The organism is Kocuria sediminis (assembly GCF_009735315.1).
Taxonomy (GTDB): Bacteria; Actinomycetota; Actinomycetes; order Actinomycetales; family Micrococcaceae; genus Kocuria; species Kocuria turfanensis.
Map to the genome: position 1 here is coordinate 55759 of NZ_WOGU01000002.1, position 57671 is coordinate 113429.

Here is a 57671-nt window from a genome sequence, read left to right on the forward strand (position 1 = left end):
ACCGACGCCGGGCGCACCGGCACCGTGGACGGCGGGCGCGTGCTCGAGTGGATCGACAAGGCCGCGTACGCGTGCGCCGTCGGCTGGTCGCGGGCCTACTGCGTCACCGCCTACGTGGGCAACATCCACTTCGACCGTCCGGTCAGCGTGGGGGACATGGTCGAGGTCGCCGCGAAGATCGTGCACACCGGCCGCTCCTCGATGCACATCCGGGTCGAGGTGGCCTCCGCGGACCCGCGCGAGCAGAGGGTCACCCTGCGGGACACCTGCCTGATCATCATGGTGGCCGTCGACGGGGACGGCCGCCCCACCCCGGTCCCGCAGTGGACGCCCGAGACCGAGCACGAGCGCCGGCAGCAGGCGGTGACGAAGCGGCGGATCGAGCTGCGCAACAGCATCGAGGCGCTGATGGCGGAGCAGAAGTACACCGACGAGGGCACGGCCGAGGAGACGGTGCTGCGCTTCCTCGCCGCGCCCACGGACATCAACTGGGGCGGGAAGGTGCACGGCGGCACGGCCATGCGCTGGATCGACGAGGCCGCGTTCGTGTGCGGGTCCCGGTGGGCCGGGCGCCCGGTCATCGCCGTGTACGCGGGCGGGGTCCGCTTCTACCGGCCCATGCACATTGGCCACCTCGTGGAGGTCCGGGCGCGTCTGATCCACACCGCGGCGCGGGGCCTGCACATCTCCGTGAACTGCTGGTCCGGGGATCCCGCCACCGGCGAGCTCCAGCTGACGACCAACTGCCTCATGGTCATGGTCGCCCTCGACGACGCCGGGCACGCCCTGCCCGCCCGGCAGTGGCACCCCGTGAGCCAGGAGGACCGGGACCTGGACGCCTTCGCCCGCGAGCTGGTCCGGCTGCGCGCCGACTTCCCGGACTCCTTCCAGCGGGTCGACCCCTCGGTCTCCCTGCTGCCGGGGGACTGAGGGCGTCCGCCTCCGCCGTCGGCGAATCCCGGCGCCTGCTCAGTGGGCTGTGCATATAGTGGGCCGCAGACCACCGCCCCGGCATTCCACGAGGAGAGCACCCCCATGGACCTGAACCCCCTGAGCTCGGCCTTCGACGAGCACGGCAAGCCCAAGCCGGCCATGAACAAGTTCCTGGACACCGTCCTGCGCGCTCAGCGCCCGGTCGTGCTCGCGTTCGTGAAGAAGGTGCGCGCCAAGTACCCGGACGAGTCGCCCGAGCAGCTGGCCCGGCGCCTGGAGAAGATCTACGTCCGCTCCGTCACCGTCGAGGGCGGTGCGGTCGGCGCCACCGCGGTGGTCCCCGGCGTCGGCACCGTCGCCTCCCTGGGGCTGTCCTCCTTCGCGGTGGTCGGCTACCTCGAGGCCACCGCCCTCTACGCCCAGGCGATCGCCGAGCTGCACGGGGTGCACACCGAGGACCCCGAGAAGACCCGCACCATGGTCATGGCCCTCATGCTCGGCGAGGACGGCCGGCAGGTCATGAACCAGATCCTGGCCAGCGGCACCAAGGGCAAGGGCATGGTGTCGTCCTGGGGCCTGATGATGGGCAAGGACGACTCGAAGACCTTCGACGTCAGCCGGATCATCCGCAACATGTTCGTCAAGCGCTTCCTGCTCCGCCAGACCGGAGCCGTGTTCGGCCGCGCCCTGCCGTTCGGCGTGGGCGCGATCGTCGGCGGGGGCGCGAACCTGGCCATGTCCAAGCAGGTCATCACCGCGACCCACGAGGCGTTCGGGCCGCTGCCCGCCACCTTCCCCGCCGAGCTCGCCCTCTCCGATCGGGCCCCCCGGTTCGGCAGCGGGGACGGCACCCCGGACACGCCCGCCCACGGCGAGATCTCCGGCGGGAAGTAGCCGCCGCCCGGCCCCCGCTCCGACGACGCCCCGCCCACCGGCGGGGCGTCGTCGCAGTTCACGACACATCCGCCCGGACGTGGTGACACGTTCACCGCGCCTCCCTACTCTGGCGCCGAGAGCGGGGCCGCCGCCCCGCCAGGAGCCGAGGGAGCGCCGTGCGACCGATCGTCTACGCCCACCGGGGATCCAGCGCCGCCTACCCCGAGCACACCCGGGCCGCCTACGTCCAGGCGCTGCTGGACGGGGCGGACGGGGTGGAGTGCGACGTGCACCTGACCCGGGACCGCCACCTCGTCCTCCACCACGACGCCCAGCTGGGGCGCACGAGCGACGGGCGCGGGCCGGTCTCGGCGCGCACGCTCGCCGAGCTGCGCCGCCTCGACTGGGTCTCCTGGAAGGGCGTGCCGATCCCGCCCGGCCACGGGTCCCGCGACCGCCAGCTGCTGACGCTGCCCGAGCTCCTGGACCTGCTGCGCGGGGCCGGCCGGCCCGTGGGCCTGGCCGTGGAGACCAAGCACCCGAGCCCGTACGGCCACCAGCTCGAGGAGGAGGTCCTGAACGTGCTGATGCGGGAGGGGTGGGACCCCGAGACCGGCCGGCTGGGCCCGGTCACGATCTCACTGATGAGCTTCCACCCCGACGCCGTCCGCCACCTCCTCGAGACCGTGCCCGCCCGGCACGTGTGCCAGCTGGTGGAGACCACCACCCGCCGCACGGTCCGGGAGAGCCTGCGCGTGAACCGCACGGCCGCCGCCGTGCTGCACGCCGGAATGCGGCTCGTGGTGCCGCCGGCGCTGCCCGTGATCGCGGCCGGGCTCGTGGACATCGTGGGCCCCGGCATCGACCTCGTCCGCGCCCGGCCCGACCTGGTGCGCCGGTGGGCCGCCGACGGGCGCGTGCTGCGCGCCTGGACGATCGACACGGCGCGGGACGTGGACCTGTGCCGCGCCCTGGGCGTCCAGCAGCTGACCTCCAACCGCCCGGCGGACGTGCTGCGCTGGACCGCCGCGGCCGGCGCGCGCGACGGGGCGGGGATCCCCGGCGGGATCCCCGCCGGTGTGCCGATGCCTGCGGTCGGACCCGGGCGGACCCGGTCCGCCGCGATGACGGTCAGGTAACGAGCGGTCACGTCACCGTCGGGCGGGCCCCTGTCGCGCGTAAGCTCGGCACCACCTGCCCGTTGTCCAGCAGGGCCTTCCGCGTCCTCCGGCACGCGCCGACACGAGACCGCCAGGAGACGGCCATGTCCACCCCCACCCCGCCCGGGGCGCCGAGTCCGGACGCCGTCCGCGCCCCCGCCCCGGACCTCCAGGAGGAGGCCCGCCGGCTGGCCGAGCGCGTCCACCGCGAGGTCTCGGCGGCCGCGGCGCCCGAGCGCATCGACTCGGAACTGTCCCTGCTGAACCGGTTCGCCGAGCACGAGGACGTCGACGTGGTCGTCGGTCCCGTGCTCGCGCAGCTCCTCGCCGCCGCGCTGCAGACCACCCGCCTCACCAGCGGACTGGTCGACCCCACCACCGGCGACGCCGCCTGGCGTGCCCAGGACGGACTGCCGGCCCGCCCGGCCCCGGGGATCGCCCACCTGGACCTCGACCTGCCCGCCCGCCGCCTGCGGATGCGGCGGGGCACCGTGCTGGACCTCGCCGGGGTCGCCGACGCCTGGGCCGCGGACCGCACGGCCCGGCTCTTCGCCGAGGGCTTCCCCGGCCACGGGCTCGTCGCCCGCATCGGCGGGGTGCTGGCCGTGGCCGGCCCTCCCGCCCAGGTCGCCGCGCTGGCCGCGGCCCCGGGCCCCGGACCGAGCCCCGCCCTGGACCCGGGCCTGGACGCCGCCGCCTGGACCGTTCTCCTGGCGGCGGGCCACCGCGGTCTCGCCGTGCTTCCCCGGCCGGGGAGCGCCCTGGTCAACCCGGTCACCGGTGCCGCCGCGGAGAGCCCGTGGGACCGTGTCGTGGTGGCCGCGCGGAACGCGGTGGAGGCCCAGGCCTACGCCCGCGCCGCCCACGTGCTCGGCGGGGACGCCCCCGGCTGGATCGCGGCGTGCGGCGCGGAGGGCGAGTTCACCGGCGCACGGCCCGGCAGCACGCTCCGGCGCCGGCTCAGGACACCTGGCTGGCCCGGGCGGCCGGGCCGCGCGGCCGCCTGACCGACGTCGGCAGCGGGGGCACCCGACGGCCCTCGTCGAGGGAGGCGTCGCCGACGCGATCGCGGCGGCCGACCTCGCCGAACTCCGGCCGGTCTGCTCTCCGCTGCCCGGCCGGCTGAGCACGGCCCGGAGCACGGCCGACCGCACCGCTCCGGCACGGGGGCAGGGCCCGGACGGGTCCCGTTCCGGGCCGGACTCCGCGTGCCCGCACGACCGCCCGAGCGTTCACGAAAAGTAACACGGTGGGGCTTCCTCTCCCCCCGGGGGCCGCGCCCGCCGGAGAGGCCCGAGGACGCCCGCGCCGTGCCCGGCCCGCGCCGCGACGTGCTCCCCTGGACAGTCGCCGGCCCGGGAACCGCGCGATTGCAGTCGAAAACGAACCGGCCGACAGGGCTCCGACCTGTGATCTCACCCACATCCGGCCGCCGCTGCGGCCCGGCGCGCCCCGGCGGCGCCCGGGACCGATCCGGCGATGACGCATCGATAACGCCGCGGTGACGGCGGCGTGAGGGGCGCATAACAGTCCCCTGCGTAGAACGGACCTGCCGGTAACACCGGCGTTCGCGCGTCGAGAGGAGTCGGACATGACCTCAGCACCACAACGCTCACACCGCCACGACGGGGGGTCGTCGGCAGAGCGAGTGCTGTGGGGCGAGGCTGCGGTGACGGTGGGCGCCGCCGGCGGACGGTCGAGGCCGGAGTCCTCGGCGCAGGAGGCCCGGGGCGCCGGGGCCAGGCCGAGCCGGCTCCACCACTTCTTCGAGCGCAGCTGCGACCGCACGCCCCACGCCCAGGCCCTGCACGCCGACGGCCAGGCCTACACGTACGCGGAGCTGGACGAGCTGGCCAACCGCATGGCCCACCTGATCGGGAGCTACGGCCTCGCCGCCGGGGACCGCGTGGGCATCCTCCTCCAGCGCTCCACGATGCTGTACGCGTCGCTGCTGGCCGTCCTCAAGTCGGGCGCCACGTTCGTCCCGATCGACCCGAACCTGCCCGCCGACCGCGTGCAGTTCATCGCCGAGGACTCCGACCTGGCCCTGCTGCTCACCTCGGAGGAGCTGGTGCCCCTCGTCGAGGACGCCGCCGCCGACGTCGTGGACGTCGGACGGATCGCGGGGCAGCTCGACGCGGCGCCCGCCCACCGGCCGGAGGTCCGCCACGAGGGCGACCCCACCTGCTACATCATCTACACCTCGGGCTCGACCGGCCGCCCCAAGGGCGTGGAGGTCGCGCACTCGAGCATCTGCAACTTCATCGAGATCGTGCCCGACGTCTACGACGTCCGTCCCGAGGACCGGGTCTACCAGGGCATGACCATCGCCTTCGACTTCTCCATCGAGGAGATCTGGCCCACCTGGGCCGTCGGCGCCGCCCTCGTGGCCGGCCCCACGGACGAGTCCCGCCTGGGCCGGGGCCTGGTCGAGTTCCTGCAGCGCATGGAGATCTCCGTGCTGTACTGCGTGCCGACCGTCCTGGCGACCCTCGAGCACGACCTGCCCGGCATCCGCAGCATCCTCGTGGGCGGAGAGGCCTGCCCGGCCGACCTCGTGGAGCGGTGGTCCACGCCCGAGCGCCGGATGCTCAACACCTACGGGCCCACCGAGGGCACCGTGACCGCCACGTGGGGCGAGCTGACCCCCGGGCGGCCCGTGACCATCGGCAAGCCCCTGCCCACCTACGAGGTGCGCATCCTCGACGAGTCGATGAACGAGGTGCCCGAGGGGGAGCCCGGGGAGATCTGCATCGCCGGCCCGGGCGTGGCCCGCGGCTACGTGAACCTCCCGCACGTCACCGAGGAGCGCTTCCGGCCGCACCCGGACGGGCCCCGGGCCGGGCGGATCTACCGCACCGGCGACCTGGGCCGGATCCTGCCCGACGGCGAGATCGAGTACCTCGGCCGCGCCGACAGCGAGGTGAAGATCCGCGGCCACCGCGCCGACCTGCAGGAGATCGAGAACGTGCTCCGGCGCGACGACGCGGTGGCGGACGCCGCCGTGAAGCTCGTCTCCGGGGGCGACGACGTGGCGGCGTTCCTCACGCTGCGCGGGGAGGTCCGCGACGAGCGCGCCCTGTTCGAGCTGCTCCACGACTCCGTGACCGCGGCCCTGCCGCCGTACATGGTGCCGTCCTTCTACGAGATCCTGCCCGCCATGCCGATGATGGTCAGCGGCAAGGTGGACCGGAAGAACCTCCCCGAGCCCAGCTCGCCCCGCTTCGTGACGACGGTGGGCCTGGTCCCGCCGCGGACCGAGTCGGAGTGGCAGCTCACGGAGGTCTGGTCCCGGGTCTTCCGGATCCCCGTCGACCAGCTCTCCGCGGAGGCGGACTTCTTCCTGGAGCTCGGCGGGCACTCGCTGCTCGCCGCGACCGCCACCTCCGAGCTGCGCCGGGAGCTCCCCGACCAGGACATCTCCATCGCGGACATCTACACCTACCCGACCGTCCGGGACCTGGCGCGCCACCTCGACGCCGCCCCGGCGGCCGTCCCGGCGGTGGCCGACCCGGACGACCGGCCCACGGCCCTGCACCACACGAGCGGGCGGGTGGCCCTCTGCGGGGCGGCCCAGGTGACGACCATGGTGCTGGCGGCCATGGTCGTGGGCTCCCCGCTCGCCGCGGTCCTGTACTCCTACGGCGGGCAGTTCAGCTACCCGCTCATGTGGGACCTGCTGCTCGTGGGCGTGCTGGTCTCGGTGCTCGCCCGCTTCCTCCTGCCGTTCCTGGGCTCGCGGGTGCTGGGCCGGTTCGTCCGGCCGGGGCACCACCCGCTCTGGGGGAGGCAGTACTTCCTGCTGTGGTGCATCGACGGCCTGACCCGGCTCTCGCCGCTCAGCCTCCTGACCGGCACGCCGATGGCCGCCGGCTACCTGCGCCTGCTGGGCGCCGAGGTCGGCGCCAACGCCCACGTGGGCACCGCGGCCGTGGGCCTGCCCTCGCTGGTGAGCATCGGCTCCGGCGCCAGCATCGGCTACGGCTCCTCCGTGCAGACCGCGCAGGTCGAGGAGGGCTGGGTGACCATCGCCCCGGTGCGGGTCGGCGACGACGCGTTCGTGGGCGCCAACGCCCTGCTGCAGCCCGGGTCCCGGGTCGAGGACGGCGCCCGACTGGCGGAGCAGTCCCTGGCCGCGCGCAACCAGGTGATCCCCGCCGGGGAGCACTGGCTGGGCTCGCCCTCCCGGCCCGCCGACGGCGACGACGAGCTGCTCGAGCGGATGGAGCGCCGTCCCCTGCCGGGCGGCCGCTGGCCGGCGCCGCTCGTGGCCGCCCTGCTGCTGGGCTGGGCCGCCCTCGAGGTGCTGCCCTTCGTCCTGGTGCTCCCGTCCTTCCTGATGATCTGGATCGCGGCCATCGAGTTCGGTCTGCCGGTGGGCCTGGCGCTCACCCCGGCCGTCGGCGTGGTCTACGTCCTCACGGTGTGCGCCGTGGTGGCCGTGGGGCGGGCGATCGTCCTGCGCCGGACCCCCACGGGCATCCACCCGGTCCGCAGCGGACTCGGCGTGCGCAAGTGGATGGCCGACCAGCTGCTGAGCACCAGCCTGGAGAGCACCAACGCCCTGTACGCGACGCTGTACACCGTGCCCTGGCTGCGCGTCCTCGGCGCCGAGGTCGGTCCCCGCTCCGAGGTGTCCACGGTGGGCCACATCGACCCGGACCTCCTCACCCTCGGGGAGGGCAGCTTCGTCGCGGACATGGCCAGCGTGGGCAGCGCCGTGTACCACCACGGGCACCTGCACATGGAGCGCACCGTCGTCGGCGACCGCTCCTTCGTGGGCAACGCCGCGTTCGTCCCGTCCGGCACCCGGATGGGCGACGGCTCCCTCGTGGGCGTCGCCTCGGTGCCCCCGGCCGACGTGCCGGAGGGCACCTCGTGGCTGGGGTCGCCGGCCATGTTCCTGCCCCGCCGGCAGGACAGCGGCAACTACGACGAGAGCCTCACCTTCCGGCCGTCCCGCGGCAAGGTGGCCGCCCGCCTGATCATCGAGGCGCTGCGCATCACCGTGCCCCCGGCCCTGATCGGCCTGATCGGCTACCTCGGCCTGCTGGCCTCGGTGAGCCTCGTGCCGCGGCTGAGCCTGCTCGGCTTCGTCGCGGTGCTGCCGCTCATCGCGCTCGCCACCGGGTTCACCGTGGTGCTCGCCGTCGTCGTCCTCAAGTGGGCGATCGTGGGCCGGTACCGGCAGCGGATCGAGCCCCTGTGGGACAACTTCGTGCGGCGCAGCGAGTTCGTCACCGGCGTCTACGAGTCCGCCGCGGTCCCCGCGCTCGTCGGCGGTCTGGTGGGCACCCCGCTGATCGGTCCGGTGCTCCGCCTGTTCGGCGCGCAGATCGGCCGGCGGACCTACATCGGCACGACCTACCTGACGGAGTTCGACCTCGTGCACATCGGCGACGACGCCGCCGTCTCGACGGACGTGTCCCTGCAGACGCACCTGTTCGAGGACCGGGTCATGAAGATGTCCTACGTCGAGATCCGCGAGGGCGCCAGCGTCGGGGCGCGCTCCATCGTGCTCTACGACACGACGGTCGGCGCCGGCGCCTCGGTCGACGGGCTGTCGCTGGTGATGAAGGGCGAGCAGCTGCTGCCCCGCACGAACTGGCGCGGCATCCCGGTGCGGTCCGCCTCGGCGGCGCTCACCGCGGGCCGCTGAGCCGGCCATGGACGGCACACGGGTGTCCCCGCGACCCTGGTCGCGGGGACACCGTGCCCACCCGGGCGAGGAGGTCTCAGGCGCTGCGCATGTAGCCCATCAGCTGGGTGATCTGCGGGGAGGGCGGGGCGCCGAGCTCGTCGGCCATCGTGCTGCAGAAGCTGCGGAAGGTCTGCAGGGCCGGGGCGTTGTTGCCGAGGCCGAGATCCGCCTCGATCAGGACGCGGACCGCGCTCTCCCGCAGGGGGTCCAGGGCCCGGACGTTGGCGGCCAGCAGGTGCGCCCGGTAGAAGTCCCCGTGCTCGAGGGACAGCCGCGCCAGGTGCTCCACGGCGTTGACGTAGAGCGCCCGGAGCCGGTCCTGCTCGGCCATCACCCAGCCGTCGTACCAGCCGGGCAGCAGCTGCGCGCCGGCCGGGTCGAGGAACCACGGGTCCTCCGTGGGGGGCGCGGTCGCGGCGGCCGCATCGTGCAGCGACGCGCGCAGCTCGTGCAGGTCCACCACGACCGGGTCCGCCAGGGCGATGGTGCTGCCGCGGGTGCCCACGGCTCCGGGGACCTGGCGGGAGAGGTTGAAGACGGTGGTGCGCAGGCTGCCCATGGCGCGCTCGGCCGTGCGGTCCGGCCACAGCAGCTCGCCGAGGAAGCGGCGCGGCTTGGGGCCGAGGACGGCCAGGGCCGCCAGCAGCCGCTGCTGGCGCTGGCCGAGGGCCAGCACCGAGCCGTCGAGTTCGACCTCCACGTTGCCCAGCAGCCGCAGCGCGATCGAGTGTTCCCCATCCATTGCCATGATCCCCCACTGTCATGAGCCGAGTGCCCCGATGCGCCCTGCCGGTCTTCCCCCGAAGACCGTGGGCGGGACGCCCTCCCTCCGGTCCCGCGGCGCCGGATCCGGTGCGGCGGGAGAGGAGGGGTCAGCACCGATGATCCCGGCAGACGCGCCGTGAGTCAAAAGCGAACGGTCGGATGCCGTCGAAAGCAAACGATCGACCCGGATTCACGTGCGCGAACCGGACCGAGGCTTGTGCCGCACCCCGGACAGTGTTACAAGGCCGATCCCCGGGCCGGCGCCGCCGGTCCGGGCACGTACCCAGGAGTTCATCCCATGACCGACCATCGACCCGTCACCGGGGTCCGCACGGACCCCCTCGGCAACATCGTCGCCCTGTGCAATCCCGCGGAGGGGTGGTCGCCCCGCTCCACGACCCGGGTCATCCGGGACATCGAGCACGGCGTGCACGACTACTACGTTCCCGGCAGCGCCGGCCGGCTCAGCGTCCGCGTGGTGTCGGCGGGGTGCGAGAAGCGCCTGTGGGCCGCCCCGGAGGACACCGTCTGCAACAACCTGCACGACCTGCCCTCCGTCTGAGTCCCTGCGCCCCGACCCCCGTCCGCGGGGGAGGGCGCCCGCGGCGGGCCGCCCGGGTCCTCCGCCCGGGCGGCCCGCCGCCGGCCGGGGGTCAGAGGTAGCGCACGAGCTCGGTGGCGATGCCCGTGTAGGTGGCCGGGGTCAGCGCGGAGAGCCGCTGGGCGGCCTGCGGGGAGAGGCCCAGCCCCGCCACGAACTCCTGGAGCCGCTCCGCGTCCACCCGCCGCCCGCGCGTCAGCTCCTTGAGCCGCTCGTAGGGGTTGTCCATGCCCTCGACCCCGGCGATCGCCTCGGCGCGCATGACCATCTGGACGGCCTCCGCGAGGACCTCCCAGTTCTGGTCGAGGTCGGCGGCCAGCACGTCCTCCGCGACGTCCAGGCGCGCCAGGCCCTTGCGCACGTTGGAGACCGCGAGGAGGGAGTGGCCGAAGGCCACGCCGATGTTGCGCTGGGACGAGGAGTCCGTGAGGTCGCGCTGCCACCGCGACGTCACCAGGGTGGCGCCCAGGACGTCGAGCAGGGCGTTGGAGAGCTCCAGGTTCGCCTCGGCGTTCTCGAACCGGATGGGGTTGACCTTGTGCGGCATGGTCGAGGAGCCGGTGGCCCCCTCCACCGGGATCTGCTGGAAGTAGCCGATCGAGATGTAGGACCACACGTCCGTGCAGAAGTTGTGCAGGACCCGGTTGAACCGGGCGACGTCGGCGTAGAGCTCCGCCTGCCAGTCGTGCGACTCGATCTGGGTGGTCAGCGGGTTCCAGGTCAGGCCCAGGGCCTCCACGAAACCGCGGGAGACCGCGGTCCAGTCCGCGTCCGGGACGGAGGCGTAGTGCGCCGCGTAGGTGCCCGTGGCGCCGTTGATCTTGCCGAGGTACTCCGTGCGCTCGATCCGGGAGAGCTGGCGGCCCAGGCGGTGGGCGACCACCGCCATCTCCTTGCCCAGCGTGGTGGGCGTGGCCGGCTGGCCGTGCGTGCGGGAGAGCATCGGCGTGCCCGCGGCGGACTCGGCGAGGCCCGCGACGTCGGCCACGAGCGCCCGGGCGGCCGGCAGCCACACGTCGGTCGTGGCGTCCTTGACGCCCAGGGCCCAGGCGAGGTTGTTGATGTCCTCGGAGGTGCAGCCGAAGTGCACGAGCGGCACCAGGTGCCCCAGGCCCAGGGCGGGCAGGCGGCGGCCGATGTAGTACTCCACGGCCTTGACGTCGTGCACCGTCACGGCCTCGATCTCCGCCAGCTCCGCCACCGCGTCGGTGTCGAAGTCCGTGACGATCCGGCGCAGCCCGGCCTTCTGCTCGTCGCCGAGGGGCGCCAGGCCCGGCAGCACCGCGTGCTCGGCCAGGTGGATGAACCACTCGACCTCCACGTGCACGCGGTTGCGGTTGAGGGCGGCCTCGGAGAGGTGGTCGACGAGCGGCGCCACGGCCGGCTGGTACCGGCCGTCGAGCGGGCCCAGCGCGACGGGCGGAACGGCGGCGGCGAGCGAGGCGCGCCCGGAGGACAGGATGCGATCGGTGTGGGGCATGGGCCCATTCTCCCACGGCGTCCGGGCCGGTCCGGGCGGACGAATTGTCGTCCGCCACCAACTTTCGCGGGACCCGGTTGTAGCTTTCGCGCCGAAAAATACCGGGTCGTCCGGAGGGGCGTCATCCACCCGGGAACCCCGGGGGAGCGGGGATAGCATGGCCCCCATGAGTACCAGCGACGCTACCCGCACCCTGGCCGGGGACGCCCCGGCCCAGGACGCGGCCCCCGCCACCACCCCGGCGGTCCGGCCGCGCCCGGCTCTGTCCCGGCTTCCCCGCTACGTGGCCGGCAAACCGCCGCTCGTGGTGGAGGGGCTGCCCTCCTACAAGCTGTCCTCCAACGAGAACCCGTTCGGGCCCGTCCCGGCCGTCCGCGAGGTCCTCGCCGGCTGGGACGCCGTGCACCGCTACCCCGAGACCACCTCCGCGGAGCTGCGGGAGGTCCTGGGGGAGTTCCTCGGCGTGCCCGCCGAGGACGTCGTCACCGGCGCCGGCAGCCTCGGCGCCCTCAACCAGCTGCTGGGCGCCTTCGTGGGCACCGGAGCGGACGGCGCCCCGGACGAGGTGGTCCACGCGTGGCGCTCCTTCGAGGCCTATCCCATCAGCATCGGGCTCTCGGGCGGGCTGAGCGTCCCGGTGCCCAACCGCCGCGACGGGTCGCACGACCTCGAGGCCATGGCCGCCGCCGTCACCGACCGCACCCGCGTCGTGCTGCTGTGCACGCCCAACAACCCGACGGGCCCCAGCCTCACCACCGCCCAGGTCGAGGAGTTCCTCGCCGCGGTGCCCCGCGACGTCCTCGTGGTCATCGACGAGGCCTACCAGGAGTTCCAGCGCCGCGACGACCTCGTCGACGGCATCGACGTGTACCGCCGGCACCCCAACGTCGTCGTGCTGCGGACGTTCTCCAAGGCCCACGGGCTCGCCGGACTGCGGATCGGCTACTCCGTGGCGGGCCAGGGCATCACCCCGTACCTGCGCCAGAGCGCCCCGGCGTTCTCCGTGACCGACCTCGCCCAGCGTGCGGCCATCGCCTCCGTGCGCCACTACGACCAGGTCGCCGAGCGCGTCCAGCGGGTCGTCGACGAGCGGGAGCGGGTGCTGGCCGGGCTCGACGCGCTGGGCTGGCCGTACCCGGAGACGCAGGCCAACTTCGTGTGGCTGAACCTCGGCGAGCACAGCGGGCGCTTCGCCGAGCTGTGCGACGCCCACGCCCTGGCCGTGCGCCGCTTCGGCGACGAGGGCGTCCGCGTCACCGTCGGGGAGCCGGAGGCCAACACCCGGTTCCTCGAGCTCTGCGCGCAGTTCCCGCACGCACCCGTGCTCTGAACCCCGGGCACGAGCGCTCCGCTCCCACCCGAGCACACCGAAAGGACGTCCTGACCATGGATGCCGCCCCGTTCTCCCCGGCCGCCCACGCGCCGGACCGCCACGCGCCGACGCCGGAGCCACGCACCCGGCTGGTGCGGCTCCTCGACCGGGACGGCGTCCTGTCCGAGGATCCGGTCTTCTCGCCGTACGTCGCCGACGTCGGCGCCGAGCAGCTGCGGGACCTCTACCGGTCGATGGCGCTCGCGCGCCGGTTCGACGAGGAGGCCACCAACCTGCAGCGGCAGGGCCAGCTGGTGCTGTGGGCGCCGATGCGCGGACAGGAGGCCGCTCAGGTGGGCTCCGCCCGCGCCCTGCGCCCGGCCGACCACATCTTCCCGACCTACCGCGAGCACGCGGTGGCGATCGAGCGGGGGGTGGACCCCGCGGAGCTGCTCATGGTCTTCCGGGGGCACGCCGCCGGGGGCTGGAAGCCCTCGGAGCACGGCATGAACGTCTACTCGATCGTGCTCGGCTCCCAGGTGCCGCACGCCGTGGGCTACGCCATGGGCATGAACCTGGACCGCCGCGCGGCCGAGGAGGAGGGGCGCGAGGTCGAGCCCGCCGCCACCATCGCGTACTTCGGGGACGGCACCTCGACCCAGGGCGAGGTGCACGAGGGCATGGTCTTCGCCGCCTCCTTCGACGCCCCGGTGGTCTTCTTCGTGCAGAACAACCAGTGGGCCATCTCGGTGCCGTTCTCCACCCAGTCCCGTCTGCCGCTGGCCGAGCGGGCCGCCGGCTACGGGTTCGAGGGGGTCCGGGTGGACGGCAACGACGTCCTGGGCGTCCTGGCCGTCTCCCGGTACGCCATGGAGCAGGCCCGTGCCGGGCGCGGCCCGGTGCTCGTGGAGGCCGAGACCTACCGGCTGGGCGCCCACACCACCGCCGACGACCCGACGAAGTACCGCCGCCGGGAGGACGAGCGCCGCTGGGCCGAGCTCGACCCGCTGCTGCGCCTCGAGACGCACCTGCGCCGGCACCACGGCACGGACGACGCCTTCTTTGACGAGGTCGCCGCGGCCGCGCAGGAGTTCGCCGACCAGACCCGCGCCCACGTCCTGTCCATGGCCCCGCCCTCCTTCGAGGAGTTCTTCGACAAGCCCTACGCCGAGCACCACCCCCTGATCGAGGAGGAGCGCGCCTGGTACGCGGCCTACCAGGCCGGATTCGACGACGACGGGCCCGACGGCCACCCCGGCGGCGACGGCACCGCCGGGCCCGATCTCGGCACGCAGGCCTCGGGCCTGACCGTCGCCGCCGATCCCGTCACCGGGGCCCCCGACGAGCGCTCCGCCGGCACCGAGGAGGACCTCGCATGAACGCCGCTCCCGACCTGACGATCGCCAAGGCCGTCAACGCCGGCCTCCGCCGGGCCATGGAGGAGAACCCGCGGGTGCTGCTCATGGGCGAGGACATCGGCTCCCTGGGGGGCGTCTACCGCGTCACCGAGGGGCTCAAGAAAGACTTCGGCGGGCACCGCGTGATGGACACCCCGCTGGGGGAGGCCGGGATCGTGGGCACCGCCGTGGGGCTCGCCCTGCGCGGGTACCGGCCCGTGTGCGAGATCCAGTTCGACGGGTTCTCCTTCCCGGCCTTCAACCAGATCACCACGCAGCTCGCGAAGATGCGCAACCGCACGAACGGGGACGTCACGGTCCCCGTCACCATCCGGATCCCCTACGGCGGGGTCATCGGCTCGGTGGAGCACCACTCGGAGTCCCCGGAGGCGCTCTTCGCCCACACCGCGGGGCTGCGCATCATCACGCCGTCCAACGCCCAGGACGCCTACTGGATGACCCAGCAGGCGATCACCTGCGAGGACCCGGTGATCATCTTCGAGCCCAAGCGCCGGTACTGGCTCAAGGGCGCGGTCGACACGCAGCGCCCCGCCGCCGACCCGTTCACCGCCCAGGTGGTCCGGCCCGGGGAGGACGCCACGGTGGTGGCCTACGGCCCGCTCGTGCCGGTCGCCCTCGCCGCGGCGCGGGCCGCCGAGGAGGACGGCCGCAGCGTGGAGGTCATCGACCTGCGGTCCCTGTCGCCGATCGACTTCGACACCGTGGAGGACTCCGTGCGCCGGACCGGTCGCCTGGTCGTCGCCCACGAGGCCCCGACCTTCGGCGGCCTCGGCGGGGAGATCGCCGCCCGCATCACCGAACGGGCCTTCTACTCCCTCGAGGCGCCCGTGCTGCGCGTGGGCGCCTTCCACCTGCCGTACCCCGTGGCGGCCGTCGAGGACCAGTACGTGCCGGACCTCGACCGGATCCTCGAGGCGCTGGACCGGTCCTTCGCCTACTGACCCCGCCGACCCCGGCCGCCGGCCCCTCCGGGCCGGCGGCGCCGTCGCCGACCCGGAGGGGCCGCGCGAGAGAGGAAGTACTGACATGCCGCAGATCTTCAACCTGCCCGACGTCGGCGAAGGCCTGACCGAGGCGGAGATCCTCGCGTGGCGAGTGGTGCCGGGGGAGACCGTCACGGTCAACCAGGTGCTCGTCGAGATCGAGACCGCCAAGTCCGTGGTGGAGCTGCCGTCCCCGTACGCGGGCACCGTGCTCGACCTGCTGGTGCCCGAGGGCCGCACCGTGGAGGTCGGCACCCCGATCATCGCCGTGGGCTCCCCCGAGGAGGCCTCCGGCGCGGGACCCGCCCCGGAGGGGGCGCCGGGGATCCTCGGGGAGACCCGGGTGCCTCCTGCGGCGCCCGACGCCGACGGCGACCGCCCCCTCGTGGGCTCCGGGCCCAAGGCCGACCCCGTGCGCCGGCGCCGCCGGACCGCCCCGGGGCCGACTCCGCGGACCGCCGAGCCGGCCCCCGGGCCGGCCCGCCCCGCGGGGTGGGCGGAGAAGCTCGGCCGCGGCCCGCTGGGGACCGGGCTCGGCAGCGGGATCGGGGGGATCGGCACGGCCGCCCAGGGCATCGCCGATCGCGCCGCCCGGCTCGCCGAGGACAGCGGCGTCTGGCGCCGGCCCGGCCGCCCCGACGGCGCGGGCGCAGCAGGCACTGCCCCGGCCGGTGCGGGCACACCGGGCACGGCCTCGACCGGCGCGGCCCGGGCCGGCGCGGTTCCGACGGGCGCCGTCTCGGTCGGCGCGGTTCCGGCCGCCGTGCCGCGCCGTCCCGCGCTGGCGAAGCCGCCCGTCCGCAAGGCCGCCCGTGACCTGGGCGTCGACCTCGCCGAGGTCCCCGCGACCGGGGCCGCCGGGCAGATCACCAAGCAGGACCTCCTGGCCCACGTCGCCCGGCTCGGCGAGGCCGGGACCCGGCGCCGTCCGCCCGTCGCCGAGGAGCGGATCGAGCGGATCCCCGTCAAGGGCGTGCGCAAGGCCACCGCGCAGAACATGGTGCGCAGCGCGTTCAGCGCCCCGCACGCCTCGGTGTTCGTGGAGCTCGACGCCACGCGCACCATGGAGTTCGTCCAGCGGCTCAAGACCGCCCCGGACTACGAGGGGGTCAAGGTCACGCCCCTCCTGGTGCTGGCCAAGGCCGTGATCTGGGCCGTGGCCCGCAACCCGCAGGTCAACGCCACGTGGACGGACGAGGAGATCCTCGTCAAGCACTTCGTGAACCTGGGCATCGCCGCCGCGACGCCGCGCGGGCTCATGGTCCCGAACATCAAGGACGCCCAGGACCTGACCCTGCGCGAACTGGCCGTGGCGCTCGACGAGCTCTCCCGCACCGCCCGGGCCGGGCGCACCCAGCCGGCGGACATGCAGAACGGAACCCTGACCATCACCAACATCGGGGCCCTCGGCCTGGACACCGGCACGCCGATCATCAACCCGGGAGAGGTCGCGATCGTCGCCTTCGGCAGCATCAAGCAGAAGCCCTGGGTGGTGGACGGCGCCGTGGTGCCCCGCTGGGTCACCACGCTGGGCGGCTCCTTCGACCACCGGGTGGTCGACGGCGACCTCGCCGCCCGCTTCACCGCGGACGTCGCCCGGATCCTCGAGGAGCCCGCGCTGCTGCTGGACTGAGTCCCGGGCCGCCGGAGCCCCGGACCGGCCGGCACGGCAACGGCCCCGCACCGATCGGTGCGGGGCCGTGTGCTGCGTCGTCGACGAGCGCGCCTCCACGACTGCGGCTCTCCCCGCCGGGCGGGTGCCCGGCGTCACGCGGACGCGGAACGGGGTGGTCGCCGCCGACCGCGCGGCGCCGCAACGCTCGTGGACCCGTGATTGAAATCCCCCCAGACACAATCACACATCTCATTCACGACGGATCACTCGTGCGACGCCGGCCGCGGTGACGACCTGCCCGATCGGTCCCCGGTGCTGCCACCGGCAACCTGGTCCGCGTCCCCGGCGGACCGCCTCAGCGCGGTCTCCCGGGGTCCGGGACTGCGTCCATTATGGCCACCGGCCTGGACGAAAGTCTGTCCCCCGATGTGCACCCGGCCCGGCCGCCGGCGGCTGCCCGGACGGACGCCCCTCCTCCCACGGGCGCCCGGATCCGGGGTCGCCGGCGAGGCTCTCCCGGTCCGCTCGCCGGCCGCGGCCGTAGGCTGGGCCCATGCTGCCGCACCCGCCGCCCCGTCCGTCCGCACGCTCCGCCGTCCCGCCGTTCCGGGTGATGGAGATCCTCGCCGATGTCGAACGGATGCGCTCCGCCGGCCGGGACGTCGTCTCGCTCTGCGCCGGTGAACCCTCCGGCGGCGCCCCGGAGGCCGTGGCCCGTGCGGCCGCCCACGTGCACGCCCGCAACGAGGGACTCGGCTACACCCCGGCCCTCGGGATCGAGCCGCTGCGCCGCGCCGTGGCCGGGCACTACGCCCGGTGGTACGGCCTGGACGTCGCGCCGGAGCAGGTCGCCGTCACCACGGGCGCCTCCGGTGCCCTGGTCCTGACCTTCCTGGCGGCCTTCGACGTGGGGGACCGGGTCGCCGTCTGCCGCCCGGGCTACCCGGCCTACCGCAACACCCTGGCCGCGCTGGGCGCGGAGGTCGTCGAGCTCGACTGCGGTGCGGCGACACGCTTCCAGCCGACGCCGGCGATGCTCGACGCCGCGGTCGCCGCGCACGGCCCGCTGCACGGCCTGGTCGTGGCGGGTCCGGCGAACCCGACCGGCACCGTGCTCGAGCCCGCCGAACTGGCGGGGCTGGTGCGCTGGTGCGCCGAGCACGGGACACGGCTCATCAGCGACGAGATCTACCACGGCATCGTGCACGCCGCCCCCACGGGAAGCGGCCCGCGGAACGGGACGCCGTACCGCGGCACCAGCGCGTGGGAGCACGACCCCGACGCCGTGGTCATCTCCTCCTTCTCCAAGTACTGGGGGATGACGGGGTGGCGGCTGGGCTGGGCCCTGCTGCCCCGGGACCTCGTGGCCCCGGTCGACGCGCTCGCCGGCAACCTCAGCCTCTGCCCGCCGGCCGCCGCCCAGTACGCCGCCGTGGAGGCGTTCTCGGAGGAGGCCTACGCCGAGGCCGACCGGGCGGTGGAGCAGTTCGCGCGCTCCCGGCACCTGCTCCTGGACGCCCTGCCCGCTCTCGGCTGGGGCGAGAGCGCGCCGGCGGACGGGGCGTTCTACCTCTACGCGGACCTCGGCGAGCAGCTCGAGCGCCACGGCAGCTCCCTGGAGTGGTGCCGCCGCCTGCTCGAGGCGGAGGCCGTGGCGGTCGTGCCGGGACTGGACTTCGACGCCGCGCGCGGTCACCGCACCGTCCGGCTGTCCTTCGCCGCGGGACCCGCCCAGGTCGAGGAGGCCGTCACCCGGATCCTGCGGTTCCAGGCCCGGTCCTGAAGCACTGCTCCAGGTGACCGGGGAGCACCCCGGTGCGCAGCAGGAACCCGTGGGCGGTCGTGCGGCCCACGAAGACCAGGCCGAGCTCCTTGAGCCGGGCGGCGAGCCGGTCCGCCTCCGGGGACCGGCGGGTCAGCTCCAGCACGGTCCGGGGCGGCTGCGCGCCCTCCGGCCGGTCGCCGGCCAGGTCCGCCCAGTCTGCAGGAGCGAGCCCCGCGCACACCCGGGCGTTGTGCACCACGGCCTCGATCTTGACGCGGTTGCGGATGACCGCCGGGTCGAGCAGGAGCTCGTCGACGGCGTCCTCCGTCAGCTCCGCCACGTCCTCGGCCACGAAGCCGCGGAACGCCCGTCGCAGCCCGTCCCGGCGCTGGGCGATGCTCCACCGGGCCAGGCCCGCCTGGAAGATCTCGAGGCTGAGCGCCTCGAACCAGCCGGGGGAGTCCACGGGAGGAGCTCCCCAGCGGTGGTCGTGCTCCTCGAGGGCGGCCGGTCCCGTGGGCGCCCAGGGGCAGCGGTGCAGGCCGTCCCCGCAGAGCACGGCGCGGAAGGCGTCGTCGGGGTGAGAGCCGGCGCCGTGGGGGACATCCGCGGTGCGCGCAGGGGAGGGGGTGTCGTGGGAGCCGGTGGTGCGGGGCAGGTCGGCGGTGCTCGCACGGCCGTCGGGGGCGGGGGGATCAGGGCTGCGGTCGGGGCCGTGCCCGGCGGAAACGGTGTCCATGCGCCCACCGTAGGAGCGGCCGCGCCGGACCCGCCCGCCGGGCGCCCGGCTGTGGACGGTCCGCGCCGGTCCGCCCGAGCCGGCGGGCCGGTGCAGTGGAACCGGCACGGCGCCCGCGGCGGGCCGGTCAGAAGCGGGAGACCTCCCCGGTGACGTCGGCGATCTCGATGGCCACGGGCTCCTCGTCCCCCGCGTTGCCGTCGTGGACGATGAACACGGCGGTGGGGTCCCCCTCGGGGAAGGCCCGGATCGTCACCGACCCGGACGTCGCGGCGTTGAGCACCTCCATGGACTGGCGGGTGGCGGACCGCAGCACGGCGGTGGGCAGAGGTTTGCCCCGCTCGTCCAGGATGTCCACCTGCACGCCGCGCGCCCGCGCCGCCCGGGTGACCTCGAGCAGGTAGGGAGTCGCCACGGAGCGGCCCCGGATGGAGTCCCGCAGCTGCGCCTCCGTGAGCCGGAACTGCTCGATCTCGTAGTCGGAGACCGGGGAGGCGTCGTGCGCGATGCGCTCGAGCAGTCCTCCCGCCAGCCGGCGCACCTCGTGCACCCGCTGGACGGAGGCGTTGACGGTGTCCTTCTCGGCCTCGTCGTGGGAGCGGGCGGAGATCACCATGTCCCGGGCCTCCGCGAAGGCGACGGAGGCCCGGTCGTATTCCCGGGCGATGAGCTGGCTGGCGAGCAGCAGCGCCGCGCTCGCCGCGTTGCTCAGCGCGGCGTCCCACAGCCCGATCGCGGAGCGGGCGCCCCACGTCATGGAGATGGCCACGGCGATGCCCAGCGTGGCCCACCCCCAGCCGCCGCGGCGGCGGATGCCCAGGACCACCACGAAGCCGTCGAAGCCCAGGGTGAACCACTGCCCGCCGAACAGCTCGGCCCGCGGGTCCAGGGCGTCGTAGGAGCGCTGGATCGAGACCAGCATGAGCAGCACGGCCAGCGCGGTGGGCAGGTCCGGCAGCCGCCGCCGACCGTACGGGCAGACGACCAGGGCCACGGCGATCACGTAGGTCACGAGCGCGGCCTGCATCAGCTCCGGCTTGTCCATGCTCTGGGTCTGCAGGATGCCGAGCACCACGGGGATCAGGAAGAAGACCGCGGCGGCCACGAGGGTCAGCGGGTGGAAGAGCGCGCGGGAGATCACGGGCGGGCGTCCCGCGGCCAGAGGATCGTCACACTGGTGCCCCGGCCGGGTGCGGAGTCGACCTCGACGTCGCCGCCCACCTGCCGCACGCTGCCCAGGATGGACACGCGGACCCCGAGCCGCCGGGAGTCGATGCTGCGCGGCTGGAAGCCCCGGCCCCGGTCGACCACCTGGAAGCGCAGGTAGAAGCCCTCGGGGTTGATCGCGGTGGGCGGGCACGCACCGCCGTCCATGGTCACGAACGTGACCTCCGTGCCCGAGTGCCGGGCGCTGTTGGAGACCGCCTCGGTGATGGCCTGGACCAGCGCCTGCGCCGTCTCCACGGGGATGAGGGGCCGCGGCTCGCCGGGCGGGCGGATGTAGGGCGTGATGCTGTTGAAGCGCACCCGGTTGCGCCACGGGGACAGGGACTCCAGCAGGTCGTCCAGCAGCGTGTGCACCATCGTGGTGTCCTTGCCCTGGGCGCGGCGCTCCTCGAAGACGAGGACGTCGAGGGCGCGCTGGGCCAGCTCCCGGGTGCGGCGCTGGACCGGGCCCGGGGCGCGGCCGGCATCGAGCAGGGCCGCCATGACGTTGTCGTGGATCAGGCGGTCCAGCCGCTCCTGCTCCTCGGCCTGGGAGCGGGAGCGGGTGAGCTGCAGCTCCTGGGCGATCGCGTCCGCGTAGACCTGGTCCGCGTTCTTCCCCCCTCGGAGGACGAAGCTGATCAGCACCACGAGCACCACGCCGAACGCGATCCGGCTCGTGGCGTCGAAGAGCACGTCCATGATGTCGGGCACGGCCGCGGTGCGCACCATGACGAGGACGTAGAGGACCGTCACGGACGTCAGGTAGGCCACGGCCAGCTCGAGGCTCCACACGACCACGGTGGCGCACGCCGCGAGCAGGATGAACGGCTCCACCCACGGGTCCTGCGGCGGCGCCTCGCCCGTCCAGGCCAGCGGCAGCGTGACGACGGCGAGCGCCACCAGCACCGGCGCCACGAGGACCGGCCACGTGCGGACCCGGTGCCTGACCGACTGCAGGAGCAGCACGCACGCGTTGAGCAGCAGGGCGACCAGGAAGACCAGGTGCCACCGCTCGAAGGAGCGCAGCTGGTCCTCGAGGATGGTGAGGGACTCCAGGAACAGCGCGACGGCCACGAGGCCGTGGCAGATGTTGGCGAGCAGGAGGATCCGGTAGGAGTTCATCCCCAGCTCGTGCGGCGAGGCCGGCACCAGCAGGCTGGTGCGGCGCCGCCGGGCGGGGACCTTCCGGTAGGCGAGCGGGGACCGGGGTGCGACGTGGCTCACGGAGCGGCGGTCCTCAGCGGAGCCGGGAGCGGCTCACAGGCGCTTCTCCGCCGTGGTGATGTCCGCGGTCGGCTCCACGAGACCGTCCTCGATCGCCCGGATGCGCAGGTCGATCTTGGTGGGGGCCGGGCGGCCGACGCGCGCGTACTTCTCGCGGATCCGGTCGATGTTGGTCTTCACGGCGCTCTGCTTGATCCCCATCCGGCGGGCCACCTGGACCTGGGCGAAGCCGGAGGCGTAGAGCCGCAGGGTCTCCTGCTCACGCGGGGAGAGGCTGGCCCGGGAGAACTCGACGTCGCCGTCGATCGCGGCGGCCAGCTCCTTGGTGATCACCGGCTTGCCCTCGGCGATGTTGCGGGCCTCCTCGATGGCGTGCTCGAGCGGGTCCGACTTGCGCACGAGTCCCAGCGCGCCCGCCCGCAGCGCCTCGCGGATCAGGGCGGCGTTCTCGCCGATGCTGAAGATGAGCACCTTCATGCCCGCGGCCCGGAGCAGCTCCACGTTGGCGGCGGGGCGCGACATGTCGTTCAGGGACAGGTCCAGGAGCACGACCTCGCACTCGATCCGCTTCGCGCCCTGCGCGGTCAGGGCCGGGTTCTCGGGGTCCCGGCCCAGCTGGTCGAGCAGGTCCGGCACGCTGGAGGCGGATCCGACGAGCTTCACGTCCGCCTGGGAGGTCATGGAGACGAGGCGGACGCCCTCCCGGACGACCTCGTGGTCATCGACGACGGCGACAAGGGTGGACGGCATGGGTGGTTCCTCCGGGTGCTGCTCGGTGGGCCGGTCCGCAGATTTCTGCGTGGGGGTGACGGATCTCACCGAGGTGCTCCGATTGTCCACCTTCGCCCCGGGGGAAGCGAACCCGACACGGTTCCGGGTGCGAACGTTACCTTCCCGTGTCCCCCCAGCGGTCGACCCGGCGGTGGTAGCGGATGCCCCACATCCCGCCGAGCACCGCCCCGAGCAGATCGACGAGCAGGACGGCGGCCACGGCGAGCAGGCCCGGGACGAGCAGGTCACCGATGAGCGCCTGGGCCGAGACGCCGACCGGGGCCAGGCCCACGGTGTCCGCCCACAGCAGCCCGGCCACGGTGGCCACGGACCGGCCGAACAGGGACCACAACCACACGGACACGCCCTGCCGGGCGCCCGAGAAGCGGGCCATCCGGCCGGCGGCGTACCCGCCGGCGAGGAAGGCCAGGAACTCGACGACGCCGAGCACCGCCGCCCCGGTCCAGGCCGCCGCGGAGCCGGTGGCCAGGTCGTCGACGACCCCGCCCATGCCGCTGTCGATCCGGAAGCCCAGGGCGGCCGCGGCCAGCCCCGCCGGCGCCAGCAGCAGCCAGGTGACGGCCAGGGCACTGAGCCAGCCGAAGAAGCCGGGGACCAGCTGCAGGCCGCCGAACTCCTCCCGCTGCCGGGCGTAGCGGGTCGCGGGGTCGGCCGGCACCGGGCCCGCACCGGGGGGCGGGTAGCCGGCGGCCGGGTACCCGGAGGACGGGTGACCGGAGGGCGGGTACTCCGCGGTGGGACCGCCGGGGAACGGGTGCGCGGCCCCGCCGGTGCCCACCGTGGGCGTCGGATCGGTGCGGGGACCGAGCTCGGGGGCCCGCGGCGGGTCCTCCGGCACCGGGCGCTGGGCGCTCACCGCCGGCAGCGGCCGGGTGTGCTGGGTGTCGTCGTCGTCGTACCACGCCCAGTCCTCGTCCTCGCTCCCGGAGCCGGAGCCGGGGCCTGGGCCCGGCGCCCGGTCCTGCGGGGCGGCGCCGTGGCCGGAGGAGCCCGTGGGGAACCGGCTGACCGGGGGCAGCGGGCGCGTGGCGTCGTCGTCGGCGTCGTGCGGGCCGGTGTCCGACCAGGGCATCGGGTCGTCGGCGGAGGGCGAGCCGGGTGTCGAGGAGGGAGTCATGTCATCGAAGTCTACGGGCGGGCGCCCCGCCGGGACTGGGAGTCCGCGCCGACCGCCGAGTAGGGTACGGGCCATGCCTGCCGAATCCGCCCGCGACTTCCTGCGCGCCCGCCCTTGGACCGCCAGCTACGACCCCGGGGTCCCCGCGGACCTGAACCTGCCGGAGACCTCGCTCGCGCACATGCTCGAGCGGTCGGTGGCCCGGCACGGCCGGAAGACCGCGCTCGAGTTCTTCGGGGCCCGGACCAGCTACGCCGACCTCGGGCGGCAGGTCGAGCGGGCGGCCGAGGGTCTGCGCCGGCTCGGCGTGCGGCGCGGGGACCGGGTGGCGATCGTGCTCCCCAACTGCCCGCAGCACATCGTGGCGTTCTACGCCGTGCTGCGCCTGGGAGCCGTCGTCGTGGAGCACAACCCGCTCTACACCGAGCAGGAGCTGCGCCACCAGTTCGAGGACCACGGCGCGCGCGTGGCGATCGTGTGGGACCGTGCGGCCGAGCGCGTCCGGTCCCTCGGCGCCGACCTGCCGGTGGACACGGTCGTTGCCGTGGACATCACCGCCGCCATGCCCCGGGTGCAGCGGATGGCCCTGCGCCTCCCGCTGCCCGCGGCCCGGGCCTCCCGCGCCCAGCTCACCGGGCCGGCCCCGGGCACGATCCCGTGGCGGGAGCTGGTGGCCGCGCAGCCGATCGCCGTCGACCACCCGCGGCCCACCGCCCACGACCTCGCCCTGCTGCAGTACACCTCCGGCACCACCGGGCTGCCCAAGGGCGCGATGCTCACCCACCGCAACCTCGAGTCCAACGCCCTCATGGGCCGGCACTGGCTCGACTCCACCGAGGACGAGGTGGTGCACGGCGTGCTGCCCCTCTTCCACGCCTTCGGCCTGACCCTGGGGGTGACCTTCGCGATGTCCCTGGGGGCGAAGCTCGTGCTGTTCCCGACCGTCCGGACCGACCTCGTCCTCGGGGCGATGAAGCGCTCGCGGCCCACCGTGCTGCCCGCCGTGCCGCCGGTCTACGAGAAGCTGCTCGACGCCGCGCAGGAGCAGCGCACCGACCTGCAGGGCATCTCGGTGGCCGTCTCCGGGGCCATGAGCCTGCCCGTCCCGCTCGTGGAGCGGTGGGAGCAGGCCACGGGCGGCATCCTGATCGAGGGCTACGGGCTCACCGAGTGCTCCCCGCTCGTGGCGTGCAACCCGCTCAACGACTCCCGCCGCGCCGGGTCCATCGGCGTCCCCTTCCCCTCCACCGAGATCCGGCTCGTCGACCCGGAGACCCTCGAGGACGTCCCCCGCGGCCACGAGGGCGAGCTGTGGGTCCGGGGACCGCAGGTCTTCCAGGGGTACTGGAAGCGTCCCGACGAGACGGCCCGGACGCTCAGCGCGGACGGCTGGCTGCGCACCGGGGACATCGTCACGGTCGACGACGCCGGCTTCCTGCGGGTGGTCGACCGGCTCAAGGAGGTCGTCATCACCGGCGGGTTCAACGTGGCCCCCACCGAGGTGGAGAACGCGCTGCGCCGGCACGAGGACATCGAGGACGCCGCCGTGGTGGGGCTCACCGACCCGCGCGGCACCGAGGTCGTCGTCGCGGCCGTGGTCCTGGCGCCGGGCCGCGAGCTCGACGAGGACGCCCTGCGCCGGCACTGCTACGCCGAGGTCACCCGCTACAAGGTGCCCCGGCGGATCGTGGCCGTCGACGAGCTCCCGCGCACGATGCTCGGCAAGGTCCAGCGCCGGGAGGTCCGCCGGCAGCTGGAGCGCACGGGCGTGCGGCTCTGAGGCCGGGCGCTCAGGGCAGGTCCGCCTCCGGGGCGGCCTCCCGGTAGGGCACGCGCCGGACGGAGCGGATCCGGCCGAGCTCTCCCCACTCGTCGCGCCCGAGCCGGGCGATCGGCTGCAGGGCCTGGGCGAGCGGGCCCCGCCCGTCCACGGCCGCCTCGTCCACGGCCACGTGCGTGACCGCTCCGAAGACCAGGAAGCAGTCGCCGATCGGCATCGGCTCCGCGTGCAGCCGGCACTCGATGGCCGCGGGGGACTCCGCGACCCGGGGCACGCCCACGGTCAGCGACGGCTCGCGGGTGAGACCCACGGCGTCGAACTCGCTGACGTCCGGGGGGTAGTCGGTGCCCGTGGCGTTGATCTGCTCGAACAGCCCCGCGGACGCGAAGTTCACCACGAACTCCCCGGTCTGCCGGATGTTGCGCAGGCTGTCCTTCTCCCCGACCGAGACGAACTGCACGATCGTGGGCGTGCTGGAGGCGACCGTGAAGAACAAGTGCGGGGCGAGGTTGTCCACGCCCGCCGAGGACCGCGAGCTGATCCACGCGATGGGGCGGGGGACGACCAGGGACTTGACCGCCCGGGCGAAGGAGCCGTTCCGGTCGGCGGGGATGTCGGTGCGCATGTGCCCATTCCACCACCCCGGCCCGTCCCGGTCACGGGCACGGCCGGGCCGGGGCCGGCGGACCGGGCGTGGCGCACGGTGCTGTCACCGTGGCGTCCTCCCCGGGTAGTCTGCGGAGGAACGGGAGCCCCGGGGTCGACGACGATCCCGCGGAACGAGCGGAAGGACGGCCGTCCACGATGGAGCTCCGGCAGCTCAACTACTTCATCGCCGTGGCCGAGGAGCGGCACTTCGGCCGCGCCGCCAAGCGCCTGCACATGGCCCAGCCGCCCCTGTCCCAGCAGATCCGCCAGCTCGAGGAGCAGCTCGGGGTGCGCCTCCTGGACCGCACCACCCGCCGGGTGGACCTCACCGCCGCCGGCCAGGTGCTGCTCGACCGGGGTCGCCGGATCGTCGGGGAGATCGAGGCCCTCGAGGCGGACGTCCACCAGGTGGGCCAGGGCACCACGGGGGTGCTGCGGGTCGGCTTCTGCGGCTCCGCCACCTACGGGACGATGCCCGGCCTGGTCCGGCGGGCCGCGGGGGTGCTGCCGGGGCTGTCCCTGGCGCTGCAGGGGGAGATGCTCGGCCCCGCCATGGAGGAGGGGCTGCGCGGGCACACGCTGGACGCCGCGCTGCTGCGCCCCCCGGTGGCCTCCCCGGACCTCGAGCACCGGGTCGTCGCCCGCGAGCCGCTCGTGGTCGCGGTGCCCTCCGGCGGCGCGCTGGACGCGGACGGCCCCGTGGCCGCGCACGAGCTGCAGTACCAGGACTTCGTCGCCTGCCCGCCGGACTCGGTGCTCTACCGGGCCGGCACGGACCTCTGCCGCCGCGCCGGGTTCCAGCCCCGGATCGCCCGCGTGGCGGGCGGGACGTCCGCGCTGCTGTCCTTCGTGGCCGCCGGCGGCGGCGTGGCCGTGGTGCCCGCCGGCCTGCGTGCCGTGCAGCTGGCGGGTGTCGTGTACCGCGAGCTCGAGCACGCCCCGGAGCTCGAGCTGGCCGTCGCGTGGCGGCGCGAGGACCGGTCCGCGCTGCTGCACCGCTTCCTCGACCTCGTCGCCGATCTCCGGTCCGGGTCCGCCGCGGCCCCGTAGTCCGCGCCAACGCGGCCGTGCTGCCCCGGCCGTGCCGGGAGTCGTGGTGCCCCGGCCGTGCCGGGAATCCGGGCGCAACGGTGCCCGGGAGAGCGCCCCGCGGCGACCTGTGCGTTTTCCGGATGCACACTGCGAAGGCGGCTTGCCCATGCAGATCACTGGGTCTAAAGTGAATCCGTCATCGGCGATGGCCCGGGCGCGATCCCCCCATCGGCGCCCGGATGGTTCCTGCCGATGACCGGCGTCCCATTCCCCCCGATCGGGATGCCCGACAGGCCCTGCCGATCCCCCCATGCGGCAGGGCCTGTCCCTTGCCCGCGCCGCGCTGCGGCCGGGCGCCCGGGCTGGAGCCGGTCCGCCCGGGCGGCACCCCGTGGGTCAGGCGGCCGGCGTCAGCACAGCCCCAGCTCCTCGAGCCGGGGGACGACCTTGCCGGAGACGCGGCGCAGGGTGTCCAGCTCCTCCTGCGTCAGGTGGTCGACGAACGCCGCGCGCACCATCTCGAGGTGGCCGGGGGCCGCGGCCTCGATGGCCCGGCGGCCCTCCGGGGTGATCCGCACGTCGAGGCCCCGGGCGTCGCTGTCGCACGGCAGGCGCTCGAGCAGGCCGCGGCGGGCCATCCGCGAGAGCAGGTGGGACAGCCGGCTGCGCTCCCAGCCGAGCGCGTGCATGAGGTCGCGGGACCGGATCACCCCGGTGCTGCTCTCGGAGAGAGGGACGAGGACCTCGTACTCCGAGCCGGACAGCGCGCTGTCCCGGGACAGCTGGCGGTCGATCGCGGTCTGCATGCCGCGGCTCAGCACCAGGAAGCTCCGCCAGGCGCTCTGTTCCTCGTCGGTCAGCCAGTTGACCTCGGCGGGCTCCGGGGTGTTCATGCGGGGATCCTCTCGTGCGGGGCAGGACCTCCCAGATTATATTGACGTGTCAACTAAAGTCAAGCGCGCGGCGGTCCTCCGGGCGAGGGGTCGCCGTCGGGACCGTACCGGGGTCCCCGGCCGCGCCGGATCCAGTCCGAGTCGTAGTGCTCCCGGGGGTCGGTCCGCCGCAGGCGTTCGGCGTAGCCGGTGGGTCGCAGCGGGGAGTCGTCGTCGTCGGGAGGGGTGAACGTCGCCATGGCGACCAGTCCGAAGCCCAGACCCGCCGAGACCACCAGGGTCATGCCGGCGACGACCAGCACGCTGACGTACTCGTCGACCAGATCGGCGCGCGCGGTGCCCTGGAGGACGGGCTCCACCGCGAACGCCCCGGCGAGGGGCAGCAGGCCGAGCAGCAGCAGGGCCGCGGGAACCAGCCACCACCTCGAGCGGCTCCGCAGCGAGGGTGCCGCGGGGTCCCGCAGGGCGGGGTGCAGCTGGGCCTGGACGGCGACGAAGCCGGCGGCCCCGGGCGCGGCCAGCAGTGCGCCGACGGCCCAACCCCAGGCCACGTCCTGCGCGGCGAGCCCGGCGCCCAGCAGGACGCCCAGCATGACCAGCGTGAAGGAGAGGCCGCGGGCCATCCGGCGGGTCGCTCGCGGTGAGGCCGGGGACGCCCGGGGTGCCGGGGCGGGCGCCGGGAGGTCCCGGCGGGGAATGCGCTGCCCGTACTCGGGCTCGTGGCCGTGGCTGCTCATGGGCGGGGTCCCGTGGTGGAGGAGTGCTGGACGGCTCTACTGTAGACCTCACCCCCGACGGAACCCGGCCTGGTGTCCGATCAGTCATTGACATATCATCAAATGTGGGAGCGACCCCGTGGCCGCTCCGCCACCGGCCGGCCGGCGACCCGCCGTCCGGCAGCGCAGCCCCGAGGAGCCAGCATGTCCCCACGCAGCACCCAGCAGTCCGAGCACAGCACCGCCGGCGCCTACGTGCACCCGGGGGAGGAGTTCACCCGGGACACCACCTACATCGAGGACCGGATCGTCCGCGACCCCGAGCACGCCCGGGTGGGCGAGGGGGCCGAGGCCTGGCCGGTGGAGGCCGGCCGCTACCGGCTCGTCGCCGCCCGGGCCTGTCCCTGGGCCAACCGCACCCTGATCGTGCGCCGTCTGCTGGGGCTGGAGGACGCCCTCTCGGTGGGTCTGCCCGGCCCGGTGCACGACGCCCGGTCCTGGACCTTCGACCTCGATCCGGACGGCCGGGACCCCGTCCTGGGCATCGAGCGGCTCCAGGAGGCGTACTTCGCCCGCTACCCCGACTACCCGCGGGGCATCACCGTGCCCGCCGTGGTGGAGATCGCGAGCGGGAAGGTGGTGACCAACGACTTCGCCCAGCTCACCGAGGACCTCGCCAAGGAGTGGACCGCCTTCCACCGGGAGGGCGCCCCGGACCTCTGGCCGGCCGGGCTCGAGGACGAGATGCGGCAGGTCATGCGGCGCGTCTACACCGAGGTCAACAACGGCGTCTACCGGTGCGGCTTCGCGGGCTCCCAGCAGGCCTACGAGAAGGCCTACGAGCGGCTGTGGGCGGCGCTGGACTGGCTCGAGGAGCGCCTCGCCACCCGCCGCTACCTCATGGGCGAGCACATCACCGAGGCCGACGTGCGGCTGTTCACGACCCTCGTGCGCTTCGACCCGGTCTACCACGCCCACTTCAAGTGCTCGCGGAACAAGCTCACCGAGATGCCGCACCTGTGGGGCTACGCCCGGGACCTCTTCCAGACCCCCGGCTTCGGGGATACCGTGGACTTCCAGCAGGTCAAGGAGCACTACTACATCGTCCACGAGGACATCAACCCGTCCCAGATCGTGCCGGTGGGGCCCGACCTGCGGAACTGGGTCTCCGCGCACGGCCGGGAAGCCCTCGGCGGCTCGCCCTTCGGCGCGGGGACGGCGCCGGGCCCCGTCCGCCCCGGGGAACGGGTTGACCGACGTCACACTCCCCTGGCCGTCTGAGCGGCGTCCCGCCGCGGCGCGCCGCCTAGACTGGTCAGCTGGTGCGGTCCGGGTCCGCGCACCAGGAGGCGGACCGCCGGGCCCTCCGTCCTCCGCCCCTCGTCCCGGAAAGGACCTCCCGTGGCCCCCTACCGCAACCAGCGCGCCGCCGCGCTGCCGGCCCGCCTGTCCCGCTCGTGGCTGCTCACCTCCGCCGCCGACCCGTCCGCCTTCCCGGCGGCGCTCGCGTCCGAGGCCGACTCGGTCGTCTTCGACATCGAGGACGCGATCCCGGCCGACGGCAAGGACCAGGCCCGGCGCAACGTCGTGGAGGCCCTGGAGGCCGGTGCGAGCGCCTGGGTGCGGATCAACGACATCACCACGCCGTACTGGGAGCAGGACCTGGCCGCGCTGAGCCGGGTGGGCCACCTGCGCGGGATCATGCTCGCCAAGACCGAGCACCCCGACCACATCACGAAGACCGCCATGATGGCGCCCGCCGGCACGCCGGTGGTGGCGCTGATCGAGTCCGCCGTGGGCATCATGAACGCCAACGACATCGCGCGGGCGCCGGGCGTGTTCCGGCTCGCCTTCGGGGTCGGCGACTTCCGCCGGGACACCGGCGTCAGCGCGGACCCGATGGCCCTGGCCTTCGCGCGCTCGAGCCTCGTGGTCGCCTCCCGCGTGGGCGAGCTGCCCGGCCCCATCGACGGGCCGACCCTGGGCGCCTCCGGGGAGGAGCTCGCGCAGGCGTGCGCCGTGACCCAGTCGATGGGCATGACGGGCAAGCTGTGCCTCGACCCGGGGCAGACGGACGGGATCAACCGCAACCTCGCCCCGAGCGAGCAGGAGATCACCTGGGCGCGCGAGCTCATCACGCAGCACGACTCCGGGCACGTCGTGGGCGACGGCAGCTACCTGCCCCGCCTGGCCCGGGCCCGCAAGGTCTCCGAGCTGGCCCAGACCTACGGGATCTGGAACCGCTGAGCCGACCGGGCGGGGCGCCGCGCCGGCGTCCCGCTCAGCCCAGCCAGCGGGCCACGAGAGCCCGGAACGCGGGGTCCGTCAGCGACGCCACCCGGTGGTGGGCGGGCACGGGATCCCCGTCCGGGACCGAGGGGACCGCCACGACCACCAGCCCCGCCGCCACGGCCGAGGACGCGCCCACCGCGGAGTCCTCCACGGCCAGCGCCTCGGCCGGGGCGAAGCCCAGCCGCCGCACGGCCTCGGCGTAGATGTCCGGGGCGGGCTTGCCGCGCACCACGTCCTCCGAGGAGACCCACGTGCTGAGGTGCGGGGCGAAGCCCGCCTGCTCCAGCTTGAGCCCGAGGATCGTGCGCGTGGAGTTGCTCGCCACGGCCACCGGCAGCCGCTGCGCGAACTCCCGCACGGTCTCCAGCGCCCCCGGCAGGGGGACGATCTGCCCGGTCAGGGTCTCCTCCTCGGTGCGCAGCACGTCGGCGTGGACCATGGCGCGGTCGGCGCCGGCGGCGTCCGCGATCGCCGTGGCCACGTCCGCGGCGGACCAGCCCATCATGGCGCGCTCCATCGCGTCGGTGTACGCCAGGCCGTGGCGCTGCGCCACGGCGCGCTGGACGCGGGCCCAGTTGGCCTCCGTGTCCATCAGGATCCCGTCGCAGTCGAAGACCACGCACGCCGGCGACCAGTCCGCGGCGGGCGCGGACAGCTCGGGCTGGGCCGGGGACGGGGAGGTGGTCCGGGGCGGGAGAGTCGTCATGGTCCCATCGTGCCTCACCCGGGCCGGGCCGTCGCGGGGATGTGAGGAGGGCAACGGCCCGGAATAACCGCCCCGACCCGGGGTGTTGCCGCCACCGGACCCCCTTCGTGCCAATCCCCGACGGAAGAAGCCGCCCTTGCCCAGCACGCCCCGCATCCCGCTGTCCGCCCTCGACCTCGTGCCCCTGTCCGAGGGGCGCACCACCGCGGACGCCCTCCGGGAGGCCGTGGACCTCGCCCGCCGGCTCGACGCGTCCGGCTACCGGCGCCTGTGGTACGCCGAGCACCACAACACGGAGGCGTTCGCCTCCTCCGCCACGGCGGTGCTGATCGGCCAGGCGCTGGCGGCCACCGAGCGCATCCGGGTGGGCTCCGGCGGGATCATGCTCCCCAACCACGTCCCGCTGACCGTGGCCGAGGCCTTCGGCACGCTCGCCAACCTCTACCCCGGCCGGGTGGAGCTGGGCCTGGGCCGGGCGCCGGGCACCGACATGCGCACCGCGCTCGAGCTGCGGCGCGGGCACGCCGGCCACGACACCTTCGAGGCCGACGTCCGCCGGCTGGTGCGGCTGTTCGGCGGCCAGGAGCAGGAGGTCGTGCGGGCGCCCGTGGCCCGGGGCACGGACGTGCCCCTGTGGATCCTCGGCTCCTCCACGGGCGGCGCCGAGGTCGCCGCCCGGCTCGGCCTGCCCTACGCGTTCGCCTCGCACTTCGCCCCCGCCATGATCATGGACGCGATCGCCCTCTACCGGCAGCGCTTCGACGCGGACGCCCCGACCGCCACGGTGGGGCGCCCGTACGTGGTGGTCGCGGCGAACGTCCTGGCCGCGGACACCGACGAGGAGGCGCGCCGGCAGTTCAGCACCCACCAGTTGCTCGTGCGCGGGATCGCCCGCAACGACCGGCGCCCGCTGCAGCCGCCCACCGACCGCGTGGAGCTGACCGCGGCGGAGGCGAGCATGGTCCAGGAGCACCTGGCCGTCTCGGCGGTCGGCACGCCCGACCGGGTCGTCGCCGAGCTGGAGCAGATCGTCGAGATCACCCGCGCCGACGAGCTGATGCTCAACAGCTATGCTCACGACCCCGAGGTGCGCGCCCGCTCCTACGAGCTGGTGGCCCGCGCCTGGTAGGCGCCCGCGCGACAGCCCGCACCGCACCCCCACGACCTTCCGCACGACCCGTCCCACGACAGGAGCACCCCATGACCACGTTCCCCGCCCTCGAGGCCGTCTCCGCCGACTCCGGCTTCCGCCGCACCACGATCGAGCGCCGCCCGGTGGGCGCCCACGACGTCGAGATCGAGATCGACTACGCCGGGATCTGCCACTCCGACATCCACACCGTGCGCGACGAGTGGGGCGGCGCCCGCTACCCCGTCACCCCCGGCCACGAGATCGTGGGCCGCGTGCGCGCGGTGGGGGAGCAGGTCACGGGCTTCACGGCCGGCGACACCGTCGGCGTCGGCTGCTTCGTCGACTCCTGCGGGCGCTGCGAGCAGTGCACCCAGGGCCTCGAGCAGTTCTGCGCCGAGGGCGTCGTGGCCACCTACAACACCGCCCTGCCCGACGGGAGCGCCACGCGCGGCGGCTACAGCGCGGGCATCGTCGTCGACGAGCGCTTCGTGCTGCGCGTGCCCGAGGCCCTCGACCCCGCGAAGGCCGCCCCGCTGCTGTGCGCCGGGATCACGACCTACGCCCCGCTCAAGCGCTGGGGCGCGGGCCCCGGGAGCAAGGTCGCGGTCCTGGGCATGGGCGGGCTGGGCCACGTGGCGGTGAAGATCGCCGCGGCCATGGGCGCCGAGGTCACCGTCCTGAGCCAGAGCCTGTCCAAGCAGGAGGACGGGCTCGCCTTCGGGGCCGCCGACTACTTCGCCACCAAGGACCCGGAGACGTTCGAGCGCAACCGGGGCCGCTTCGACCTGATCATCAACACCGTCTCCGCGGACCTGCCCGTCGAGGAGTACCTGTCCCTGCTGCGGGTCAACGGCGTGCTCTGCTCCGTGGGCCTGCCCACCGAGCCGTACAGCGTCCGCCCCGGCGCCCTCATCGCCCCGCAGCGCGTGCTCACCGGCTCGATGGTCGGCGGCATCCCCGAGCACCGGGAGATGCTCGAGTTCTGCGCCGAGCACGGCGTCGAGGCGGAGATCGAGCTGATCGGCGCCGACGAGGTCGACGCCGCCTACGACCGGGTGGTCGCCTCGGACGTGCGGTACCGCTTCGTCGTCGACGTCGCCCGGACCCTGGCGTAGCGGCCGGGATCATCAGCAGCCTGCGACTCGGGGCGGGCTCTGGCTAGAGTGGTCCCCATGGCCGACACCACCAGCACTGCCGACCCCCTGCACCGGCTCGCCGAGGCGTACCGGGTCTCCACGACCTACTCCGGGTTCGACGGCCGGGAGCGGGAGGTCCCGGACGCCACGCTGCGCGCCGTCCTCGACGCCCTGGGCGCCGACGCCGGCGACGACGACGCCGTCGAGGCCTGCCTGGCCCGGCGGGAGCAGGCGCCGTGGCGGCGGGTGCTGCCACCCGTCGTCGTCGCCGTCGAGGGCGCCCGCACCCGCTTCGCGGTCCACGTCCCGCACGGCTCGGCCGTGCAGGTCTCCCTCGTGGGGGAGGACGGGACGCGGACCCCCGCCCCGCAGGCCGACAGCCGGCGCTCCCCGCGCGACGTCGACGGCGTGCTCACCGGGGAGGTCGCCTTCGAGGTCCCCGAGGACCTCGGCCCGGGCTGGTACGAGGTCCGGGCCGAGTGCCCGGACGTCGACGGCGGGCGGGCCGTCACCACGCCGCTGGCGGTGACCCCGCGCCGGCTCTCCACCACCGACCGGCTGCACGGCCGGCGCCGCTGGGGCTACATGGCGCAGATCTACTCGGTGACCTCGGGGCGCTCCTGGGGCGTGGGCGACCTCTCCGACCTGGCGAGCCTCGCGGCCGTCTCCGGGGAGCAGGGCGCGGACTACCTGCTGGTCAACCCGCTGCACGCCGCCGAGCCCACCCCGCCGGTGGAGCCCTCGCCGTACCTGCCCACCAGCCGTCGCTTCTTCAACCCCCTCTACCTGCGCATCGCCGAGGTCCCCGAGTACGCCTACCTGCGCCCGGCCGACCTCGAGGTGGTCAACACGCTCGCCGCCATCCAGCGCCGGGAGAACCTCGACACCAGCACCATCGACCGGGACAAGGCGTACGCGGCCAAGCTGAAGAGCCTCGAGCTGCTGTTCACGGTCCGCCGCTCCCCGCACCGCCAGCAGCAGCTGCGCCGGTTCGTGGCCGAGGGCGGGCAGGGCCTGCAGGACTTCGGCCTGTGGTGCGCGCTGCGGGAGGAGCTCGGCGAGGACGCCCCCGAGTGGGACGACGTCGCCGCGTCCCCGGACTCCCCCCACGCGGCCGAGGCGCGGATCCGGCTGTCCCACCGGATCGACTTCCACGTGTGGATGCAGTGGCTGCTCGACGAGCAGCTCGAGTCCGCCCAGCGCGCCGCGCACCTGGCCGGGATGGACATCGGCGTGATCCACGACCTCGCGGTCGGCGTGCACAAGCAGGGCGCCGACGCGTGGACCCTGCAGGACGTGCTGGCCTCCGGGGTCAGCGTGGGCGCGCCCGCGGACATGTACAACCAGAAGGGCCAGGACTGGTCCCAGCCCCCGTGGCACCCCGAGCGCCTCGCCGAGGCCGGCTACCTGCCCTGGCGGGACATGCTGCGCACCATCTTCCGGCACGCCGGCGGCATCCGGGTGGACCACGTCCTGGGCCTGTTCCGGCTGTGGTGGATCCCGGACGGCCAGGAGGCCTCCGAGGGCGCCTACGTCTACTACGACCACGAGGCGATGGTGGGCATCCTGGCGCTCGAGGCCGAGCTCGCCGGGGCCGTGGTGGTCGGCGAGGACCTGGGCACCCTGGAGCCGTGGGTGCGGGAGTACCTCGCCGAGCGCGGCGTGCTCGGGACCTCGATCCTGTGGTTCGAGACGGACGGCGACGAGCCCCTGCCGCCGGCGCGGTACCGGGAGCTGAGCATGGCCTCCGTCAGCACCCACGACTTCCCGCCCACGGCGGGGTTCCTCCAGGGGGTGCAGGTGGACGTGCGCGAGGAGCTGGGTCTGCTGGCCCGCCCGGTGGAGGAGGAGCGTGCCGAGGCCCGGAAGCAGCTGGACACGTTCTTCGCCGCCGTGGCCGCGGACGGGCTCCTGCCCGAGGGCGAGGCCACCGGCGAGCAGGCCCGGGTCGAGGCCCTGCACCGCTGGCTGGGCCAGGCCCCGGCGCTGCTGTTCAACGTCTCCCTCGTGGACGCGGTCGGCGAGCGGCGGATGCAGAACCAGCCCGGCACCGGCGACGAGTACCCCAACTGGCGGATCCCCCTGGCCGACGGGGCGGGCAACCCCGTCCTGATCGAGACGCTGCCGGAGAACGCCCGGGCCAACTCGCTGGTCCGCGCGATCAACGAGGCCCTCGGCACCCGTCCGCGCTACCAGGGCGTGGGGGAGCCGGCGCAGCCGCAGCACACCGACCGCACGGCGCCCTGAGCACCTGGCCGCCCCCACCCCCCGAACGGAGCACCCCGCATGACGGAGCCGACGGCGCCCCGCCCTGCCCCTGTCGCGCCCACCCGTCCCATCCGGTACGTGGCCCTGGGCGACTCGATGACCGAGGGCGTGGGCGACCCCGACCCCGCCCGCCCCAACGGCGTGCGCGGCTGGGCGGACCTGGTGGCCGAGCAGCTGACGGCCGCCCACCCGGACACCCGCTACGCGAACCTCGCGGTCCGCGGACGCCTGCTGCGCGGGATCGTCGAGGGGCAGCTGGAGGCGTGCCTGGCCCTGGAGCCGACCCTGGTGAGCCTCTACGCCGGCGGGAACGACATGCTCCGCCCGAAGGCGGACGTGGACGCCCTCATGGAGGTCTACGAGCAGGCGGTCGCCCGGCTGCGCTCCTCCGGCGCCGAGGTCGTGCTCTTCACGGCCTTCGACCCCGGCCGGGACGCGCCCACGTCCTGGACCCGTCCCCGGCAGGCCCTGTACAACGAGCACGTCCGCGAGATCGCCGACCGGCACGGGTGCCGGGTGCTCGACTACTGGCGGATGCGCACGCTGCAGGACTGGCGCTACTGGGCGGTGGACCGGCTGCACATGTCCACCGCCGGGCACACCTACGTGGCCGCGCGGATGCTCGAGCTGCTCGGCGTCGCGCACACGCTGGAGCTGCCGCCCACGGACGAGCTGCCCGTCACCGCCAGCCCGGGCGTGCTCAAGGAGGACCTGTACTGGGCCCGCGAGTACCTGCTGCCCTGGATCGGGCGCCGGCTGCGCGGCACCTCCTCCGGGGACACGGTCGCCGCCCGTCACCCCGAGTGGACCACCCTGCTCCCGCGGGCCGTGGTCCCCGCCGGGCCCGCGCCCCGCGGCGCCGCCGGTTTGCGGGGGTCCGGGGAGCCGGTAGACTGGCCAGAAGCTGGTCACGCCTGACGTCAGGTTGCGGGGAAGTCCGTACGGGCCTAGACTTCAAGGCTGTCGTGTGGTGGAGTCCACCTTCCGGCACCTTGATCTTCACCGTCTTCATCGTGGCGAGGCCTTCGCCGGTTCCGACCGCGGGTCTCACGAGAGGGCCCGGTTGGCGAACGGTGGCAATTCTGAAGGTGACGGGACGCTCGCGGCCGCAGGTGAGTGATCATCCTGCGGCTCCCACTGCGTGCCGTCATTTCGTCAACATTGGAGGAGAACACTATGGCAGCGCACTGCCAGGTGACCGGAGCTCAGCCGGGCTTTGGGCACAGCATTTCGCACTCGCACCGCCGTACCAAGCGCCGGTTCGACCCGAACATCCAGAAGAAGCGTTACTGGGTGCCGTCCTTGCGGCGCAGCGTGACGCTCAACGTCAGCGCCAAGGGCATCAAGGTCATCGACGCCCGCGGCATCGACGCTGTCGTGACCGACATGATCGCACGTGGGGAGAAGATCTAGCATGGCCAAGGACAAGGACGTTCGTCCCATCATCAAGCTGAAGTCCACCGCCGGCACCGGTTTCACCTACGTGACCCGCAAGAACCGCCGCAACGACCCGGACCGCATGGTGCTCAAGAAGTACGACCCGGTCGTCCGCAAGCACGTCGATTTCCGCGAGGAGCGCTGAATCCATGGCCAAGAAGTCCAAGATCGCCAAGAACGAGCAGCGCAAGGTCGTCGTCGAGCGCTACGCCGCGAAGCGTGCCGAGCTCAAGAAGACCCTGGTCGACGAGAACGCCACCGACGAGGCCCGCGAGGCGGCCCGCCTGGGCCTGCAGAAGCTGCCCCGCGACGCCTCCCCGGTCCGCCTGCGCAACCGCGACCAGATCGACGGGCGTCCCCGCGGCACCATCCAGAAGTTCGGCATCTCCCGCGTCCGTTTCCGCGAGATGGCGCACCGTGGCGAGCTGCCCGGCATCTCGAAGTCCAGCTGGTAATTTCTGACGCAGGAGCGCGACCGGTTCCCGGGGCCGCGCTTCCCCACGACCCCAAGTCCAGGAGGACATGAACATGGCTAAGAACCGCAGTGAACTCGTCGCCGAGGTCGCCGAGAAGGCCGGCACCACCAACGCCGCCGTCAACGGGGTGCTGGACGCGCTGTTCCAGGTCTTCGAGGAGTCCGTCTCCGCCGGTGAGAAGATCACCATCCCGGGCTGGCTGGCCGTCGAGCGCACCGACCGCGCCGCGCGCACGGGCCGCAACCCGCAGACCGGTGAGACGATCGAGATCCCGGCCGGCCACGGCGTCAAGCTGACCGCTGGTTCCAAGCTCAAGGCGGCCGTGTCCAAGAAGTAGGGACACCCGCGGGTCCGTCCTGGACCTTCTCCATGGCTTCGTCCGAAGGGGCGGCCCCCACCGGGGCCGCCCCTTCGCCGTGCCGGGGACCCGGTGCGTGGGCGCGGCTTCTCCTCCGCGCCGGGGAGCCCGTCCTGCGGGAGGTCGTTGCCGCGTGGTGCCCGGACGTCCGGTCCGGTCGGCGCGGTCCTCGCATCGTGCCGGGGCGCGGCCCGCACCACGTCGTTCCTCCCGGGGGCCGAGGAGCCCGGGTTCGGGCCGCCGCGACTGGCCCGGCCCTCGCGGCGCCGCGCATAATGGGAGCACCGAGCCGACCGGCCGGCGATCCGAGGGGAGGGGGCGCGTGAGTTCACGTGCACGCCGTCTCGCCCGCGGCTGGGCCGGTGCGGGCCTCGCCACCTCCGCGGCCGCGGCCTCCCACACCGTCGCGGGCGGTCCGCCCCCGCCGGCGCTGCTCGTCCTCCTGTCCCTGGCCCTGTCCGCACCGCTGTGCATGGCCCTGGCCGGCCGGGCGCTGTCCCGGTCCGCGCTGGCCCTGAGCGTGTTGCTCAGCCAGTCCCTGTTCCACGCCCTGTTCGCCGCGTCGGGCACCGTCAGCGCCGTCACGGACGCCGCCCACCACGGGGCGGCCGGACCCGCCCTCGTGCTGCAGGCCGGCTCCCCTCCGGAGCACGGCGGGTCCGTGATGCTGACGGCCCACGTGCTGGCCGCGCTCGCCGGCTACGCCCTCATGCGCCACGGAGAGGTCGCGGTCCTGGTCCTCCTGGAGGCCCTGCGACTGCGCGTCCGGCGGCTGTGGCGGTCCCTGTCCGCACCGGTGGTCGCCGGCCGTCCGCGCGCGGTGCGGCCAGGGCGACCGCACGCGCTCACCGACCAGTCCCTGCTGCGCCCCGTGCGCTCCCACCGTGGGCCGCCGCACCCTCGGCGCCGGCTCCTGCCCCCGGCCGGACCCGCCCTGCTGCCCGTCGGCTGACCCGGCCGGCGCCGCGGCGGGGTCCCGGAACCGGCCCGCGGCGGGACGTGCGGCGCCCCGTGCACGCCGCCGACCGCCCCGGTCCGGCGGCCCCGTACCGACGGCACACACCCACGCCCCGCACCGACGGCCGACCGAGGCCCCGCCCGGGCCCCTCGAGGAGACACCACCCATGCGCATCGCACGACACACCGCACGACACACCGCACGAGGCGCCGCAGCCCTGCTGGCGGCGGGCGCCCTCACCGTCCTGCCCGTCCTGCCCGCCTCCGCCCACGACGAGCTCACCGGTGTGAGCCCGGAGCCCGGCGCCACCCTGACGACCGCCCCGGAGGAGCTGGAGCTGACCTTCTCCGGCCAGGTCATGGACATCGGCCACCAGGTGCAGGTCACCGACTCCGAGGGGCGCTCCGTGACGGACGGACCGCTGGAGACCGAGGGGAACCGGATCGTCCAGCCCCTGGCGGACGCCGGCCCGGAGGACCAGACCTACCAGGTGGTCTGGCGCGTCGTCTCCAGCGACGGGCACCCGATCGAGGGGACCTTCGCCTACGAGGTCGGCGCCGGGTCGGAGCCGTCCCCCGGCGTGACGCCCACCGCCGAGGTCCCCGAGGAGCCGGCCGAGGACGCCGCGGCCCAGGCCTCGACCGGGGACACCCCGCTCTGGCTGGTCGCCGTTGCCGGAGCGGCGGTCGCCCTGGCCGTGCTCGGCGCCGTGAGCATCGTCTCCCGGCGGCGCCGCGGGGACTGACCGCATCCCGGGCGGCGTCGGCGGCACCCCTGGGCCGGCCGCTCAGCGGGGGAGATCCCTGCACCGGCCGCCGAGCTGCCAGGACCCTGAGCCGCCAGGACCCTGAGCCGGCAGGACCCCTGGGGTGACCGCTGAGCCGGGCCCCGCGCCGAGACCGCACACCGCGGGCGCCGCACAGCGCCGGGACCGCGGCCCGGTCGGGGCCGCCGGGCCGCCCTCCGGGCACTGCACCCGGGTCCGGGCGGATTTGCGCTGCGGGGGACAATGGATGGAGCCGCCCCGACGGGGGAGGCGGAAGAAGGAGACGCACCATGAGCACGAGGACGGCCGAGCGCGCCGACCACGGCACCGCCGCGCGGGCGGGCGGACGCGGGCTGGACCCCTGGCTGCTCGCAGCCGTGCCCGTCGTGGCCCTCACGGCGCTCGTCGTGGCGATGGCCTGGACCGGGTCGGGCGCCGCCCGGCTGGCCGCCGACCCCGGGGCGCTGGTGCGCTGGGGCCTGCCCTTCGCCGAGCTGGTGCACAACAGCGCCCTGGTCGTCGTGATCGGCGCGCTGCTGTTCGCCGTCGGGATCGTGCCCAGCACCCGGCGCGCCGGCCGCACCCGGGCGGGAACGGACGGCGGGAGCGCGGCACCGGAGCACCCGCTGTTCACGACGACCCTGCGCCTGGCCGAGGCCGCGGCCGCGGTGTGGACCGTGGCGGCCCTGGCCGTGCTGGTGCTGTCCTACTCCGACGTCGCGGGCGTGCCCGTGGGCGGGGACGGCACCTACACCCAGCAGCTGCTGCACTACGCCACGGACATCCCCACGGGACAGGCGCAGACGGCGATCGTCGTGACGGCGGCCGTGGTGACCACCCTCGTGTTCGGGGTCCGGGCGCCGCTCGGGCTGCTGCTCACCCTGGCCCTGTCCTGCACGGCACTCGTGGCGATGGCGCTCAACGGCCACTCCGCGGGCGGCAACGACCACATGGGCGCCGTCAACTCCCTGGGCCTGCACCTGCTGGGGGTGTGCCTGTGGACCGGCGGCCTGGTGGTGCTCGCCTGGCTCTCGCCGCAGCTGAGCGCCCCGGACGCCGGCACCGGCACGCTGCCGGAGGGTGCCGCCCGCGGCCGGACGGCGGCCGGCCCCCGGGACCGGGCGCCGATCGCGGCCGTGGTGCTGCGCCGATTCTCCGCGGTCGCGTTCGGCGCCTTCTTCCTGGTGTTCCTCTCCGGAACCGTCAACGCCGCGGTGCGGATCGGGTCCTGGGACCAGCTCACGAGCGGCTACGGGGGCCTGGTGCTCGTCAAGGCCGCCCTCACGCTCGCCCTGGGCGGTGCCGGGCTGGCCCACCGCCGGTGGCTGGTGCCCGCGCTGGAGGCCGGCCGGCTCACGGCCCGCCGCGCGGTGTGGCAGCTGGTGCTCGGGGAGCTGCTGCTCATGGGCGCCGTCATGGGGGTGGCGGTGGCCCTGTCCCGGACGGCGCCGCCGGTGCCCGAGGAGCTGGCCCCGGACGCCTCCCCGGCCCTGATCCTCACCTGGTACGAGCTGCCGCCGGAGCCCACCGCGGCCTCCTGGTTCACCACCTGGCGCGTCGACTGGCTGTGGCTGGCCGTGTGCCTGTTCCTCGCCCTCGTCTACCTCTGGGCGTTCGTGCGGGTGCGCCGGCGCCGGGACTCCTGGTCGGTGCTGCGCACCCTGTCGTGGTTCACCGGTCTCGTGGCCCTGTTCTACGTCACCTCCGGCGGGGTCTCCGTCTACGGCCGGGTGCTGTTCTCGGCCCACATGGTCGAGCACATGGCGCTGACCATGGTGGTGCCGATCTTCCTGGTCCTGGGCTCGCCGGTCTCCCTGCTGCTCAAGGCCCTGGAGCCCCGCCATGACGGCACCCGCGGGCCCCGCGAGTGGATCCTGCGCCTCGTGCACTCCACGTTCGGCAAGGTCGTGACCCACCCGGTCTTCGCCGCCGTGAACTTCGCCGCCTCGATCGTGATCTTCTACTTCACCCCGGTCTTCCACTTCACGCTGCACTACCACGTGGGCCACGTGTTCATGGTCACGCACTTCCTGATCACCGGGTACCTGTTCATGCTCGTGCTCATCGGCAGCGACCCGATCCCGTACCGCCCCGGCTACATGATGCGTCTCGTCGTGCTGCTCGCCACGATGGTCTACCACGCCTTCGTCGGGGTGGCCCTGATGGGCTCGGACACCCTGCTGCAGGCCTCCTGGTTCGGCAACACCGGGCGGGACTGGGGCCGGTCGGCCATCGAGGACCAGCAGTTCGGCGGGGCCCTCATGTGGGGCATCGGCGAGTTCCCCACCGTCGTCGTCGCCGTCGTCGTCGCCGTCATGTGGGCGCTGGCGGGCAGCAAGGAGAACCGCCGCGTGGACCGCCAGGCGGACCGCACCGGCGACGCCGAGCTCAAGGCCTACAACGACATGATGGCCCGGCTCGCGGAGCGCGATGACCGCGCCGCCCGCCGCTGAGCCCCGCCCCCACCGCACCCACCCGAAAGGACCCTTCCTCCATGCGCCTCACCTCCCGCGTCCGCGCCTCCGAACTGCAGGGCCGCGCCTGGCTCAACACCGGCGGCCAGGACCTGGACCTCGCCGCCCTGCGCGGCAAGGTCGTGATCCTGGACTTCTGGTCCTTCTGCTGCATCAACTGCCTGCACGTGCTCGACGAGCTGCGGCCCCTCGAGGAGCGCTTCTCCGACGTCCTCGTCACCGTGGGGGTGCACTCCCCGAAGTTCGAGCACGAGGCCGATCCGGACGCGCTCGCCGCGGCCGTGGACCGCTACGAGGTCCACCACCCGGTGCTCGACGATCCCGAGCTCACCACGTGGGACGCCTACACCGCCCGGGCCTGGCCGACCCTCGTGGTGGTGGACCCCGAGGGCTACATCGTGGCGCACCTGTCCGGGGAGGGCCACGTCCAGGGCCTGGTCTCCCTCGTGGAGGAGCTCGTGGCCGAGCACGAGGCCCGGGGCACCCTGCACCGCGGCGACGGCCCCTACGTCCCGCGGCCCGCGCCCGAGGGCGACCTCCGCTTCCCCGGCAAGGTGCTCCCGCTGCCGGACGGCTCCTTCCTCGTCTCGGACACCGGCCACCACCGCCTCGTCCAGCTCGGCAACGACCTCGAGACCGTCCAGCGCGTGATCGGCGCCGGGCAGAAGGGCCACCAGGACGGGGACGCGGAGACGGCCCGCTTCACCGAGCCCCAGGGCCTGACCCTGCTGCCCGAGGACGTCCGCGCGGTCGTCGGCTACGACGTGGTCGTCGCCGACTCCGTCAACCACCGGCTGCGCGGCGTGGACCTGGCCACGGGCGCGGTGCGCACGGTCGCCGGCAGCGGCGTCCAGCGCCTCCTCGACGAGGAGCGCGCCCGGGGCGCGGAGCCCAACGCCGTGCCCGTGGGCGCGGACCCGCTGACCGTGGCGCTGTCCTCCCCCTGGGACGTCGTGTGGTCCACCCGGGCCGGCGGGCTGCTGGTGGCCATGGCCGGCACCCACCAGCTGTTCTCCTTCGACCCGCGCAGCGGGCAGCTCGCCGTGCTCGCCGGCACCGGCGACGAGGGGCTCAAGGACGGGCCCGCGGCGGAGGCGTGGTTCGCCCAGTCCTCGGGGCTCGCGGAGGACCACCTCGGCAACGTGTGGATCGCCGACTCGGAGACCTCTGCGCTGCGCGTGCTCCGCTTCGGCGACGACGGCGCCGTCGCGGTCGAGACCGCCGTGGGCGAGGGGCTGTTCGACTTCGGCTTCCGCGACGGCGACGCCGGGCAGGCGCGGCTGCAGCACTGCCTCGGGGTGGCCCAGCTGCCCGACGGCTCCGTGGCCGTGGCCGACACCTACAACGGAGCCGTGCGCCACTACGATCCGCGGACCGGACAGGTGGCCACCCTGGCCCGCGGCCTGGCGGAGCCCTCGGACGTGCTGCTCGACGTCTCGGGCGGGGAGCCGCTGCTGGTGGTCGTCGAGGCCAACGCGCACCGCCTGGTCCGCGTGCCGATCCCCGCCACCGCCCAGCGCGTGGACGAGGGCGCCTCGCAGACCCAGCGCGCCCGCACGAAGCTGGCCCCGGGGACCCTCGCGATCGACGTGCGCTTCGCGGCGCCGACGGGGCAGAAGCTCGACGACCGCTGGGGCGACCCCACCCAGCTGAAGATCTCCTCCTCCCCGGAAGGGGCGCTCGTGGCGGGCGCCGGCACGGCACAGGGCCTGCGCCGGGAGCTCGTGCTGGCGGACGGGGTCACCGAGGGCGTCCTGCACCTGACCGCGCGCGCCGCGGCCTGCGACGGCGAGCCCGGCGGGGAGATCCCCGACCACGCGGCCTGCCACCTGTACCAGCAGGACTGGGGGATCCCGTTCGTGCTGGACCCCGAGGGGGAGACCGAGCTCGTCCTGGACCTGCGCGGGGTCAACTGAGCCGGCGCGACCCGGGCTGCCGTTCCGGGACCCCCGCTGCGGGGTCCCGGAACGGCCCGGGGCACCCGCTCCGGGCCCGGGCTCCTGCTGCGGGCTGCCGCGTCGCGCGGAGGTCGGCCCGCCTCGTCCCGGGCGACGGTGTGGGCCGCGCGATTGTCGGCCGCGTGCTTGTCGGCCGCGTGCTTGTCGGCCGCGTGCTTGTCGGCCGCGTGCTTGTCGGCCGCGTGCTTGTCGGCCGGGCGGTGGTGTCAGCCGCGCGGGGTGACCCGCACGGTCGAGTCGTCGACGGCGAGGTCCGCCGCGACCTCGAACGGCACCGTCCGCTCGAGCCGCTCGACCTCGCCGGTGAACAGGTCCAGGGAGTCGAACTCGATCCGCGCGGTGCCCTGCGCCGGCTCCAGGGACCAGCCGCGGCCGCCCTGCGTGCCCACCTCGATCCGCGGGTCCGGATAGGACTCGATCGTCCACTCCACGTCCCCCTGGACCCGCCCGTCGAACTCGTAGGAGAACGGGCAGCCCGCGGGGAAGAGGGTGTTCTGCTCCGCGCAGCCGTCGAGGTGCTCCTTCAGCTGCCGGTCCACCTCCTCCTCGAGGGCCGCGGTGGGCCGGGGCTCCAGCACGACCTCCGCCTCCTGGCCCGGGGCCGTCAGCGTGGTGCTGACCGGATCGGCCTCCACCAGCTCGGAGGTGTAGGAGGCCGTGTAGGTCCCGGGGAAGAACGCCGAGAACTTCCCGGTGGAGTCGGGCAGCGCCACGGACATGCCGTTGATGTCCACGGAGCTCACGCCCGGCAGGCTGACCGTCAGCGTGGGCAGCGGGGTCTCGTCGAAGGCCCAGACCGTGAAGAAGCCCCACTGCGTGTCCACCGGGTGCAGGCTGAACTCGGAGCTGTGCCGCTCGCCGCCGAGGCTGTAGTCGGCGCGCACCACGGCTTGCTCACCGTCGTTGGTCACGGTGGACACCTCGAGGTCCTCGAGCTCCTCGGCCGAGGCCTCCAGCGGGTCACCGTCGAGCATCGCGGCGTTGGCCTCGGGCACGCCGGCGTTGAGCAGCCCCAGGGCCTGCCCGCCGTCGCCGTCCTGCAGGTCCTCGAAGTAGGCCCGCACGTCCGTCTCCGGGCCGTACATGTACTTGTTGACCAGGGCGATGGTGACGGCGGCGGCCGCCATCCCGAGCAGCACGAGGAACAGCCAGGCCCCGAGGGCCTTGAGCACGCGGGCGTTGGACTCCATCCGTTCACGCTAACCGATCCCCATCCCGCCCGCCCGCCACGGGGCCGCACGGACGCCCCGGGACGCACGGGCCGGCCCGGACGGGTACGCTGGCGTGCCGCGGCCCTTCCCGCTCGCTGTCCTGGCGCACTGCCCTCGTGCGCTGTCCGCGTGCGCTGTCCTGGTGCAGCGTCCGCGTGCACTGCCTCCCGCACAGGCTCGCCGTTCCCTGCCCCCGTTCCCCGTCCCCGTTTCCCGTCCCCGTTCCCGTCTGGAGCTGACTCCCATGGCCGACGCCGTCCGGCAGGTCCCCGAGAAGTACGGTCCCGTCCGCGCCGTGCTCCGCCCGCGGCTGGGCTCCTACGGCCGGCGCCTGCTCGCCTGCCTCGCCCCGATGCTCGCCGGCGCGGTGCTCCTGCTGCTGCTCTGGTCCCGGCGGCCGGGCCCGGCCGTGGCGGTCGTGCTGCTGGGGCTCGTGCTGGTGGCCGCCCTGGCCTGCTGGCTGCGGCTGCGCCCCGCCCTCGTCGTGCGGACCGACAGCCACGTCCTGCGCTCCCGCACCGTGGGCTTCGCCGCCACGCCGCTCGAGCGGCTCGACTCGGTGGTCACGGTCGGGGCCCTGCACCGCTCGGCCGACAGCCCGCGGCGCGCGGGCCGGCCCCACCTGTGGGCCGCCGACCGGGCGGGCCGCCGCGTGTTCGCCCTGGACGGCGGCGTGTGGGACGGGCGCGCCCTCGAGGAGGTCGCCGAGGCCCTGGGCGCGCCCCGCACCCACGTGGAGCAGCTCACGGCCGGACAGGCCGCCGCGCGCTGGCCGCGGCTGGTGCCGTGGCGGCTGCGGCACCAGCGGCTGTGCTCGGCCGCGTCCTCGGCGGCACTGGTCGGCGTCCTCGCGCTCGCCGTGTGGCTCTCGCTGGACCTGCCCGGCACGGGCTGACGCCCGGGGCGCGGCCGAGCGCGGAACCCCGCGGCCCGGCCCCGGACACGCACCGGTCGACCGCTCGGACAGTGCCGCAGCCGCAGGTGCCCGGTGCCCGGTGCCCGAACACCGTGGACCTCTGCGGGCCCGGAGCTCGATCGGCCCCGCACGCGCGGGAGCCCGCCGCCCGGGACCGGGCGGCGGGCTCCTCGAGCGCCGGGGGAGTGGATCAGCCGGCCGCGGCCAGCTCCTGGCGCGCCCGCTCGATCTCGGCCTGCCGCTCCTCGGCCGCCTCACGGGTCAGCTCGGCCCCGGCCTCCGCGTCCCGGGTGAGGTTCTCCCCGGTCTCGGGGTTGAACACGTGCATCCGGCGGGTGTCGACCCAGATCCGGCCCTCGGTGCCGCCGCGGATGCGGGAGGTGGCGTCGAGGGACACCACGAGCTGCGGCTGCATCTCGTCCGCGTCCAGGTCCTGCGCCAGCTCGTTGAGCTTGGCCTGCACGGCCTCGTCGGGCTGGTACCGGATGTAGCCGTACTGCTGGTTGCCCAGCCACTCCGTGTGGGTGAACCGGGCGTCGAAGGTCGTGCCGCGGGCGGCGATCGCCTCGTCCACGAACTTGGCGTCCTCGAAGTGCTCCGGGCGCAGGCCCAGCAGCACGATGGAGCCGTCCGGCGGCATCTTGCCGGCCGCGTGCTGCGGCACCGGGATGTCGCCCAGCGGGGTGCCGAACACGTTGCCCTGCACGTGCGCCGGGAGGAAGTTCATCGACGGCGAGCCGATGAACCCCGCCACGAACAGGTTGGCCGGCTGCTCGTAGAGCTCCCGGGGCGAGGCGATCTGCTGCAGGATGCCCTTCTTGAGCACGGCCACCCGGTCGCCGAGGGTCATGGCCTCGGTCTGGTCGTGGGTCACGTACACGGAGGTGATGCCCATCCGCCGCTGCAGCTGGGCGATCTCGGTGCGCATCTGCCCGCGCAGCTTCGCGTCCAGGTTGGACAGGGGCTCGTCGAACAGGAACGCGTCCGCGTCGCGCACGATCGCCCGCCCCATCGCCACCCGCTGGCGCTGGCCGCCGGAGAGGTTGGCCGGCTTGCGCTCGAGGTGCTCGTCGAGGTCCAGGGTCGAGGCCGCGGCGCGCACCTTGCGGTCGATCTCCTCGTCGGAGAACTTGCCCTTGGACAGCCGCAGCGGGAACGCGATGTTCTCGTACACGGTCAGGTGCGGGTAGAGCGCGTAGTTCTGGAACACCATGGAGAGGTTCCGCTCGCGCGGCTCCTTCTCGTTGACGCGCTGGCCGTTGATCAGCAGGTCCCCGGAGGTGATGTCCTCGAGGCCCACGATCATCCGCAGCAGCGTCGACTTGCCGCAGCCGGAGGGTCCCACGAGGATGAGGAACTCGCCGTCGGCGATGTCGATCGAGACGTCGTTGACCGCGGGGAAACCGTCGCCGTACTTCTTGACGAGATGGTTGAGGGTGATGGATGCCATCTGGAACTCAGTCCTTCGCTCGGTTCGGGAAATGCGTGGGAGGCGGGCGGGCTCAGCCCTTGACCGCGCCCTGGGTCAGGCCGGAGACGATCTGGCGCTGGAAGAGCAGCACCAGGACGACCACCGGGATGGTGACGACGATGGCGGCCGCCGAGATCGCGCCCGCCGGGTCCTCGAACTGCGAGGCGCCGGTGAAGAACGCCAGCGCGGCGGGCACCGGGCGGGCGGCCTCCGTGGAGGTCAGGCCGATGCCGTAGACGAAGTCGTTCCAGGCGATGAAGAACGCGATGATCGCGGTGGTGAAGACGCCCGGCAGGGCCAGCGGCACGATCACTTTGCGGAAGGCCTGCCAGGTGGTGGCGCCGTCGACCTGGGCCGCCCGCTCGAGGTCCCAGGGGATCTGCTGGAAGAACGCCGTCAGGGTCCAGATGGAGATCGGCAGGGTCAGCGAGAGGTAGGGGATGATCAGGCCGGGCCAGGTGTCGTAGAGCCCGATCTGGCGCCACAGGTTGAACAGCGGGGTCACGATCGAGACGACGGGGAACATGGACACCGCCAGGGCGACCGTCAGGATCATCTTCTTGCCGGGGAAGTCCAGGCGGGCGATCGCGTAGGCGCACAGCGTGGCCAGGACCACGGCGATGGCCGTGGCGATCAGGCAGATGCCGATCGAGTTGATCAGCGACGGCACGAACAGCTCCCGGGCCTGGCCCACGAAGATCGACGAGTAGTTCTCCCCGACCCACTGGGTGGGCAGGAACTTCCCGGACGTCAGGTCCGCCGGCGTCTTGAAGGACGTCATGAGGATCGAGGCGACGGGGAAGAGGGCGTAGAGCAGGACGAGGACCGTGACGACGGCCCAGCCCCACTTCTGCTTGGTGGTCATGGGATTACCTTCCCTTCCCGGCGCCGGCGAGGTCGACCTTGAACACCTTGATGGCGATGAAGGCGATCAGCAGCACGCACACGAACAGGATCACGGAGATCGCGGAGCCGAGCCCGATCTCCAGTCGGCCGATGGAGGTGCGGTAGGCCAGCAGGGACAGCGTCTCGGTGCCGTACTGGCCCTGGGTCATGATGAAGATGTTGTCGAAGATGCGGAACGCGTCCAGGGCACGGAACACGACCGCCACCATGATCGCGGCCTTCATGTTGGGCAGGATCACCCGGGACATGCGCTGCCACCAGGTGGCCCCGTCCACGCGGGCCGCCTCCGTGTACTCGCTGGGGACCTGGGCCAGGCCGGCCAGCAGCAGCAGGGAGATGAACGGGGTGGTCTTCCAGATCTCGGAGGCCATGATCACGAACAGGGCCGGTCCCTGGGAGGCGAACCAGTTGAAGTCGGGGCCGATGCCCGGGACCCAGTCGAACCAGTTGTTGATGTAGCCCGTGGTGATGTCGAAGGCGTAGAACCACGCGAAGGCCGAGACCACCGTGATGATGCCGTAGGGCACGAGGATCGCGGTGCGCAGCAGGCCCTTGGTGTTCCGGATCGCGTTGTTCATCACGAGCGCCAGGGCGAAGCCCAGGACCAGCTCCACCACCACGGTGACGATCGTGATGAGCACCGTGATCCACAGGTCGTTCCAGAACACCCGGTCGGAGAGAACCGTGGCGTAGTTGCCGAGGAGGACGAACTCCTTCTCCCCGGGGGCCGTCAGGCGGAAGGAGAAGAGGGAGTCCCACAGGGCCTGCAGGATCGGGTACATGGTCACCAGCAGCATCACGATGAACGCGGGGCCGGCGAGCATCCAGCCGAGCTTGCGCTCCGACCGGGCCCGGTCGGACATCACGGGTTTCGCGCTGCGCCGGCCCGTCACGGGTGCCGGGGCGACCTCCCGGGGACCGGTGCCGGGAGCGTTGGGATTGACGACGGTGCTCATAGCAGCCGATCTCCTCTCAGGACGGACTCGATGAACTCGGCGGTCAGGCCGGGCGTGTCCTCGGTGACGGACGCCGGCGGGGTCCACTCCTGCTGGATGGCGGTGGAGACCTCGTTGTAGAACGGCGTCTGGGGACGGGGCGCCGCCTGGTCGAGGGACTCGCGGATGGTCGCGTACATCGGATAGGCCTCCCGGACCTCGGGGTCCTCGTAGGCGGCCTCGGAGGCGGCCGGGTTGCCGTTGCTCACGAAGTAGTACGCCTGGTTCTCGGGCTGGACGATGCACTCCACGGCCTCCCAGGCCAGCTCCTGGTTCTCGGAGGTGGAGCCCACGCCCAGGTTGATCCCGCCCAGCGGGGGAGCGGAGGGCTCGCCCTCGTCGACCTGGGGCCACAGGGCCCAGCCGATGTCCTCGTAGACCTCGGCGTCGACCGTGCCCTCCTCCACGGCGGCCGCGGTGGCCGCGTAGATGAAGGGCCAGTTCACCATGAAGGAGCCGTTCTCGGACTGGAACTGGATCATCGACGCGTTCTCGTCCGAGGTCGGCAGGCCCGGTCCGCCGAGCCCGTCGCGGCCGATGGTGCCGATGATCTCCGCGGCCTTCCGGCCCGCCTCGCTGTCCAGGCCGATGGAGATCTCGTCGGACGGCGCCTCCGGGTTCTCCACGATCGACCCGCCGGCGGACGCCACGAGGCCGTTGACCCACACCGTCATGGACTCGGCCGAGGTGCCCTGCACCCCCAGGTACTTGTCCTGCTCGCGGGCGGCGTCCATGATCTGGTCCCAGGTCACCGGCTCGTCCATGTTCAGGCCGGCGGCCTCCGCCACGGACTCCCGGTACCAGAGCAGCTGCGTGTTGGCCCAGAACGGGACCGACACCAGCTCGTCCTTCCACTTCGCGCCCTCGAGGGGACCGGCCAGGACGTCCTCGGTGGTGGCCTGCTCGACACCGCTGGGCACCGGGGCCAGGAAACCCGGCTCGGCCAGCTCGGGGATGAAGGGCGGGTCCAGGCTCATGATGTCCATCGACGTGTCCCCCGCGGCGAGACGCCGGGCGAGCTGCTCGCGCTGTGAGGCGGCGTCACGCGGGAGCAGCGCGGTCTCGAGGGTGTACCGGCCCCCGGACTGCTCCGAGCACTGCTGGGCCAGCTCCGCCTGCCCGCCGGCGTCCGGGTTGATGTACCAGGTCAGGGTCGGGGTGCCGCCGGCGTCGGCGTCACCGCAGCCCGTCAGGACGAGAGCGCCCACGGCGCCCAGGGCGGCGGCAGCGCTGAGCCGTCGCCTCCCGGGGGCTCTGTGGGGGTGTGAGGTGGTGGTCAACGGTCTGTTCCTCCCCTTCGGCGATGTGGCGGCCCGCGAGGGGCGCCGACGGGGCCTGGTGGGGCCTGCTCGGCGGGACGGTCGGGTGGTGCGTGCTGCCGGGTGACCACCCCTGCGCGGAGCTTCAGTCTATGAGTGCGGTACCTCACAGACCAGTAACCTGTGTTTTTGCGAACGGGCGTCGTCCGGGTCCGCCGGGTCACGGCCCGGCGGAGGGGTTCAGGCGAGCAGCAGGGCCACACCGGCCATGGTCAGCATGGCCACGACCGTGGTGAGCAGCACCGTGTCGCGGCACAGCTGCTCGGCCCGGCCGTAGCGCACGGCCGCGACGTAGATGTTCTGGGCGGTGGGCAGCGCCGCCATCACCACCACGGCGTAGAGCAGGTGCCCCTCCAGGCCCAGGGCGAAGCGGGCGAACAGGAACGCCAGCACCGGGTGCAGCACCAGCTTCAGCGCGGCGGCCAGCGCCACGTCCCGGCGCGGGCTCGTTCCGGCCCGCAGCGGTGAGGCGCCCACCAGGGAGACGCCGAAGGCCATCAGCATCGCCGGGATGGAGGCCCCCGCCACCAGCTCCACCGGTGCGTGCACGACCTCGGGCAGCCGCCAGCCGGTCACCGCGAACAGGATGCCCAGCCCGGAGCCCACGATCATCGGGTTGGTCACCACGTTGCCCAGGACGCTGCCGAGGCTCGGCCGGCGGCCGTCGGTCAGGACGTCCATGATCGTCAGGTAAACGGGGGTGTTCAGGGCCAGCTGGAACAGGATGACGGGCACCACCATGGTCGCGTCCCCGAGCACGAACGTGGCGATCGGGATGCCGAGGTTGGCGGAGTTGACCTGGGAGGCGGCCTGGGCGCCCATCACGGTGGTCGCCGCGTCCCGGTGCAGCACCCACCGGGCGAGCCCGGCGTGCACGAGGGCGGTGGCCACCGCCGAGACGGCCGCCACCAGCAGGGGGGCGGAGAGCAGGCGGCCGATGTCGGCCTCGGCGATGGTCAGGAACAGCAGCGGCGGGCTGGCCACGTAGAACGCGAACTTGCTGAGCACCAGCTGCCCCTGCGGCCCCAGCACCCGGCGGCGGCCCACCACGTATCCGGTGCCGATGACGGCCCACACGATGAAGAACCCCGAGAACACTCCGGCCACGGGTTCCTCCTCGGACTGTCGGGGCCCGCGGGATCGGGCCCCTACAGTTCTATCCCATGCCGGAGGGACTTCCGGGCAGGACGGCCGGCAGGGAGGGCGGCGCCGGTCGCGTCAGCCGAGCGGCAGGTCGGCCCGTGCCGCGGCGAGGGTCCGGGAGAGCGGGGGGCGGGCGACGCCGTCGAGCAGGGCCTCGGCGGGATCCGCGCCGAGGTCGGCGATCCGGTTCTGCGCGTCCACGTGCACCACGCGGGGCACGTGGGTGCGCGCCTCGGCGTCGTCCATCTGCGCGTAGCTGATGAGGATGACGACGTCACCGGGGTGCACGAGGTGCGCCGCGGCGCCGTTGATCCCGACGACGCCGGAGCCGCGCTCGCCGGCGATGGTGTAGGTCTCCAGGCGGGCGCCGTTGGTGACGTCCACGATGGCGACGAGCTCGCCCGGCAGGATGTCGGCGGCGTCCAGGAGGTCCTGGTCCACGGTGACCGAGCCGACGTAGTGGAGGTCGGCCTGGGTCACGACGGCCCGGTGGATCTTGGCCTTGAACATGGTGCGCAGCATGACGGGAGATCTGCTCCTCGTGGGCGGGGTGCGGGACGCGGCTCCGGTGGAGCACCGGGGCCTCGGGCGCCGGGGTCTGCGGAGGGCCGCGGTGCGGGAACATTCTACCGGGCCGGCCCGGGCACGACGAACGCCCCGGCCGGGGCGGCGCGGGGCGTTCGGTGCGAGAGCGGCTGACGGGAATCGAACCCGCGTATCAGGCTTGGGAAGCGTGCGCTCTACCATTGAGCTACAGCCGCGCATCCGTGGTCCGTCCGGTGCGTGCACCGGACGGGGACACCACCACACTGTACACGATCCGTCCGGGGCCGGGCAGGACCGGGGAACGGGGTCCGGGGTCCGGGGGAGCGGCGTGCGCTACCTTGGGGACCGTGCTGATCTCTGACCGCGACATCCGCCGTGAGCTCGACGGTGGCCGGGTCGTCCTCGAGCCCTACGACCCCGCCCTGATCCAGCCGGCCAGCATCGACGTGCGGCTGGACCGCTGGTTCCGGCTCTTCGACAACCACAAGTACGCGCACATCGACCCCTCGGTGGAGCAGCCGGAGCTCACGCGCCTCGTGGAGGTCGACCCGGAGGAGGCCTTCGTGCTGCACCCCGGGGAGTTCGTCCTGGGCTCCACCTACGAGAAGGTCAGCCTCCCGGACGACATCGCCGCGCGCCTGGAGGGCAAGTCCTCCCTGGGGCGGCTGGGCCTGCTGACGCACTCCACCGCAGGGTTCATCGACCCGGGCTTCTCGGGGCACGTCACGCTCGAGCTCTCCAACATGGCGACGCTGCCCATCAAGCTGTGGCCCGGCTCCAAGATCGGTCAGCTGTGCTTCTTCCGGCTGTCCTCGCCCGCCGAGCACCCGTACGGGGACGGCGCCTACGCCAACCGGTACCAGGGTCAGCGGGGCCCGACGGCGTCGCGCAGCCACCTGGGCTTCTCCCGCACCCGCATCTGAGGCCCGGCGTCCGCCCCGGTCCCCGGTCCCGCGCCGGCACTCAGGGGCGCTGCGTGGCCCCGGCCCCGTCGGGGTCCCGGGCGCGCTCGGGGTCCCGGGCGCCGAGGAGCAGGAGCAGGCCCGCGCCGATCACCAGCAGGATGCCCAGGATCCCCCAGCGCTGGGCGCCGAGCACGGAGACGAACACGGCGAACAGGGTGGGCGCCAGGAAGCTCACGGCCCGACCCGTGGTGGCGTAGAGGCCGTACAGGGCGCCCTCGTGGCCCGTGCGGGTGAGCCTGCCCAGGAACGTCCGGGAGGCCGACTGCGCCGGGCCCACGAACAGGCACAGCAGCAGTCCGCAGACCCAGAACGCGGCCGTGCCGTCCAGGAACAGCAGCGGCGTGCCCGCCAGCAGGACGCAGACCAGGGAGGCGACGATGACGCGCTTGGGGCCCACCCGGTCGTCGAGCTGCCCGCCGACGAGCGCCCCCACGCCCGCGGCCACGTTCCCGACGATCGCGAAGACGATGACCTCGGTGAGGGTGAAGCCGAAGGTCCCGGCCGCGATGACGCCGCCGAACGTGAACACCGCGTTGAGCCCGTCCCGGAACACGGCGGAGGAGAGCAGGAACCACAGCGTCTGCGGGGCGTCCCGGTACAGCTCGCGCAGGGTCGCCCACAGCTGCCGGTAGGACCGGGCCACGGACGGGCGCGGACCCCGGCGCGTGGGGCGGATCTCGGGCACCGCGAGCAGGACGGGGATCGAGAACAGCGCGATCCACAGGCCGGAGAACAGTGCGACGGCCCGCACGTTGAGCGCGTCCTCCTCGGGGATGCCGAGGAACCCGGGGCTCACGAAGCCGAACAGGACGATCGACAGGGCCACGATCCCGCCGAAGTAGCCCAGCGCCCAGCCCTGCCCGCTCACCCGGCCGATGTGCTCGCGGCCCGCGATGCCGGGAAGCATCGCGTTGTAGTTGACCACCGCGAACTCGTCGAAGACGTTGGCCAGCGCCAGCAGTGCGACACCCAGGTAGAGGAACGGGTACTCCGGGTAGACCAGGAAGCACAGCGCGGTGAGCAGCGCGGTGAGCATCGTGTTCACGCCCAGCCACAGCTTCCGGCGCCCGGCGCCGTCGCTGCGCTGCCCGACCACGGGGGCGAGCAGCGCCACGACGACGCCCGCGGCGCCGATCCCGTAGCCCAGCACCTGGGAGGCGTGGTCCTCCCCGCCGAACGGGTCGCCGGTGAGGTAGACGGTGAACACGAACGTGGTCATCACGGCGTTGAAGGCCGCGGAGCCGGCGTCCCACAGGCTCCAGGCCCACACGTGGGAGCGGCGGGGCGTGAAGGGGGCCGCGGGCGGCGCGGACGGGGAACCTGGGGGCGCGGTGTCCATGGCAGTCATGCTAGGCCCGCGGCGCCCCGCCGCGGCGCCGGCCTCGCCGGGACCGGTCACCCCGGCTTCGCGGAGTGAATGCCCAGCGGATTGACCGGGGACGTTCAGGTCTCGCCCCCGGCCCTCCGCGGAGGGCCCCGAAGCCCCTTTGATAGGCTGGACGTCCCGGGCGCGCCCCGGCATCCCTGTGCTTGCACCGGTCCTCCGTGCCGCGTCCGGGTCCCACGACGCCCGCCCGCCGATCCCTTCCCCGACCTCCGGAGGCGCCTGATGACCGCTGTGCTCCTGCTCCACGCAGTGGTGGCCGCGGTCGCGCCGCTGCTGTTCGCGCGGATGGGACGCAGCGCCTTCTACCTGCTGGCCGCGGTTCCCCTCGCCGGTTTCCTGTGGCTGCTGGCCTCCGCCCCGCGCGTGTACGGCCCGGACGGCGGGTGGACCGAGGGGGCGGAGTGGATCCCCTCCCTGGGACTGGACCTGGTCCTGCGGATGGACGCCCTGGCCTGGACCATGTCCCTGCTCGTGCTCGGGGCCGGGTCCCTGGTCCTCTTCTACTGCGCCCGCTACTTCAAGCCCGGCGCCGGTGACCTCGGGGGCTTCGGGGCCCAGCTGCTCGCGTTCGCCGGGGCCATGTTCGGGCTGGTGACCGCCGACGACATGCTCGTGCTGTTCGTCTTCTGGGAGATCACCACCGTCCTGTCCTTCCTGCTCATCAGCTACAGCCGGGCCCGGCTGTCCGCCCGGCGCGCGGCCCTCCAGGCCCTCGTGCTGACCACGGCCGGCGGGCTGTCCATGCTCGTGGGCATCGTCATGCTGGGCCAGGCCGCGGGCACCTACCGGATCTCCGAGGTGCTCGCGGCGGCCCCGGAGCTGGCCCAGCGCGGCACCGTGGTGGACGTGGCGGTGTTCCTGCTCCTCGTGGGCGCCGTGACCAAGTCCGCCCTGATCCCGCTGCACTTCTGGCTGCCCGCCGCGATGGCCGCGCCCACGCCCGTGTCCGCGTACCTGCACGCCGCCGCCATGGTCAAGGCCGGCGTGTACCTGGTGGCCCGGTTCGCCCCCGGCTACGCCGAGACGGCGCTGTGGCAGCCCACGGTGATGATCCTGGGCCTGGGCACCATGATCTTCGGCGGCTGGGCCGCCCTGAAGCAGTACGACCTCAAGCTCATCCTCGCCTACGGCACCGTCAGCCAGCTCGGCTTCCTCGTCGTCGTCGTGGGCCGGGGCGCGGCCGACACCGCGCAGGCGGGCATGGCCATGCTCCTGGCGCACGGGCTGTTCAAGGCCACGCTGTTCCTCGTGGTCGGCATCATCGACCACCGGGCGGGCACCCGAGACATCCGGCGGCTCTCCGGGCTGGCCCGCCGCGTGCCGGTGCTGTTCGCCGTCTCCGCCGTGGCGGCGGCCTCCATGGCCGGGCTGCCGCCGCTGGCCGGCTTCGTGGCCAAGGAGTCCGTGCTGGCCGCGTTCACCCACGAGGCGGACAGCGCGGCGGGGATCGTGGTGCTCGCCGGACTGGTGCTCGGCTCGGTCCTGACCTTCGCCTACAGCGCCCGCTTCCTGTGGGGCGGCTTCGCGCAGAAGTCCGCGGAGTTCTCCGAGCTCGACGCCGGGGTGGGCGGCAAGGCCGTGATCAGCGACATGGAGCGCGTCGAGCCCGGCTTCCTGGCCGCCCCGCTCGTGCTCTCCGTCCTCACCGTGGCCTACGGGCTGTGGCCGCAGCCGGTCGACGCCATGCTCCAGCCCTATGTGGACCAGTTCCCCGATCCGGGAGGGCACGAGTTCTACCTCGCCCTGTGGCACGGGTTCACCCCGGCCCTGGGCCTGTCGGCGGTCGTCGTCGCGGGCGGGACGCTCATGTTCCTGGCCCGGCGTCCCGTCGCCGACCTCCAGCGCGCGCTGCCCTCGATGCCGCCCGGGGAGCTCCTCTACCGGCGGACCATCAACGTCCTGGACCTGGCCGCGGTGTGGATCACCGGTCGCACGCAGCGCGGCTCGCTGATGTTCTACCTCTCGGTCATCCTCGTCACCGCGATCGTGGTGCCCCTCGTGGCCCTGGTCGTGGAGGAGACCCCGCCGCTGGGCGCCCTGCGGCTCTCGGACGGGCCGGCCCAGCTGATCGCCGGGGCGGCCATGGTCGTGG

At 73.8% G+C, this 57671-nt stretch carries 49 protein-coding genes and 1 tRNA gene (2 of these 50 only partly in view); 30 read left to right on the forward strand and 20 right to left on the reverse strand.

The annotated features are described in order from the left end of the window. From GMA12_RS02490 to GMA12_RS02510, 5 genes are all read left to right on the forward strand, one after another. On the forward strand, positions 1–930 hold the 3' portion of the coding sequence (locus GMA12_RS02490) for an acyl-CoA thioesterase (protein WP_156266900.1). It extends 45 nt beyond the left edge of the window; only the last 930 of its 975 coding nucleotides appear in the window; the start codon falls outside the window, past its left edge; its stop codon occupies positions 928–930. Between the two features lie 105 nt (positions 931–1035). Beyond that, the gene (locus tag GMA12_RS02495) at positions 1036–1827 is read left to right on the forward strand and encodes a di- and tripeptidase (RefSeq protein WP_156266902.1); all 792 of its coding nucleotides are present in this window, start codon (positions 1036–1038) and stop codon (positions 1825–1827) included. A gap of 158 nt (positions 1828–1985) precedes the next feature. Continuing rightward, positions 1986–2948, forward strand: coding sequence for a glycerophosphodiester phosphodiesterase (locus tag GMA12_RS02500; RefSeq protein WP_162459387.1), 963 nt, complete (start codon positions 1986–1988; stop codon positions 2946–2948). Between the two features lie 125 nt (positions 2949–3073). Then, on the forward strand, positions 3074–3976 hold the full coding sequence (locus tag GMA12_RS02505; protein WP_156266904.1) for an FAD:protein FMN transferase: 903 nt from the start codon (positions 3074–3076) through the stop codon (positions 3974–3976). A 584-nt stretch (positions 3977–4560) separates the two neighbouring features. After that, positions 4561–8628, forward strand: a complete 4068-nt coding sequence (locus GMA12_RS02510; protein WP_240898563.1) for a Pls/PosA family non-ribosomal peptide synthetase — start codon at positions 4561–4563, stop codon at positions 8626–8628. Positions 8629–8704: 76 nt separating this feature from the next. Here the strand turns inward: GMA12_RS02510 and GMA12_RS02515 are convergent, their stop codons facing one another. After that, positions 8705–9412, reverse strand: coding sequence for an AfsR/SARP family transcriptional regulator (locus tag GMA12_RS02515; protein ID WP_156266906.1), 708 nt, complete (start codon positions 9410–9412; stop codon positions 8705–8707). A 321-nt stretch (positions 9413–9733) separates the two neighbouring features. On the opposite strand from GMA12_RS02515, the gene GMA12_RS02520 reads away from it, so the two are divergent. After that, positions 9734–9997, forward strand: coding sequence for a DUF3892 domain-containing protein (locus GMA12_RS02520; RefSeq protein ID WP_156266909.1), 264 nt, complete (start codon positions 9734–9736; stop codon positions 9995–9997). Between the two features lie 91 nt (positions 9998–10088). Here GMA12_RS02520 and purB read toward each other — a convergent pair whose 3' ends face one another. Further along, complete coding sequence (purB, locus tag GMA12_RS02525; RefSeq protein ID WP_156266911.1) at positions 10089–11516, reverse strand: adenylosuccinate lyase; 1428 nt, start codon at positions 11514–11516, stop codon at positions 10089–10091. A gap of 166 nt (positions 11517–11682) precedes the next feature. Here purB and GMA12_RS02530 point away from each other — a divergent pair, with 166 nt between their 5' ends. The 5 genes from GMA12_RS02530 to GMA12_RS02550 all read left to right on the forward strand — a co-directional run bounded on the left by GMA12_RS02530 (position 11683) and on the right by GMA12_RS02550 (position 18627). Beyond that, positions 11683–12846, forward strand: a complete 1164-nt coding sequence (locus GMA12_RS02530) for a histidinol-phosphate transaminase (protein ID WP_156266913.1) — start codon at positions 11683–11685, stop codon at positions 12844–12846. 56 nt (positions 12847–12902) lie between these two features. Next, entirely contained in the window at positions 12903–14207 is a 1305-nt protein-coding gene (locus tag GMA12_RS02535; RefSeq protein ID WP_156266915.1) for a thiamine pyrophosphate-dependent dehydrogenase E1 component subunit alpha, read from the forward strand. Then, positions 14204–15187, forward strand: a complete 984-nt coding sequence (locus tag GMA12_RS02540; RefSeq protein WP_156266918.1) for an alpha-ketoacid dehydrogenase subunit beta — start codon at positions 14204–14206, stop codon at positions 15185–15187. The genes GMA12_RS02535 and GMA12_RS02540 overlap by 4 nt, the downstream gene beginning before the upstream one ends. An 85-nt stretch (positions 15188–15272) precedes the next feature. Next, positions 15273–16862 carry a dihydrolipoamide acetyltransferase family protein gene (locus GMA12_RS02545; RefSeq protein WP_156266922.1) on the forward strand — a complete coding sequence of 530 codons (1590 nt, stop codon included), beginning with the start codon at positions 15273–15275 and terminating at the stop codon, positions 16860–16862. Between the two features lie 535 nt (positions 16863–17397). Then, positions 17398–18627, forward strand: coding sequence for an aminotransferase class I/II-fold pyridoxal phosphate-dependent enzyme (locus tag GMA12_RS02550; protein WP_156266925.1), 1230 nt, complete (start codon positions 17398–17400; stop codon positions 18625–18627). Here GMA12_RS02550 and GMA12_RS02555 read toward each other — a convergent pair. From GMA12_RS02555 to GMA12_RS02575, 5 genes are all read right to left on the reverse strand, one after another. Next, a complete protein-coding gene (locus GMA12_RS02555) occupies positions 18593–19348 on the reverse strand; it encodes a DNA-3-methyladenine glycosylase I (protein WP_156266927.1) in 756 nt (251 codons plus the stop codon). The genes GMA12_RS02550 and GMA12_RS02555 overlap by 35 nt on opposite strands. Before the next feature lie 127 nt (positions 19349–19475). After that, entirely contained in the window at positions 19476–20489 is a 1014-nt protein-coding gene (locus tag GMA12_RS02560; RefSeq protein ID WP_156266929.1) for a DUF8320 family protein, read from the reverse strand. Next, positions 20486–21781, reverse strand: a complete 1296-nt coding sequence (locus GMA12_RS19380) for a sensor histidine kinase (protein WP_156266931.1) — start codon at positions 21779–21781, stop codon at positions 20486–20488. Before GMA12_RS19380 ends, GMA12_RS02560 begins: the two co-directional genes overlap by 4 nt. 33 nt (positions 21782–21814) lie before the next feature. Next, positions 21815–22531, reverse strand: coding sequence for a LuxR C-terminal-related transcriptional regulator (locus GMA12_RS02570; RefSeq protein ID WP_062735186.1), 717 nt, complete (start codon positions 22529–22531; stop codon positions 21815–21817). 136 nt (positions 22532–22667) lie between these two features. Continuing rightward, positions 22668–23690: a hypothetical protein gene (locus GMA12_RS02575; RefSeq protein WP_156266933.1), complete on the reverse strand. Its 1023-nt coding sequence runs from the start codon at positions 23688–23690 to the stop codon at positions 22668–22670. 73 nt (positions 23691–23763) lie between these two features. Here GMA12_RS02575 and GMA12_RS02580 point away from each other — a divergent pair, with 73 nt between their 5' ends. Next, positions 23764–25470 (forward strand): long-chain-fatty-acid--CoA ligase, encoded by a 1707-nt coding sequence (locus tag GMA12_RS02580; RefSeq protein ID WP_156266935.1) that lies wholly within the window; start codon positions 23764–23766, stop codon positions 25468–25470. Positions 25471–25480: 10 nt separating this feature from the next. On the opposite strand, the gene GMA12_RS02585 is transcribed toward GMA12_RS02580, so the two are convergent. Then, a complete protein-coding gene (locus GMA12_RS02585; protein ID WP_156266937.1) occupies positions 25481–26095 on the reverse strand; it encodes a flavin reductase family protein in 615 nt (204 codons plus the stop codon). Between the two features lie 179 nt (positions 26096–26274). On the opposite strand from GMA12_RS02585, the gene GMA12_RS02590 reads away from it, so the two are divergent. Then, positions 26275–27168, forward strand: coding sequence for a LysR substrate-binding domain-containing protein (locus GMA12_RS02590; RefSeq protein WP_156266939.1), 894 nt, complete (start codon positions 26275–26277; stop codon positions 27166–27168). 392 nt (positions 27169–27560) lie between these two features. Here GMA12_RS02590 and GMA12_RS02595 read toward each other — a convergent pair whose 3' ends face one another. Together GMA12_RS02595 and GMA12_RS02600 are read right to left on the reverse strand one after the other, a co-directional pair. Continuing rightward, a complete protein-coding gene (locus tag GMA12_RS02595) occupies positions 27561–28043 on the reverse strand; it encodes a MarR family winged helix-turn-helix transcriptional regulator (protein ID WP_156266941.1) in 483 nt (160 codons plus the stop codon). A 59-nt stretch (positions 28044–28102) separates the two neighbouring features. Then, complete coding sequence (locus GMA12_RS02600) at positions 28103–28780, reverse strand: hypothetical protein (protein WP_156266942.1); 678 nt, start codon at positions 28778–28780, stop codon at positions 28103–28105. Positions 28781–28963: 183 nt separating this feature from the next. Here GMA12_RS02600 and GMA12_RS02605 point away from each other — a divergent pair, with 183 nt between their 5' ends. Both GMA12_RS02605 and GMA12_RS02610 read left to right on the forward strand, forming a co-directional pair. Then, positions 28964–30040, forward strand: a complete 1077-nt coding sequence (locus tag GMA12_RS02605; RefSeq protein ID WP_156266944.1) for a glutathione S-transferase family protein — start codon at positions 28964–28966, stop codon at positions 30038–30040. 120 nt (positions 30041–30160) lie between these two features. Further along, positions 30161–31006, forward strand: coding sequence for an HpcH/HpaI aldolase/citrate lyase family protein (locus GMA12_RS02610; RefSeq protein ID WP_162459388.1), 846 nt, complete (start codon positions 30161–30163; stop codon positions 31004–31006). Positions 31007–31040: 34 nt separating this feature from the next. On the opposite strand, the gene GMA12_RS02615 is transcribed toward GMA12_RS02610, so the two are convergent. Then, complete coding sequence (locus GMA12_RS02615) at positions 31041–31757, reverse strand: HAD family hydrolase (protein WP_156266946.1); 717 nt, start codon at positions 31755–31757, stop codon at positions 31041–31043. A gap of 136 nt (positions 31758–31893) precedes the next feature. On the opposite strand from GMA12_RS02615, the gene GMA12_RS02620 reads away from it, so the two are divergent. From GMA12_RS02620 to GMA12_RS02675, 12 genes are all read left to right on the forward strand, one after another. Continuing rightward, a complete protein-coding gene (locus tag GMA12_RS02620) occupies positions 31894–32886 on the forward strand; it encodes an LLM class flavin-dependent oxidoreductase (RefSeq protein ID WP_156266948.1) in 993 nt (330 codons plus the stop codon). A 71-nt stretch (positions 32887–32957) separates the two neighbouring features. Beyond that, a complete protein-coding gene (locus GMA12_RS02625; RefSeq protein ID WP_156266950.1) occupies positions 32958–34004 on the forward strand; it encodes an NAD(P)-dependent alcohol dehydrogenase in 1047 nt (348 codons plus the stop codon). 57 nt (positions 34005–34061) lie between these two features. Beyond that, positions 34062–36272, forward strand: a complete 2211-nt coding sequence (gene malQ, locus GMA12_RS02630) for a 4-alpha-glucanotransferase (RefSeq protein ID WP_156266952.1) — start codon at positions 34062–34064, stop codon at positions 36270–36272. A gap of 39 nt (positions 36273–36311) precedes the next feature. After that, the gene (locus GMA12_RS02635) at positions 36312–37211 is read left to right on the forward strand and encodes an SGNH/GDSL hydrolase family protein (protein ID WP_156266954.1); all 900 of its coding nucleotides are present in this window, start codon (positions 36312–36314) and stop codon (positions 37209–37211) included. A gap of 258 nt (positions 37212–37469) precedes the next feature. Beyond that, positions 37470–37706, forward strand: a complete 237-nt coding sequence (rpmB, locus tag GMA12_RS02640; RefSeq protein WP_047804470.1) for a 50S ribosomal protein L28 — start codon at positions 37470–37472, stop codon at positions 37704–37706. 1 nt (position 37707) lies between these two features. Then, entirely contained in the window at positions 37708–37875 is a 168-nt protein-coding gene (gene rpmG / locus GMA12_RS02645) for a 50S ribosomal protein L33 (protein WP_017832642.1), read from the forward strand. Between the two features lie 4 nt (positions 37876–37879). Then, positions 37880–38185 carry a 30S ribosomal protein S14 gene (rpsN, locus tag GMA12_RS02650; protein ID WP_047804469.1) on the forward strand — a complete coding sequence of 102 codons (306 nt, stop codon included), beginning with the start codon at positions 37880–37882 and terminating at the stop codon, positions 38183–38185. 73 nt (positions 38186–38258) lie between these two features. Then, entirely contained in the window at positions 38259–38543 is a 285-nt protein-coding gene (locus GMA12_RS02655; RefSeq protein WP_047804493.1) for an HU family DNA-binding protein, read from the forward strand. 343 nt (positions 38544–38886) lie between these two features. Next, positions 38887–39516, forward strand: coding sequence for a hypothetical protein (locus tag GMA12_RS02660; protein WP_162459389.1), 630 nt, complete (start codon positions 38887–38889; stop codon positions 39514–39516). Positions 39517–39688: 172 nt separating this feature from the next. Then, positions 39689–40267 (forward strand): copper resistance CopC family protein, encoded by a 579-nt coding sequence (locus tag GMA12_RS02665; protein WP_156266956.1) that lies wholly within the window; start codon positions 39689–39691, stop codon positions 40265–40267. Positions 40268–40578: 311 nt separating this feature from the next. Continuing rightward, positions 40579–42741 carry a bifunctional copper resistance protein CopD/cytochrome c oxidase assembly protein gene (locus GMA12_RS02670; protein ID WP_156266958.1) on the forward strand — a complete coding sequence of 721 codons (2163 nt, stop codon included), beginning with the start codon at positions 40579–40581 and terminating at the stop codon, positions 42739–42741. Between the two features lie 41 nt (positions 42742–42782). Continuing rightward, a complete protein-coding gene (locus GMA12_RS02675) occupies positions 42783–44678 on the forward strand; it encodes an NHL domain-containing thioredoxin family protein (protein WP_156266960.1) in 1896 nt (631 codons plus the stop codon). 248 nt (positions 44679–44926) lie between these two features. Here GMA12_RS02675 and GMA12_RS02680 read toward each other — a convergent pair whose 3' ends face one another. After that, on the reverse strand, positions 44927–45910 hold the full coding sequence (locus GMA12_RS02680) for a zinc ribbon domain-containing protein (protein WP_156266962.1): 984 nt from the start codon (positions 45908–45910) through the stop codon (positions 44927–44929). Between the two features lie 265 nt (positions 45911–46175). On the opposite strand from GMA12_RS02680, the gene GMA12_RS02685 reads away from it, so the two are divergent. Continuing rightward, the gene (locus GMA12_RS02685; RefSeq protein WP_156266964.1) at positions 46176–46826 is read left to right on the forward strand and encodes a hypothetical protein; all 651 of its coding nucleotides are present in this window, start codon (positions 46176–46178) and stop codon (positions 46824–46826) included. Between the two features lie 211 nt (positions 46827–47037). On the opposite strand, the gene GMA12_RS02690 is transcribed toward GMA12_RS02685, so the two are convergent. From GMA12_RS02690 to GMA12_RS02720, 7 genes are all read right to left on the reverse strand, one after another. Beyond that, positions 47038–48297, reverse strand: a complete 1260-nt coding sequence (locus GMA12_RS02690; RefSeq protein WP_156266966.1) for an ABC transporter ATP-binding protein — start codon at positions 48295–48297, stop codon at positions 47038–47040. A gap of 52 nt (positions 48298–48349) precedes the next feature. Then, positions 48350–49183 carry a carbohydrate ABC transporter permease gene (locus tag GMA12_RS02695; protein ID WP_156266968.1) on the reverse strand — a complete coding sequence of 278 codons (834 nt, stop codon included), beginning with the start codon at positions 49181–49183 and terminating at the stop codon, positions 48350–48352. 4 nt (positions 49184–49187) lie between these two features. After that, on the reverse strand, positions 49188–50180 hold the full coding sequence (locus GMA12_RS02700; protein ID WP_156266970.1) for a carbohydrate ABC transporter permease: 993 nt from the start codon (positions 50178–50180) through the stop codon (positions 49188–49190). Further along, positions 50177–51499 carry an extracellular solute-binding protein gene (locus tag GMA12_RS02705; protein ID WP_156266972.1) on the reverse strand — a complete coding sequence of 441 codons (1323 nt, stop codon included), beginning with the start codon at positions 51497–51499 and terminating at the stop codon, positions 50177–50179. The genes GMA12_RS02700 and GMA12_RS02705 overlap by 4 nt, the downstream gene beginning before the upstream one ends. Positions 51500–51718: 219 nt before the next feature. Beyond that, entirely contained in the window at positions 51719–52645 is a 927-nt protein-coding gene (locus tag GMA12_RS02710) for an AEC family transporter (RefSeq protein ID WP_162459390.1), read from the reverse strand. A 111-nt stretch (positions 52646–52756) separates the two neighbouring features. Beyond that, a complete protein-coding gene (gene panD / locus GMA12_RS02715; RefSeq protein WP_156266974.1) occupies positions 52757–53203 on the reverse strand; it encodes an aspartate 1-decarboxylase in 447 nt (148 codons plus the stop codon). Positions 53204–53371: 168 nt separating this feature from the next. Continuing rightward, a tRNA-Gly gene (locus tag GMA12_RS02720) sits at positions 53372–53442 on the reverse strand. A 132-nt stretch (positions 53443–53574) separates the two neighbouring features. Between GMA12_RS02720 and dcd the strand changes: the two genes are divergently transcribed. Beyond that, positions 53575–54150: a dCTP deaminase gene (dcd, locus tag GMA12_RS02725; RefSeq protein ID WP_047804492.1), complete on the forward strand. Its 576-nt coding sequence runs from the start codon at positions 53575–53577 to the stop codon at positions 54148–54150. Between the two features lie 40 nt (positions 54151–54190). Here dcd and GMA12_RS02730 read toward each other — a convergent pair whose 3' ends face one another. Beyond that, the gene (locus tag GMA12_RS02730) at positions 54191–55531 is read right to left on the reverse strand and encodes an MFS transporter (RefSeq protein WP_156266978.1); all 1341 of its coding nucleotides are present in this window, start codon (positions 55529–55531) and stop codon (positions 54191–54193) included. Between the two features lie 270 nt (positions 55532–55801). Here GMA12_RS02730 and GMA12_RS02735 point away from each other — a divergent pair, with 270 nt between their 5' ends. Then, positions 55802–57671: the 5' portion of a Na+/H+ antiporter subunit A gene (locus GMA12_RS02735; protein ID WP_156266980.1), read on the forward strand. It continues 1241 nt past the right edge of the window; only the first 1870 of its 3111 coding nucleotides appear in the window; its start codon is at positions 55802–55804; the stop codon falls past the right edge of the window.

Coding starts and splice junctions, on each gene's coding strand:
- GMA12_RS02690 (WP_156266966.1), bottom strand. CDS start 48,297: ATGGCATCCATCACCCTCAACCATCTCGTCAAGAAGTACGGCGACGGT.
- purB (WP_156266911.1), bottom strand. CDS start 11,516: ATGCCCCACACCGATCGCATCCTGTCCTCCGGGCGCGCCTCGCTCGCC.
- GMA12_RS02535 (WP_156266915.1), top strand. CDS start 12,903: ATGGATGCCGCCCCGTTCTCCCCGGCCGCCCACGCGCCGGACCGCCAC.
- GMA12_RS02675 (WP_156266960.1), top strand. CDS start 42,783: ATGCGCCTCACCTCCCGCGTCCGCGCCTCCGAACTGCAGGGCCGCGCC.
- GMA12_RS02545 (WP_156266922.1), top strand. CDS start 15,273: ATGCCGCAGATCTTCAACCTGCCCGACGTCGGCGAAGGCCTGACCGAG.
- GMA12_RS02520 (WP_156266909.1), top strand. CDS start 9,734: ATGACCGACCATCGACCCGTCACCGGGGTCCGCACGGACCCCCTCGGC.
- rpsN (WP_047804469.1), top strand. CDS start 37,880: ATGGCCAAGAAGTCCAAGATCGCCAAGAACGAGCAGCGCAAGGTCGTC.
- GMA12_RS02495 (WP_156266902.1), top strand. CDS start 1,036: ATGGACCTGAACCCCCTGAGCTCGGCCTTCGACGAGCACGGCAAGCCC.
- GMA12_RS02680 (WP_156266962.1), bottom strand. CDS start 45,910: ATGGAGTCCAACGCCCGCGTGCTCAAGGCCCTCGGGGCCTGGCTGTTC.
- GMA12_RS02570 (WP_062735186.1), bottom strand. CDS start 22,531: ATGCCGTCCACCCTTGTCGCCGTCGTCGATGACCACGAGGTCGTCCGG.
- GMA12_RS02635 (WP_156266954.1), top strand. CDS start 36,312: ATGACGGAGCCGACGGCGCCCCGCCCTGCCCCTGTCGCGCCCACCCGT.
- GMA12_RS02695 (WP_156266968.1), bottom strand. CDS start 49,183: ATGACCACCAAGCAGAAGTGGGGCTGGGCCGTCGTCACGGTCCTCGTC.
- GMA12_RS02600 (WP_156266942.1), bottom strand. CDS start 28,780: ATGAGCAGCCACGGCCACGAGCCCGAGTACGGGCAGCGCATTCCCCGC.
- GMA12_RS02665 (WP_156266956.1), top strand. CDS start 39,689: ATGCGCATCGCACGACACACCGCACGACACACCGCACGAGGCGCCGCA.
- GMA12_RS02590 (WP_156266939.1), top strand. CDS start 26,275: ATGGAGCTCCGGCAGCTCAACTACTTCATCGCCGTGGCCGAGGAGCGG.
- GMA12_RS02615 (WP_156266946.1), bottom strand. CDS start 31,757: ATGACGACTCTCCCGCCCCGGACCACCTCCCCGTCCCCGGCCCAGCCC.
- panD (WP_156266974.1), bottom strand. CDS start 53,203: ATGCTGCGCACCATGTTCAAGGCCAAGATCCACCGGGCCGTCGTGACC.
- GMA12_RS02505 (WP_156266904.1), top strand. CDS start 3,074: ATGTCCACCCCCACCCCGCCCGGGGCGCCGAGTCCGGACGCCGTCCGC.
- GMA12_RS02595 (WP_156266941.1), bottom strand. CDS start 28,043: ATGAACACCCCGGAGCCCGCCGAGGTCAACTGGCTGACCGACGAGGAA.
- GMA12_RS02550 (WP_156266925.1), top strand. CDS start 17,398: ATGCTGCCGCACCCGCCGCCCCGTCCGTCCGCACGCTCCGCCGTCCCG.
- GMA12_RS02555 (WP_156266927.1), bottom strand. CDS start 19,348: ATGGACACCGTTTCCGCCGGGCACGGCCCCGACCGCAGCCCTGATCCC.
- GMA12_RS02510 (WP_240898563.1), top strand. CDS start 4,561: ATGACCTCAGCACCACAACGCTCACACCGCCACGACGGGGGGTCGTCG.
- GMA12_RS02585 (WP_156266937.1), bottom strand. CDS start 26,095: ATGCGCACCGACATCCCCGCCGACCGGAACGGCTCCTTCGCCCGGGCG.
- GMA12_RS02730 (WP_156266978.1), bottom strand. CDS start 55,531: ATGGACACCGCGCCCCCAGGTTCCCCGTCCGCGCCGCCCGCGGCCCCC.
- rpmB (WP_047804470.1), top strand. CDS start 37,470: ATGGCAGCGCACTGCCAGGTGACCGGAGCTCAGCCGGGCTTTGGGCAC.
- GMA12_RS02670 (WP_156266958.1), top strand. CDS start 40,579: ATGAGCACGAGGACGGCCGAGCGCGCCGACCACGGCACCGCCGCGCGG.
- GMA12_RS02515 (WP_156266906.1), bottom strand. CDS start 9,412: ATGGATGGGGAACACTCGATCGCGCTGCGGCTGCTGGGCAACGTGGAG.
- GMA12_RS02580 (WP_156266935.1), top strand. CDS start 23,764: ATGCCTGCCGAATCCGCCCGCGACTTCCTGCGCGCCCGCCCTTGGACC.
- GMA12_RS02540 (WP_156266918.1), top strand. CDS start 14,204: ATGAACGCCGCTCCCGACCTGACGATCGCCAAGGCCGTCAACGCCGGC.
- GMA12_RS02625 (WP_156266950.1), top strand. CDS start 32,958: ATGACCACGTTCCCCGCCCTCGAGGCCGTCTCCGCCGACTCCGGCTTC.
- GMA12_RS02655 (WP_047804493.1), top strand. CDS start 38,259: ATGGCTAAGAACCGCAGTGAACTCGTCGCCGAGGTCGCCGAGAAGGCC.
- malQ (WP_156266952.1), top strand. CDS start 34,062: ATGGCCGACACCACCAGCACTGCCGACCCCCTGCACCGGCTCGCCGAG.
- GMA12_RS02700 (WP_156266970.1), bottom strand. CDS start 50,180: ATGAGCACCGTCGTCAATCCCAACGCTCCCGGCACCGGTCCCCGGGAG.
- GMA12_RS02575 (WP_156266933.1), bottom strand. CDS start 23,690: ATGACTCCCTCCTCGACACCCGGCTCGCCCTCCGCCGACGACCCGATG.
- GMA12_RS02530 (WP_156266913.1), top strand. CDS start 11,683: ATGAGTACCAGCGACGCTACCCGCACCCTGGCCGGGGACGCCCCGGCC.
- GMA12_RS02605 (WP_156266944.1), top strand. CDS start 28,964: ATGTCCCCACGCAGCACCCAGCAGTCCGAGCACAGCACCGCCGGCGCC.
- GMA12_RS02685 (WP_156266964.1), top strand. CDS start 46,176: ATGGCCGACGCCGTCCGGCAGGTCCCCGAGAAGTACGGTCCCGTCCGC.
- rpmG (WP_017832642.1), top strand. CDS start 37,708: ATGGCCAAGGACAAGGACGTTCGTCCCATCATCAAGCTGAAGTCCACC.